The organism is Lysinibacillus sp. NPDC092081, from assembly GCF_044755845.1.
Classification (GTDB): Bacteria; Bacillota; Bacilli; order Bacillales_A; family Planococcaceae; genus Lysinibacillus.
The window spans coordinates 134,990-182,276 of sequence record NZ_JBIVRU010000007.1 but is presented as its reverse complement, the minus strand read 5'-3'; the positions used below and the strand labels follow the sequence as shown (position 1 = coordinate 182,276).

The window sequence follows — 47,287 nt, the reverse complement described above, 5'->3', positions numbered from 1 at the left end:
TACTTTTTTTGACTCATGGTCGGACACGTCCTCTCTTATGCTCAATTCTATTGATTTAACCGAGGTATGTCCACTCATCTATAATACATCCATGTAGCTTGTATTGCTTTTTCTTTTGTATCTGACCATGCTTCTTCACTAAATTCCTTAGGCATACCTTGGTCGATAAGGAAAAAAGTTATTAGAGCTAAAGCAATAATTGTAGTACCACCAAAAATAGATAAAAATTTAATTTTTTTGTCTTTCATAAAAATTCTTTCCTCACATCATGTTTTATTATTGTTTTTCAACAATAGCTATTCTAAAACACAATTTAAGTAATAACAATCATGTTTTGGTTACATGAAACTTATATTTTTGTAAGTTTTAGTATCGATAAATATAAATGAGTGTTGTTGAACAAATTGGGGAAATTAAAAATAAGGTATTCCACTACTTATACGAATATCCACGAATTTGTGAAGAATCATACTTTAACTAACGGGGTGCTTTTCTTGAAGCTCATTGAGTTGCATATGCAGCTCTTTTTTCTTTATTGAACTCCCATGAAAGAACTTAATCATCTTTCATTTTCTGTGGTGAAGAGCTGATTTTTGCGCTTCATGGATGGCTAACGGGGCAGTTTAGTTTGACAAGGAGGTAATACTTTTGCTGTTTTAAACATCTTTTAATATGGTGGAGATATTTAAAAGAGGGAGGTTGTTGTGATTAAAGAGGCAGGTTAGTTAAACAGTGTTGTTTAACTTATGTTCAACTATCGGGCCAGATTGATGAAAAAAGTTTAATGTACAGGGGGATTAATAATCCGTTTTAATCAATTCTTTTTCAAAACGGATTAAATTAATTTAACTTAAAATGCGGGTTTACGAGGTGTTATTGATCAATACCTAGAGAAGTCTTTTGTAATCGAAGGAGTGATTTGTACTGAAACCTTTACCCGAATCAAAAAGTACATCAAGAAATCTAAAAGAAATTTTAAAATCCCATCCATTAACTTCATTCTTTGTTATGGCATATTTATTTTCGTGGATTGTATTAATTCCATTTATCTTATCTCAATGGAATATCATCCCCAATACTAAAATTTTCGAGGTTTTCTTTATACTTAATTCTTTCATTGGTCCTATGTTATCTGCATATATTATGATTCGTACTCTTGAAGGAAAAGGAGCTTGGAGAGTTTTTGCAAAAGGAATGTGGAAACTTAAAGTAGGTTTAAAATGGTACTCCTTTGCACTTATTGTCATTCCTGCTGTGATATATTTGGGATTTGTAATGTTAAACGGAGGGATTCCAACTTTTGAAGGCCTTACAACGGAATTTTACGTAAGATACCCTATTTATCTTGTTGTAGTCTTCTTTTTTGGTGGTCCGTTTCCAGAAGAAATCGGTTGGCGTGGTTTTGCTTTACCTAGAATGCAATCTAAGTTTGGGCCGTTAAAGGCAACACTATTGCTCGGAATTCTTTGGGCGTTTTGGCATTTACCTCATTTTTTAACCGCAGCACAAAAAGGTGGTCCAGATTCAAACATTTCTTCTTTTTATTTTAATTTTCCTATTTTTATTGTGCTATGCCTAGCTATTTCCATCATTTTAACTTGGGTGTTCAACTCCAAACAAGGGAATTTGTTTATTGTAATGTTGATTCACGCTAGTTTGAATACTTTTGGTTTCATACAACCTTATCTTACTAACCCTGCTTTGAAAGAATCTGATTTATCAGTTGATCTAGGATTAGGTCTTTTCGCTTTGATAATTCTGATTTTTACAAAGGGTAAATTGGGATATAAGTAACCTTCTTCTGAAGTGGAATTAGGTAACTGAGGGAATCTTAAACAAACGGGCGCTTTACTTGAAGATCATTGAGTTGCATAGGCAGCTCTTTTTTTCTTATTGAACTAACGGAGCAGGTTAGTTTAAAAGTGTTGTTTAACTCGTGTTAAATAATCGGGCGCGATTGTTGAATAAGCGTCTCTTATTTTCTTCATCTAAAGTGTGCTTAAGTTGATAAAGAAACTATGAGAAGATAAGTAAGAAAAATGGCTAGGTTCCACTATTGAAGGGACCTAGTCATTAGTTAAACCGCACCAGCATCCTGTTTGCCAGATACACTCCACAGAGGGAACAGTTCCAAACTGCAAGTGGTGATTTAGACTGTAATATTTATTACTTGAAAGATAGTACAGGAAAAGATATAGAGACGCAATATTGTTCTTATATAGGTATAAGCGATAAGATTGAAAACATATCGCTTGAATTTTATCCTAAACAGCTGAATGAAAAATGGTATAAAGATCTAGGAGAACCGTATGTCAATGATGAAGCGCCTTTATTTTACTTAAAGGGTACAGAACAACAATTGCTTTTAAAACCAAACGAAGAAGTAGGGTTTCTTAATTATAGTGGCGGCTTTGAATAAGTCCATATAACTATGTTAAAGAAAAGAGTCATTTTTATTCTTCCTGGGTAAATGTTAAGTACGACTAAAACATTGAGGAGAAATAAAAAATGACTCAATTTAATATTAAATTTTAAGCTTCAGCGTCTGGTGTAAATGAACGTGTAGCTAATTCAGCGTCTAACATAAAGATAGCGTTAGAATCATTTTCTATACGTTCAATTTTACGGATTAATGTGTCGAATGTTGATTCTTCTTCCACTTGCTCGTCAATGAACCATTTTAAGAAAGCCATTGTCGCATGCTCTCGTTCATCTAAAGCGATATCCGATAAATGATAAATACGACGAGTCACTTCTTTCTCATGTGAAAGAGCAGTTTTGAATGCGTGTAAAATAGACTCGAAATGATTATCTGGGCTATCGAAGCCATGGATTGTTGCACGGTAGCCCATATCACTAAGGAAATTGTAAAATTTCATTGCATGAAAGCGCTCTTCTTCAGCCTGTACTAAAAAGAAGTTAGCAAAGCCATCGTAATCTTGATCTGTGCAATATGCCGCCATCGCCATATAAGCATGCGCAGAGTAAAATTCAAAATTCATTTGTTCGTTTAGTGCTGTGTGTAGTTTTTCAGATAACATGAAAGATTTCCTCCCTTTTCAGTAAATACCTTCTGCATCTCTTATAGTATACAGCGGAAAAAGGCGATGTTCAAAGATTAATTGATGTTCATTCTCAATTAAAAAATTTAATCAAATAATTTTTTTAAACGCCAAATTACTTCTAAAAGATTGACAAATAAATTAATAAAATCTAAATAAAGATTTAATGCCATACCAACGACTTCAGCATCTGACACATGATTATGTCGGATTTGGTTAAAGTCATAGACAGTATAGAGGCTAAAAAGTAATACAGTAACTCCAGCAATAATCAATGCGACCATGTTGCTAACAGGGATAAACATAAAGATTAGTGAAAATACAATTACGACGATTAGTACAGTGAATAAATAGCTTCCCCAATTAGAAATGTCTTTATTCATCATCATACCAATCAGTGCTAGCATAATGAAAATAGCTACGGTTGCTACGAAAACCAGTAAAACAAGCTGTTGCCCTAGCTCCGCAATGTAAAATTGTGTTGTCCAAAATAGTAAAATTCCCATTAAAAAGGGGATTGTATACATAATGGAATTAGCAAGTTTCAGACTGCGCACAAAGAAGGCAATGATAAGAAGTACCAAAGCAATAATGGATAGCGGCATGACAATTGCAGGAGGTAGTAATGTTGCGATGTACATTCCGACAACTGTCAATACCCACATGAAAGCAAAGTGTTTTAAAATTTTATTTAAGTTTTGATTTTTAGCATACGCCATATAGAAGAATCCTTTCTTTTGTAAAATAACTTTTATATAGTAACATACGAGTCAAATTAGAAAAAGATTCAACCATAAAAAAATTTGTATCATTATCATAATGTGGGTTTGAATTCCTTCGACTGAGTGCCAAGTAAACTCGATATGGTGATACAAATATACCTGGTCTTCGCTAGGACCAGGTAATATTTTTCGTATTATTTTACACTTTTTCTTTGGTTTTTCACACCAATTAAATAACCACCAAGGGCAATTCCAATTAATACAATCCAGAAAGTGGCTTTCCAAAGTGGTGAGTGTGGAAACTCGTGTGGAATTATACCTAGTTTTTCATGTGCTAATGTTAGAACTGCCAGTTTTACACCAACCCAACCAACGATTAAGAATGCAGCTGTTTCAAGTGATGGAAATTTATCGAGAATTTTCACGAACCAACGAGCAGCAAAACGCATCATAATAACACCGATAATACCACCTAAAAACATCACTGCGAATTGCCCTGCATTAATGCCGCCAACATCAACATTTCCGATATGAGGTAGTGTAACTGCAATGGCGACAGCAGCTAATATTGAATCTATGGCAAAGGCAATGTCAGCAAACTCAACCTTTAGTACGGTCATCCAGAAACCAGATTGTTTTTTAGTCTCATGAATTTCCTCGGGATTTTGTGCGGCTTTTCGCGAATCATAAATATGCTTCGTTGACATGAATAATAAATAGGCAGCACCTAGAGCTTGAATTTGCCAGAAGTTAACGAGCGTTGTAATAAGAAATAGTGCAGCAAAGCGGAAAACAAATGCTCCCACTAAACCGTATAATAGTGCTTTTTGTTGTTGATTTTTTGGTAAATGCTTAACCATAACTGCCATAACGACAGCATTATCGGCAGCTAATAAACCTTCAAGAACAACTAATACGACGAGTACCCATGCGTATTCTAGTAAAATTGCCTCCAAATTGACTTCCTCCTTTATACTTAGAACAGAAATGAATGTACTGCTTTTAACGTATTCTTTGCTTTTTTAGGCAAAATAAAAAGACCCCTGCCTAAAAAATAGGCAAAGGTCTTGCTAAGCTAATTAACGGTTTGTTGCACAGAATATCTGTACGTTAAAATATGCCTTCACACCCGATGGTAAATAACCATGTAATGACGAATGTGAAATCAGATGCTTTTTCACATCTGCTAGCTACTCCCCTTTGACATAATTGTCAAAAGCTATTCAATTCTTTATACATGAATTATAGCATGCTGATCATCAATTGCAAATAAAATCGTGACGCAATGTTAAAAGTTTTGATGATTGTTGTCAGGAAAAACTATTCTACAAGTATACTATTCAAATATTTTTTTTGAGGATTGTATAAATGTAATTCCATATTAAAATAAATATCAGGACAATAGCGCAGGATATTTCAAAGAGGGGATATAAATAAAAATTGGGAATTGTGTGATAATAAACTTTTCATCATAACGTGTGGTTGATTTCCGTTCCGACTGAGTCCCTCTATATCAGTGGCTGTCCAAACACCTGCCGAAAGAAGTTAAAGCCTTCGGACGCAATTATGCCGAGGCATAATTGATTCAATAAAATTAAAATATCCTCACAAATAGTTATGTACATTCGAGAGGATATTTTTAGATTATTCATTAATTGTACTTGTAAATGTCTTACGACCAGAATTTACTTGGTTCACGTCTATTTTTAATTTACTAATAGAACTACGTGTTAATGGGATCTTCCCATCCCCCTCTAGTTTTTTCCACATTTTTACATTTTTTCGGTATAGATGTTCAGAAAGGCGATAAATATCAATATCTTTCGCTAATGCTTCTTCATACGTTGTTCTAATTTCTTTCTTCACTTCTTTTATAATCTGTTTTCTTATTTCTTCTTCTGAAACATTCGTTTTGAAACCATTTATGGTTGCATCTAATTTCACATCAACTTCAAATGTTACTTGATCATTTTTCACAAGTGGTTTGATTTTTACGCTTATTTTTTTCATTGTTGTCGTTAAATAATCTCCGTTATCATCTAACTTAAAGGTTAATTCAGCTCTGTGTGTTCTATTATTCATCCATTGCATTCCTCTTACAGCTTCATCCTTAATAAAGCCTTTAAATCCATCTTTAGAAAGCACCCCAACCCCCATTAAGGCGGTACCATGTGCTGGCCGCTCTGTAGTTTCCCAGTTTTTATTGATGGTTACATAAGGGATGCCAATTTCATGACTTGGTTCATTTAAGCCAATAACTAAATTTCGTAAATTTACGGGCTCGACGAATGTTTCTTGCTCTTCCATATTTGAAGGATTACTTAGCTTTGAGGCTGTAAGAGATTTATTTAAAATCGGCGTTGTTAGAAGGATGTCTTGAATAGGATCTTGTGTACAATAGATCCATATTTGATACCTTGTTTCCCTATGCCTCAAAAAACTGTCGATATTGGATATGGCATTATCACTTTTCATTGCTTCCTCAGTGAAAAGAAGGTAAGTCATATGCCCCCAAAACACTTTTTGGTCGATTGACCGATATAATTTAAAAAATGCTTCTTCCATCGTTTTTCCCTTAGAACGTCCAACCTCTGACGGTGCAGCTTGAGGATTAGGCACTTCAGATTTTGCATCATTGGTGAAGTTAATTAATTGCATATAGATTTCATATTGACCATCTTTATAATCTATACCAATGCCCTGTACATAATACATTCTTTGGGGTTCGGTAACATCCCAACATCCTGAAAGAAGTAGTGAAGTAGCTAAGCTTGAGAGTAAAAAAAAATTTTTCTTCATTGCTTCTTCCTGCTTTTAGGGGTACGAGTATTATCCTGGGGTGCAAGTGCTTTATTGCGCTCAGTGTAGCCCTTTGGTGATAAGCGGAAGATCGATTTCATTATAGTTGTCCAATTTAAATCTGTTGCAAGATTCATGTATGAGTAACCATAGATCCGGATATTACATAGGTAAAGAAGTGTAAAGTATAGTGAGATAAAAAATCCAAATAAACCTAAGAAAGCACTGGCAAGAATGAACGCAATACGCAATATACTGATGGTTGTAACAAGAGATTGGTTCACAAGAGTAAATGATGCAATTGTAGAGATCGCAATAACCACAATCATTTCTGGACTTGTCACACCTGCGCGAATGGCTGCATCACCAATAATTAAACCTCCAACAACGCTTATCGTACCTCCAATAACAGAAGGCAGACGTAAGCCTGCTTCTCGAAACAATTCAAACATTAATAGCATTATTAGCATTTCGAGAGAGGAGGGGAGAGGTAAACCTGTTTTTGCTTGGACAACTGTTGCTAAAAGTTGGAATGGTAGCTGATTTTGATGATAAGTCGTCAGCGAGAGCCAAAATGCAGGCAATAGCAAACCAATTAAAATGCCAACAATCCTCAAAAGTCGTTCTATAGAACTGAAAACGATGGGATATTCATTATCTTCAGCGGATTTTAATAATAAAAATAAATTTACAGGTGTGATGACGGCATATGCTACACCATCGACGAAAATGAGAAAACGTCCTCTAATTAGAGCCTGAATTGCATAATCGGGTCGTCCTGTGTAATCGAATTTCGGGAAAAGCTTAGAGTTTTTATTAACTCGCTCCATTAAGATATCCCCACTAAAGACAATATCTGTATCTACAGCCGCCAGTTGCTTTTTAATTCCGTGTAAAATATCCATATCGACAATATCGTCAAAATAAAGAATGGCCACGGTTGTTTTTGAACGTCTGCCTAACTCTACTTTTTCTACACAAAATGAATTCGTAGGTAAACGTTTTCGCAATAGGGCAATGTTGACGCGAATGTCTTCAATAAAGTTATCCCTTGGCCCCTTAACGAGAACCTCCATCCTCGTTTCTTCTGGATTTCGATTAGGCTTTTTTGCAATATTACTAGCATATAAAAGTTCTTCCTCTTCAAAATAAAGCAGTAGGAAACCAGTATATACAAAGGTAATGGCTTCTTCTTTATCTTTGATTTTTTGGAGAGTCGGGATATGAAGCTGTTTTGTAATATTTTCTTCTAAGGGTATATCAGCTAGATGATCATAAAGAAATTGAACTCGCCGAACAATGACTTCATTGAGTAGCTGTTGGTCTATCATTGCATCACAGGTAATGAAATGAACCTTTTTTTGGTTAAATGTATATTCCTGAAATTGGATATCTGCTGATTTTTGAAATAGTTTTTTTAAGGTGTTTAGGTCTATCGCCTTCTCCTGCTGAGGCATTATGATTCACCACTTTCCATTTCTTGTTTTTCAGGTTTACCCTTTTTAGAAGACTTCCCTGAAAAGAAAGCTACTAGTCCGAAAAAAATTGACAAAAGAAAAAAGAAAATAAAAGTAGCTGATAATATATAGTTCCCTTTCACTTTCAAAAATATGTTTTCATTTAAAATAATTAGCGGTAGACAAAGTAGAAAGAAGGGGGGAGCTATCATTTTCCATATTTGCTTTGGATCCCCGGTCATTTTCAATAAATCCGCTATAATATATAAGAGGAAGCTAACTCGTATAAATGTTCCAGTAAGCCATTGGTAAATAGAGAAAAAGTCAAGATGCTCAATATATCGACCAATTGATACTAATCCCCATTCCTCGTAGGCAGGATATCTTTGCTTTGCGGCCTCGGTTGGACCAAATTCTGCAATTGCGCCCATAAGAGGCCCTAAAGTAAGACCCATTAAAATGAAAAGCATGATGCCAAAATGATACCAACGAATGCGTTCTTTAAATTGATGCTGTAAAAATAAAAGCATTAATAATTCAATAAATCCTGATGCAGGGTAAATCATCCCTTTTACAACGGGCTGAAATCCGTGCTCAAAAAATGGGCGTAATAACTCGTATTCTTTTACCTGTATATTTGTAAATGCTACAAAAAAACCAAAGACTATTACACCGAATAATACAAAGACATTTAAAATAACCATGGTTTGTAAGCTTGTTGTAACGAGAAGAAGACAAAGAATCGCATAAATAAGTAATAATATAATGGCCGGTGTTTGAGGTAAAAACGTTGTGTTTACCCATTGCAATGTTTCAACCATCGTAAAAGCAGCTAAAATGAGTAAATAAATAACTATAATATAGATGACAATTGTAGAGCCTTTTTTTCCAATTTTCCCATCTAACCAATCTCTAATAGGTTCCTGATTCGTCTTTTTTTGAATATAAACTAAAAGAAATAGCCAGAAGAATATAATAAATGCGGCCATTATTACAGATATCCAACCATCTCTCCCTACAGCGTCTAGTAGCGGAGGAATAATTGTCACGTGATTTTTTAAGCCAATGACTGTCATAGATAAGAAGATGACATGTAAAATACTTATTGATCCTACACCTTTCATATGAAAACCCTCTAACGTTAATTGATACACTTTAGCTTAGACAAAAAATGAGAGGATTATAAGCGTGACAAACTACTCTGAAAAGAAGAATGTGAAAAATTAAAACTTCATGAGCTTATTATCTCCACATCGTTTATGAAAAAGAAAAAAGCGAGGTATTTAACCATTGAATGGTCAAATACCTCGTATTTTAGAATTATATTTTTTGCATGCAACGAGCAGTTTTTCTCCTACAGCAAAAAAGTGAGGTCGGCAATAACTGCTCGTAATAATCCGATTAGGTACTGTGGGGGATAAAGAAGAACCCCCCACGGATACTAGTTTTACATTATTAGCAAATGATTAATGAATATAATTATTGCTTACAAGATCATTTTTAAGAACATCGGTTGGGATTTCAAATTCCAATAGGCCCATTGCTCCTGGAGCCACTTCGTATTTATCGAAGGAAATAACAAGCTTACCTTTATCGGAAATATAGAACTGTTGGTCAGCTTTAATAGCATTAAATTCGTCAAAAAGCTCGTTGTCAGGAATGCCCCCACCTTTTACCCAGAACACTTTATCTGGGTCTTTTGCAGCTTGCTCACGCATTTGTTCCTTAATATTTTCACTGATTGCTTTAATATAACTATCGCCTTTAAACAGCATTGGTAGTGTAATTAAAATTTCATTTTGCTTATCAATTGTATCGTAGTGCATAGTTGTAGAAGATGATGCAACTGTATTGACAGTGTAACGACCAATCGACAAGATTTGATCATTATCTGTTTTTACGTCATAGCCACTATCTACGCCTAAGTGGCCACCACCGTTAGCCTTTAAATCCCCAACTTCGGCAATAAAGTCATTATAAAGAGCTTTACCTTCTGAACGGTATTTCTCATTTAAAGCATTAGCAAGATCTTTATTTTCTAAGTTTTCAATAGAAGGTACTTTAATGTCTGCATCATATGTCTCTTCTTTTACTTCATATTCAGTCCAAGTTAAGACTTTTACGACGCTACCTACAATAGGAATATCTGAAAGTGTTCGTGCCATTGCAGGACTGACATTTAAACCAGCTGTAAAAAGCATTGCAGCAGCTGCAGTTCCAAGTAACCATTGTGGTGCTCGGTTTTTTCTCTTCTTTTTGCCTTGCTTTAGTGCGCTTTCAACCACAAAATCTAACTCCTTTGGAATGGGTACTTCATTATATTGTTTTTCTAATTCTTTTAATTTTTCATCCATGTGCTGTTTCTCCCTTCGCATCTTGCAATTGTATTTTCAATAGCTTTAACGCTTTATAAAGACGCGATTTAGCGGTACTCAGCTTAATGTTAAGGATATCGGCAACATCAGCGAGTTTTAAATCTTCAAAATAATGTAAAATGACAACTTCACGATACATTACGGGTAAGTCATCTAACGCATGCTCTAAATCAACGTTTTCGTAGACATCCTCTTGTGCAGGTGTTAAAAATTGCAATGTATCATCGTCTGTTACTTGTAAGCGTTTATGTTTGCGTAAAAAATCTATAGATGTTCGTACGACGATTTTGTAAAACCAGCTTTTCATATACTCGACATTTTCTAATCGATCGAGAGAAAGCATTGCTTTTTGAATACTATCTTGTACAACATCAAGTGCGTCCTGTTCATTTTTCGTATAGCTATACGCGAGCAAATAAAAACGTTCTTTCTGTTCACGAATAAACTGGACAAATATCTCTTCATGTTGAAATGCATTTCTTGTTTTCATGTCCAAAGAAGCTCCTTTTTAACATTTTCAAATTGTATACAACTACTAGACGTGTGAAAGGGGGAAAAAAGTTTATAGCATAAACAATTATCTTATTTTGTTAACATCAAAGATAATTAGTAATTTATCCTTCATTAATTATCCGTAAAAACCCAAATAGTGAAGACTAACAATCAGTGGGAATGAAGAAAACCTCCGCAGATTAAAGTTTCACTTTAACGTCCATTTTATTTTGGCGAAAAATCATAGCAAATTATAAACCTTTTGTTATTGCTTAGAAAGGGGAAAAACCAAATTGGATTTAATTGGAAATGGTATTGTGCAATTGTTATTGGGAGCAGGAAGAAGAGCTTTTGAAATTATTGAAATAACTGTTGGAGAACGTTGGAATTTCCAGGAGAATGCTCAATCTATGCAAAGGAGTAATGCGATTAGAACACAACGAAACATTTTGACAGTATATTAATCTAGTGTTATTATTTACCTAAAATTAAGTAAATAAAGGTGAAATGATGAATAAAAGTTTGGATAATAATTATACGTTATTAAATTTTTCCAAAACCGATAAAGTGATCTTATGGCTTGGTTTCCCACTTCTTGGTTTAGTGCTTGGATGGTTTCTTCCGAGTATTGCTAAATGGACTAGTACTTTACCATGGATACCTTTCCAAGGGCCTTTAAATCTAATTGCATCTTATAATGGAGCATGGGTAGGTTTTATCACAATGGTACTCGGATTGCTTGCGGGAATTATGGTGACATTATTTTCTTTTCATGAAAGCTTAGAAATGATTATTTACGATGAGAAAGTTAAGTTAAAACTTAGAGATGATGAAACTATCTTAAAAAAGGAAGATATTTCAATAGTATTTATAGATGGAAAGCAATTAGTATTGTTAGGTAACGATGAGAAAGAGCTGTTTCGTTATAAACAAGAGCTTAATAGAAATACAGTGGGTGCTGCATTTTTAAAACATAATTATCTTTGGAGTGATACAGCACATTTTATAGAAGATTATAAAAAATGGGTACTGGATTGTCCTGATTTATCACCCTCTGCAAATGCTCTATTAAAAGCAAGAAAAGTAGCGATTGAAGACGGGAATGATGAAGAAGTATTTCAGTTAGCTAAAGAGCTTTGGAAACTAAGAGTATCCGTAAAAGAAAAAAATAAAAGTCAATATTATAGATAAACGACAAAGAAAAGTGAAGAGTAGATGGCAATTTAAAAATTGAGAATTGACCATTGTGATTGTAAAGTAGTGACATATAAAACAACATATATACAAAACCAATAAAGCGGTGCAATTAATTTAATTGCACCGCTTTAATTTGTTTTTAAAGATATTACAAATCAATCATGAAAAATAGTCATATGTATTTTTCAAAAGTAATAGAATTGTCACAACGATAAATAAATTACGTACATACCCGCTACCACGTTTAATGGCAAATTTAGAACCAACAATAGCTCCGGCAATTTGCGCAAGTCCCATTGGTAACCCATAGGCATAATTTATTTGCCCTAAGTATATAAACATAAGAAGGGCGGCGATATTACTTCCGAAATTCAAAAACTTGGCATTTCCTGCAGATTTTAAAAAGTCAAAGCCAACAATTAAAAAGGCAAACAGTAGAAACGAGCCTGTCCCTGGCCCTAAAAAGCCATCATAGAAGCCGATTAAGGTAATGATCGCCACAAAAAATGCGTAACGCTTAGGTGTCAATTTTTTATAGGTAGAATTGCTACCCCAGTCTTTTTTGAAAATAGTATAAATCGCCACAGCTGCTAGCATGATCAGCATAAGTGGCTTTAGAACGCTGGGATCCATAAGATGGACAATCCAAGCACCTATCATTGAACCTATAAAAACAAAAGGGAACAATTTATAAACGGCTTTAATATCCAATTTACCAGATCGATAAAATGTTATGGTGCTCGTTAATGACCCCATAGTGCCCGCTAACTTATTGGTAGCCACGGCTGCAGATGGTGGAAGACCAACAAACAGAAGAGCTGGCAATGAAATAAGTCCGCCACCTCCTACAACAGAATCAATAAATGCGGCTAGAAAGCCAAAAAAAATAAGAATGAGTAAAATGTTTACATCTAAATCAAAAGGCACACTAGGTCATCTCTTTTCTATAATAATAATCTGATAGTAGCGAAATGAAATCTCGCTGTAAATAGCTTAAATAGTATTTCTCTATTAATTTTGAGAATTTAATCTTTTTTAAATTTTAAAATTCTACAAAAATCAAAAATATTCTACTTTGTGTATATATTTTAATGTATTATGTAGGTGATAGTGTTTTTTGCGTAAAGGGGACGTGATGACATTTGAGTTTAGGAAATCATGTAAGAGTATTTATTTGTGTTGTGTTTATGGGGCTACTTGTCGGATATGTATATAATGCCAAAAAAGATATAACTGATAATGAGTATATCGATACAGTAAAAGAAGGGTATTTGGGGGATTTTTCAGAAGTATCTGTTCGTAATGCATTTAATTATGCATTTTTTGAACCATATTGGCGATATTATCAGGCAAAAACAGGCGAGCGTGTTGTCGAATTATCAGGTGATATTACATTTGAAGGTGAAAAAGGACATGCCATTTTACAGTTCGTGGTGGATGAACATTCCAAGCAATTTACTGTTTATGCTATGAAATTTAATGATGTCGTTTTGAAGCCTGAACAAAAACGGTTACTTATTGGCATGGTTTATGAAACGTGGCATATAAATCGGCTCGCCTATGAGTAAGGTCTTTTGCTTTGTAAAAAGAACTTCCTATATTACAGTAGAGAGGAGTGCTAAGAGACAGAGAGGGTGTTTTCAATGAGATTAAGTATGTTAGATCAAATGCCTATACCAAAAGGTCATACAGCTGAGGAAGCCTTTCAGCGTACAGAACAAATAGCGCTCTTAGGTGAAGAACTTGGCTATCATCGTATGTGGTTAGCAGAGCACCATAATAGTCATTCACTGGCAAGTTCAGCTCCCGAGGTTACAGCAGCTTTCTTAGCAGCGAAAACAAAACGTCTTCGTATCGGTACTGGAGGCGTTATGATGATGCACTATTCTCCATATAAGCTGGCAGAGGTTTTTAAAACATTAAGTGGCTTGGCACCGAATCGTATTGATTTTGGCGTCGGCAGAGCCCCTGGTGGTGACCATGCCTCTATTAATGCACTAGCAGAGGGAAGAAGACAACGTTTTACAGAGCAATACGATAAGCTCGAAATCATTTTAAAACTGATGAATAATCAAAAAACAGGCGAAGATGTCTATGATCAAGTGATAGCGGCACCAGTTAATATCCAATTACCTGAGGCTTGGTTACTTGGGTCTAGTGGTCAAAGTGCTATGCAGGCAGGACGATTAGGTGTGGGTTATTCATATGCGCAGTTTTTCACTGGCAATATGTCAAAGGATATATTTGATACGTATAGAGATTACTTTATACCTTCCTATTATATGGAGAAGCCACAAATTATCGTTACTTATGCGGCGACAGTTGCAGATACGCTAGAGGAAGCGGAATATTTGGCAAAGCCGATTGATATTACACGTCTCCATCTCATGAAGGGACAAATCATCCAAGCAATGTCACCTGAGGAAGCAAAGGATTTTCCGCTTACGGAGTTGGATAAAATGACAATCGCCAATAATCGAAAAGCCAATCTTGTCGGAACGCCTAAGGAAATCGCTGAATTTTTAGTAGCAGAGCAAGAGCATTATAGATTTGATGAAGTGATGCTAAACTGCAATCAATACGCACTAGAAAGCCGCATGAATACTTATAAGCTAATTGCAAAGGAATTAATAGGAAACACACGGCTATAGCGGCGAGTACTTACACAAAACTTGCTAATCAACAAGAAAAGCTCCTAATTTGCAAGAGAAAAAACTCTATGAATCATGTAAAAGGAAGTACAGCAAATAATCAAGAGAAATCGAGTTGTATTCATGTGGTCGTAGAAATATAAGAAGTTTTGTGGAAAACAACAAAAAAGAAGCGATGTTTAGTTCGGAAACATCGCTTTTTTGATATAAACTTATTTGCTTTCAAAGACTTTGTGTAGGTCTTTAAAGAAATTCATGTTTTTATAAATAACAAAATACATTTTGATGTTAAAAAGAGGTTTAGTAGTATACCCATGATATAATGATAGTAATAAAAAAGAGATGATCTCTGATGAATCGAAAAGCAATACGAAGAGTTCCGTTAGAAAAGTTTTTTGATTTAAAGGTTGATTTTGCCTTCAAGCAATTGTTCGGTAGTGAAAAAAATAAAAAAATTACTATAGTCTTTTTGAATGCAGTATTAAAGCTTACCGGACGAGATACTATTAAAGAAGTAACATTTATTCAGCAAGAATTGGGCGGTGAATATCAAGACGATAAACAATCTCGGCTCGATATTCTTGTAAAAACACAAAATGGTGACTTTATCAATGTGGAAATTCAACTATCCAATCAGCAAGATATGACAAAGAGAACGCTATATTATTGGGCAAAAATGTATGAGTCACAACTAGTTAGAGGTATGGGATATAGTGAATTACGTCCAACCATTACGATCAATATTTGTAATTTTACAATGTTTAAAGACAAAAAAGATTATCATAGTACTTATCATCTGTATGATGACAGTACATTTTCAAGGCTAATGCCAGAAGAAGATGTGCTGGAAATTCACTTTATAGAAATGAACAAGTTTATTACGCTTTGGCATGAAGAGAAGTTGGATGCCCTTAACGATATATTAATTCGATGGTTGTTATTACTCGGTATGGTCGATGGTCGCAAAAAGAAAGTATATGCAGAGATCTATCGTGAATTGGAGGAGTTAGCGATGAAAGATGAAAACTTACGTGCAGCATTTGATACATGGGAAGAAATTAGCCAATCCCCTGAAACAATTCTTGCTTACCAGTCACGGTTAAAGTATATCCTAGATGAAGAAGCCCGCTACATTGATGGAATCAATAAGGGAAGAGAACAAGGATTAGAACAAGGGCGTAAACAAGCGCAAATAGAGTTAGTGAAAAAATTACTAAAACGGCATGAACCGATTGAAGAAATAATGGATTTATTAGATATATCGAGAGAGGAAATTGAAAGAATAAAATGTCTAAATTTACCTCATGAATAAATACTAAAATTAAAAGAGAATTAGCGAGTTTAAATGACTCCTACCGATCAAATGGTGAGAGAAATAGCTATAGGAAATGATCTCACATACTAAAGTAGTGAAGGTATAGATAATTTTTTTATCTTTCACTTTTTCAAAAAATTGAAGCTACCTGATGCTGGGACATTTGGTAGTTTTTTATTGTTGGAGCAAAAGTATCATTGATCCTAAAAAAATGTCCAATGCGTACATCCGCATTGGACATTTTTCCTTTTATATTTTGGCAGAGCCACTAATAAACTTCGTATCTTTATAATACATATTTTGAACAAGAACGTTAGGGCCTAAGCATTTTACTGCTGGACAGTGACAGTTTAGTGATTTCGCTAAATCTGTTGCCATCCATTTATCAAAAACCGCTGGTAACTTGTCGTTCGCAATATTGCCAAGCGCAGGTGTGTCACCAAAGTCTGTTACAATGACATCACCCGTAAAGATATTGACATTTAAGCGAGAACGACCATCTGGATCATTACGCATCGTCACGTTTTTTTCTTCTCTTAGTCGTTTTAGAAGCTTTTGATCTTCTTCATTCATGCTACATGGATAGAAAGGTAGCGTACCAAATAGCATCCAAGTGTTTTCATCTCTAATATCAAGTAGATGATGAATCGCCTCACGAGTTTCTTCAAGTGATAAAGACGTAAGGGCACTTGCAAAATCTGAAGGGTACATCGGATGCACCTCGTGACGTGCACATTTCATTTCGTTGATGATTTGGTTATGGATATGCTCTAAGTACGGTAAAGTTTTTTTGTTTAACATTGTTTCCGCCGATACCATTACACCATGTTCTGCAAGCATTTTTGAGTTATCAATCATGCGTTGGAACAAAGCTGCACGCTGTTCATAAGTCGGTTTTCGCTCCATCATGGCAAAGCCCGTTTCGACGAATTCATCGATAGTACCCCAGTTATGTGAAATATGTAGTACATCTAAATAGGGGGCAATCAGTAAATAACGTTCTGGTTCCAATGTTAGGTTGGAGTTGATTTGTGTTCGTACGCCACGTTCATGCGCATATTTCAATAAAGGCAATACATAGTTTTGAACTGATTTCTTAGACATCATCGGTTCTCCACCAGTAATAGAGATTGTTTTAAGTTGTGGAATTTCATCGAGACGCTTTATGATTAGCTCAATTGGTAATGCATCTGGATCTTTAGTTTGTAATGTATAGCCGACAGCACAGTGTGCACAGCGCATATTGCAAAGAGTCGTTGTTGTGAACTCTATATTAGATAGGGTCATATGCCCATGTTGTTCAACATCTAAATACGCTTCCCATGGATCAAAGGCAGGCGTGATTTTTTGTAGGGTCTTCATAATTGGTACATCTTCCTTTCTAGCATTCTATTGTCTCATATTCGCTGTTATTTTCAAATATGAAATTATCGAAAGGGCTATTTTTAGGTAAGATGATCATTTTTAATACGCAGTGAAGGAATATCTTTAACACTTTTCCTTAAACGATATTTCTTAAAATTCAGTAAAGTGGATGAATGGGTAAATTTACTGTTATTTTTCTCGAAAAACGTTATGATAGAAGGAGTGAAATGGTAATACAGCACCAAAGAAAGTAGGAAATGACATGACTAAGTATGAAACATTATTGTTTGACGTGGATGACACATTATTAGATTTTGACTTAGCTGAAAATGCAGCACTTGACCGTTTATTTAAACAGGAAAATATTGCAGTAAACGGAACGATGATTGCACGTTATAAGGAGATTAATGAATCCATGTGGCGTGCTTTTGAACGTGGTGAGGTGTCTAAAGATGCATTACATAACACTCGTTTTTCGATTGCTTTAAAGGAATTCGACTTAGATGTAGATGGAGAGTACTTTGAAGCGGTTTTTCAAAAATATTTGAAAGAGGCGCATCATTATGTTGACGGCGCTTACGAAGTAATCGAACAGCTTGCAAATAACTATGATTTATATGTCGTTTCAAATGGTAAAACAATTACCCAAAATAAACGACTAGAGGATGCAAATTTAGCTCCATTTTTCAAAGGCATTTTTGTCTCGGAGCAAACAGGCTATCAAAAACCAATGCCAGCTTTTTTCGATTATGTTTTTGAACGTATCGATGATATCAATAAGGATAAAACCATGATTATTGGTGATTCCTTAACATCTGATGTTAAAGGTGGACTACAAGCCGGAATTGATACATGCTGGTTTAATATACGTAATATTGAAAATACAAGCGATATCCAACCACATTTTGAAATTAAAAAGCTTCATGATTTACATTTATTGTTAGATAACAAAGTAACAATTTTGTAAATACATGTTTGAACTACGCTTCAACTGTACATAAGACTGAACAATTGAAGTGTAGTTTTTTGGATAGAATAATTCTCTAAATATACTATATTTTTGGATAGTTAAATCCAGTATGATAGTGGTAGATGAAAAGAAGGGAGAAACAAGATGAAAGGGAAAATCTCAAAGGGTGTATTGGTAGGGTTGTTAAGCATATCATTGGTTATTCCAATGCAAGCACATGCTTATCAAGAGCCAACCAGTTATGTACATATGAAAACGCCAAATATGACGGTGTACTCTGCATATGGTGCCACAATTAATGCATCAGAAAAAGGGGATATTTTTAGCATTAAAGCAAATATTGTTAATAACCGTCAGCCCTTAGAAGTAGAAATTTTCAAAAATGGTCAGGGTGGGATCCTAAAACAAGTTGTTAAAAAAGGCGTATTGGAGCCGGTTGCTTATCGAGATTTAAATGACCGAGTAGTTGCCACTATTCACAATAATGCAGAATTAAAATTTGATAATTCACCGCCTAATTATTTTCGTGATATAGGGAAATCAACGTATAGTTCGTATATTACTACTTTATCGAAGAGGGGCATCGTTCAAGGCAAAACAGCTGATAATTTTGGTGTGAATGATTCGTTAACACGTGCTCAAGTTAGTGCATTATTAACTCGTGCATTCAGCTTTCAACAAGTACAAACAAAACAATTCAAAGACGTTGATGCCAAAAAATCTTGGTATGGTGGTTATATTGGAGCCTTGCATTCGTTAGGAATCATAAACGGAAAAACGCCAACTACATTTGATCCAAATGGAAAAATCACACGCCAGCAGGCAATTTTAATGCTTGGTCGAACATTAGATGCTGTTGATTTTGTCCAAGAAGAATATGCGATTTTACCTTATCAGGATAGCTACTATCTTCAGGGGGAAACATTGCGTCATACTGAGACTTTGTATGAAATCGGTGCTCTAGACTACAAAACAAATCTATTGCCAAATCAATTTATTACCCGTGGAGAGTTTGCTAAAATGTTAGCAGTGACTTTGAGCGCAGCTGGAAGATTGTAATTAGATAAAATTTGCCGAGTTTAAAAATATCTCGGCTTTTTTTGTTGGGGTAAAGAACTTCCAGTACAACGGAGCGAACGTCAGAGAAAGCTACAACATTGTGCTCATGTATAAAAATCTATAGAACGGGCAAAACCTTTTATGAGACCTAGTTTCCATGAAAGGGGAAAATACGATGAATACTGTTTTATCTGTAAAAAAACGCGATAAAGGGCGTCAATCATCATTAACTCAACTTAGACAGAACGGTGCTATTCCGGGCGTTGTATATGGCTATCAAATGGAATCGACAGCGGTATCACTGGATGCCAGACAATTTGCAAAAATGTTAGCTCAATTCGGTAATAAAAATGTTTTTCAATTAGATGTAGACGGTAAACGGATCAACGCGGTATTAACAGAAGTACAACGATGTGCGTTAAAGGGTAATGTAAAGCATGTAGATTTTAAGTCCATTAATATGGCAGAGAAACTAGAGGTTGATATTCCAGTAACGGTTAGCGGTCATGCCATTGGGGTTGCAGATGGTGGATTCCTATTACAGCCTAATCGTGAAGTTCGCATAAAAGTAAATCCAACAGAAATCCCTGAAACAATAGAGGTTGATGTGACGGATGTAGCCATCGGGACATCACTTTATGTAGGAGATATTCGCGAAAAGTTTTCCTTTGAAATTTTACAGGAAGACGATTATACAATAGTGACAATTACACCACCTGCCGCTGAAAATGTGCAGGAGGACACAGTAGATGGAACCCCTGAAGTAATCGAGGCTACCGGGAAAAATACAGAGGAAGCATAAAAAGAAAAGCTACATCATCCATCAGATTCGCCTAATGGATGATGTAGTTTTTATTTTTTATGATGTGTTTTAACTTCTTTCAGCAGAAGTCTCCCACCTTTAGTGCAAGCACAAAGCCGAATCCGGACGCAATTATGCCGAGGCATAATTGATCTACTAGGTTTACTGCATTCCATACTCTAGTTTTGTATAATGGAAGGAGAAAGGGTGTGATAGTATGATAGAACAATTTTTGACTTCGTATTTTGTCAAAAATGGGGAACACCTTGAAGTACCTCCAAAATATATTTCAGATACAATTAAGCAGTATACGGTAGCAAAACAAACTGCACGAACGTATCGCAATGTATCGTTTTTAAAGGTAGGGCAACTAACAAAAACAAAGCCATCACAAGAGCTTATAAATTATAAATTCACAAAAAATGCAAAGCGAAAGCTAACAGAAGATTTTTCTACAATTCAAAGCTGGATTAAGGAAGGGTGGATTATAGAAGAAATTGTTTTCGCACAAGATGGACGTACCGCAAAAGCAATCCATTACCGAATCGGACCAAGTTTAAAGTACTATTTTGATGCACAGAACGAGCAGCAGACGCAAAGGTTAGAAAATTATGTATTGCAGCTGCAAAAAAGTGCTGACATACAACCAATAAAAGAACTCCTACAAGCTGTGCAACAATTAAATGAATTTGTAGCAATGCCAATTGAAAAATTAGCACATACGACAAAATTAACACCTCATTGGTCGATTGAAAAACGATTACGCTTTTTGCATTTTTCAATTGGCTTTTTCCAATTGGCAAATGAAGGAGTATTGTTTGATTTTAAAGAAATAGGTGCAACGCTTTTTGATAAAATTGGAGGTTCAAAAGCTTTCGACCGTGACCAAAAAGAATTTATCGAAGAGCTAGAGCGTGTCTTCTCTGTACAGACAATCGATTGCGGATTAATTAGTTTAGGGAAAATTACACCGGTTTTTTTTACGGGTGAGTTAATGGGGCATTTAGCCATTATCGACAAGGTGTTATTCATGCATTAACCGATGATGCCATTTTAAAAGATACTTATAAAACAGAGGCGAACATTATTTGGCTTGTTGAAAATAGAGCAATTCTTACACGAATGGCAAAGGAAACGAACTTTTTACAGCTTACTAATTCCTTTATTTTATGTTTAGATGGTCAAATAAGGTCTGCGCATACAATGTTGATTCGTCAGCTAGTCACCACTCAAACTGTGATAGTTTGGACGGATTTTGATGTTGCAGGCTTAACAATAGCTATGCATGCAGTACAAATGATTAATACATCATATAAAATCATTGCTAGGGATAATCAGACTTTTTCTGATATCGAAGTCTATAAAAAGTGGCTATTTGGTGAAATTGAAGTAGCTGAACACGAACAAGAGCAGCAATTAGGAGATGTAGAACAATGGATGAAATGGATACAGTAAAGCGTGCGCCAATCTCTATTTTTAATGTTGAATCGAACACAGCTGAGCTTAAAACATCAATGCGTGATATTGCCTCATTGGCTGGAGTATTAAACGAGCTTGGGAGCCAGCAAATTTATGAGTCACCGCTTGAAATTTTGCGCTTTCTGAATACGATTCAGCTTTTATATGAAGAATCTTTAGGTTTAGCAGACGTGATAGAGGATACAGAAATGCTGTATTATCGCTATCGCAATACATATATCGACGATGCACCACCAACCATTAAGCAACTTGATCACTTAATTTACATTTTGGCACGTAATAGCTGGCTTACAAAGCAAACGCGTCAAATAAAATTATTAGACCGTGGTAAACGGATGATGGATGCACTTATTCGTCTTGCGAACGATTCATTAGCCTATTATTTACAGGATGATATTGGACGCTCGCTTTTCCAAGCACGACGAGATGATAGTGCATTAGATGAGGAGCGAAAAGAAAAAGTGTTTGATCTGTATGTAAACGAGTTACAACGAAAGCTGATTATTTTATCTCCTAAGGCTCATGATGACCAGTATTATAATAAATTTTCAACTGTTGTTGTCGTCGAGCATGATTCAGCAGTACCGATTAGTCGTACAAAAACGATTCGATTGCTCCCATATTAGATGAGAAGCTAAGAATATATGAAAAAAGGGGCCGATTTACATCTGTAAATAGGTTCCATTTCTTGTAATCTTACGGAATAATCTAAGTGATAGAGAATAAATTTGGATAAAAAGCGTTACCTTCTTAACCGATCAGTATCTAAAAAAGACAATGCATATTGACTGCATTGCCTTAAAAGCTTACTTGGTGAAAACTAAATCCGTAGGAGATGAAGAAAAACTCACTGATTAAAGTTTCCCTTTATATTACAGCGCTTTTCACGCCTGTCAATCTCATAAATAATTTTTCGTTAAAAGTTAAAGCAAATTGTACAATTGGCCCAAGTCCAAAAGCCATTAGAGCCGTTCCAACTCCGATAGGTCCGCCAAGTAAAAAACCAAGTATAGCAACAGTTACTTCCATAGTTGTTCGAGAGCGTGTGACACTCCAGCCAAGTTTATGGACCATTAGAAGCATTAATGTATCCCGAGGACCAATGCCTAAGTTCGCCACCATATACATACCGCAGCCCCAGCCAAGTAATACTAAGCCAGATACATAAGAAAATAGCTGCATCCAAAAACCATCTATATCAGGAAGCCAATAGTTAAAAATATCAATAAAAATACCTGCTAAAAACATATCTATAAATGTGCCTGCCCGTGGAAACCTTTTCGTTACTACCATATCAAATGCTAAAATGGCTAGTCCGATGAGAATTGACCAAGTACCAATGGTTAATCCCAATGATTTAGCTAGCCCGATATGTAACACATCCCACGAACCAACACCAAAAACCTGACCTTTAATCGTCAACGTTATACCTAAGGCTAAAACTAAAATGCCTGTAAAGAAGAACAGACACCTTGTGAAAAATGCTTCCTTCATCATTAAAAACCTCATTCTAAAAATTCGTGTTGTCTAACAAAATATTATAGCAATAAATTTAAAAATAAGCCGAAGATTGTCATTTCGAATTTTTCAAAAAATAAGGTTAGGCTCGGTAAATTAGGACAAAATATAAGAAAATAAGAAAGGATGAGATGACATGACCTCTGTTCGAGATGAAATATTAGAAGTTTTAAACCGAGAAAAAATAGGAACGATGGCAACAGTTGAGAATGGTAAACCATATTCACGCTATATGACATTCCAACATGAAGATTTTGTATTATACACAGTAACGAATAAACATTCTGAAAAAATGGAGGAGCTTCGCGAAAATCCATATACACATATCTTATATGGATATGATAATAGAGGCTTTGGTGACACGTACGTTGAAATTGAAGGAAAGCTAACAGAAATTCTAGAGGAAGGAATAAAAAATAGGTTAGCTGAGTTTTTTACAAGCATTTTTGTTGGTAATCAAGATGAAATGATTACACTAAAAATCGAGCCGATTCGTATGCGTCTAATGAATCAAAAAGGGGAGCCACCTAAAGAGCTTGAATTTACAAACGACCATTAAAATGTGGTCGTTTTTTTAGATAATATAGGAAAAAATATTTTTTGCTAAATGACAACCATTACTTGAAATTAGACGAGCGTTCATGCATGATAATTCAAAAAGAAAAAAAGGAGTGCAAAGAATGACAGATAAATTACAACAGCTTGCACAAAATATTTTAACATCGCAAGGGAAAATGGAGGCAGATTTTATTTTACGTAACGCACAAATTGCAGATGTTTTTACATTGACGTGGAAAAAAGCAGATATCGTCGTTAACAATGGGCAAATTGTGGCACTTGATACAATGAATAGATTTAAAGCTAAAAAGAAGAGGATGCCGCAGGGAAATATGTTGTACCTGGTCTAATTGATGGACATATACATATTGAGTCGTCGATGCTAACACCTGCAGAATTTAGCCGTATACTGATTCCACATGGCATTACAACAGTCATTACAGATCCTCATGAAATTGCAAATGTTGCTGGTGCGGAGGGCATTCAGTTTATGCTAGACGATGCCAAAAAAGCAGATATGGATATCTTTGTTATGCAGGAGCAACACTGACAGCTGCTGATTTGGAGCCGTTTTTAAAGCACGAAGATGTTCGAGGTTTAGCGGAGGTCATGGATTTTCCTGCTGTATTAAATGGAGAAGCAGGCATGCTTGAAAAGATTATCCTTTCGCAACAGGCTAATCCAGTGGTTGATGGGCATTGTGCGGGCTTAAATAGTCATCAAATTACAGGCTATCGTGCTGCTGGTATCCATACAGATCATGAATGTGTAACGGCACAAGAAGCTACTGATCGAGTAGAGCAAGGGATGTATGTACTAATTCGTGAAGGCTCAGCAGCAAAAAATTTACGTGATTTATTGCCTGCTGTCAATGCAACAAATGCTCGCCGTTTTGGCTTTTGTACCGATGATAAATACGTTGACGAGCTAATGGATGAAGGTAGCATTAACTTCGATGTGGCAATGGCCATTGAGGAAGGGATGGAGCCGTTGCAGGCCATTCAGCTTGCAACTGTTAATACAGCGGAGTGTTATCGTTTATATGATCGAGGCGTTTTAGCACCAGGCTATAAGGCTGATTTTGTATTAATCGAGAACATTGACAGTATGCGTGCAAAGGCAGTTTGGAAAAATGGGATGAAGGTTGCTGAAAACGGTGCAATGGTAACGAATCGCATAGAGCCTAATGTACCTGCACATATTCATCATTCTGTACATTTACCGCATGTAATGAAGGACAAGCTCAGCATTCCATTCCATAAAGGTACGAAGGCAAATGTAATAGAAATAATACCGAATCAGCTTATTACGAATCATTTAGTAATAGATGTACCTGTGAAAGAAGGTGTATTTGTACCGTCAGTTGAACAGGATTTACTAAAACTGGCAGTTATTGAGCGTCATCACAATTTGCATACGACAGGTCTTGGTATTGTGAAGGGCTTTGGTTTACGAAAAGGGGCAGTGGCCACTACTGTAGCTCATGATTCTCATAATGCATTAGTAGTAGGCACCAATGATGAAGATATGTTACTTGCTTTGTCACGCATTCAAGAAATTCAAGGTGGCTTTGTCATAGTAGCTGATGGTGAGATTTTAGCGGAAATGCCATTAACAATTGGAGGCTTAATGACTGATGCACCAGCTGATGAAGCAAAAAAGCAATTAGTAAGTTTGCATAACGCCCTACACGAGCTCAACCCAACACTAGATTTCCATTTTTTATTGACGTTTTCATTTGTTGCTTTACCTGTTATTCCTGCCTTAAAGTTGACAGATACAGGGTTATTTGATGTTACAACATTCCAGCATATTCCGGTGGAAGCGGAAGTTTAACATTGAAAAACTATTATGTTCATGAAATTAAGGTTTCCTATTAAATAAAGTGTACCCATTTGCCAAAGCGAGGGGTTGATTTCCTTTCCGACTCGGCGCTTTCCTGAAGGGCTGATGAGCTGCTTGCGCCATCAAATGTTTTTTGTACGAAAGCAAAGTGGCAATAGCGTCAGCAACAACAAATAACAATCGCCGACACAGTTATTAGTGATTCTGATTGATTTGGTGAGTAGCCTGGAACGGAGACTCCTTCATTTAAAGCGCCACAATTCTCACCAGGATTTCCTCGACCATTTTGTTTTAACATAATGAAACGACCTAAAAGATTAGCCTCTTTCAGGTCGTTTTTTTATATGGGATAGATACGTGCTTTTAACTTCTTATTTAATATGGATGCCTGCATTAGTGCCTGTTCATCGTGAATAATTTCACCAGGTTTGTTTGCTTCTCCAATAATATACGAGGAGAACGGCATCTTTAAGAAATCAAAGATATATTGGAATTGTTGAATCATTGGTAGGCCTTTTATATAGGGATCATCGCCACCAACAGCAAGAACAATAGCCTCGGTAGTTTGTAGTTTTTCCTTAAGCTGTGGAAAACGCTCATCTCGAATTGCTTGACTGAGTCGATCCACCATGTTCTTCATGATTCCCGACATGCTGTACCAATATATTGGTGTTGCAAAAATAACGATATCACTTGTTAAAAATGCATCGATGATTTGATCATAATCATCATCTACAAACTGAAAGCCATTGTCATCATGACGTAAATCGTTGATGGGCTCAATCGTTAAATTTTTTAGATCTATTTTTTCATGATTGATGCCCTTTAATACATAATCAGCTAGTTGTTCACTATTACTACCGGCTCTAGAGCTTCCAATAAATGCGGTAATGTTCATATGAATCCTCCTCTGTCATTCAAGTTATAACTAGTGTAAACTTATTTTTATTATCGATAAAGATGAATGTTTCGATGAAATGTATCGAAAAAAACGATTTAGAGGTGAAGAAGATGGATATGAAACAGCTACAAACGTTTTTAACAGCTTCAGAAACGTTAAGCTTTACGCAGACAGCTCAGCTACTGGATTATGCACAGTCAAGTATAACAGCACAAATTAAATCGCTTGAAGATGAGCTAAGTGTTGTTCTTTTTGAGAGGCTGGGAAAACGTATTACCCTTACGGAGGAGGGCAAGCGATTACAACAGTATGCTCAAAAAATCCTAGATTTAAATGTGGATATGAAAAAAGCTGTATTAAATGAACAAGCACAAGCGGTGTTAAAAATAGGTGCACAGGAAAGTCAATGTGTGTATCGTCTTCCGAGTATTTTACAACATTTTCAGAAAGCCCATCCACAAGTAAAAATCATTTTCAAGCCTGTACATACAACCGAAATCGCTAAAGATTTATTGCAGTCAGGCAATCTAGATCTAGCGTTTATTACAGATGCCTATAAGGAAACGCCTATGTTACATCGTGAGCGACTTATTCAAGAGCAATTAGTATTTGTCAGTGCACCTACTGATAGCAACGCGGAAAGAGACGTATTTTCTTTACAGCAACTTTCAAATGAAACGATGCTTCTGACGGAAAATGGTTGCTCCTACCGTAATCAATTGGAAGTACAGCTACAGCAGGAAGGTACGCTACCAATACAAATGATTGAATTTGCAAGTATTGAAGCCATTAAGCAATGTGTGATGGCAGGCTTAGGTATTTCATTCCTACCCAAAATGGTGGTGGAGAAGGAGTTAGAAAGCCATAGTTTAAAAGAACTGACTACATCAATGAATTTAGCAGATATTTTTACGGATATCGCTTGGCATAAGGACAAACACATATCTCCGTATCTCGCTGATTTTATAGAAATTGCCATGAAGATGTATAAGAAGTTTTAAGAGCTTGTTATACCCGGACTGATGATAAAAGATGCAGGCCACTGAAATAGGGCACCGTTTTAGTGTGTTTGATGGTTTCCGTAAGGCTAAAATTTGTAAATCCGGACTGCTTATTAAATTCGCTGATACACAAAACAATTCAACTAATAATTATATCTATAATAAAAACTGTAGAATCCATTTTGAACGATCCTTTATTAAAATGGATTCTTTTTGTTTGCTGTTAATAAGGCTATGCAAATGTCTTTTTTAAAGGCTGTTTTCTCAAAGATTGTTACTGTTAAAACAAAAAAGGCAGATTTAATCTACAAAACGTGTAGAATAAATTCTGTCTTTTTGGTTTGATATTTCGTGAATCGAAATTTAACTAAACACCCCTTTCGTTGAATAACAAAAAGGCATTACTCTTTATTGAAAAAGCCAAAATCAGTTGAAAAAGATTTAATTGGTTCCAAAAACTATGATATCTGCTCTTTCAAATGGTTTATGCTTTTCAACATATATATCTTCTGAAATCATCCAATTATTTTCCCACATATCACGAGCCTCTTCTCCGTCTCTTTCAAGACCTCTTGAAAGCCTAGTTTCTCTTGGACAGTCCACCCATATTGTAAAATCGTATTTATTTGATAATTCCTTGCGAATAGAATAGACACCTTCTACTATGACAATTCCACCAACAGGAACACTATGCCATTCTGCCAAATCATCCGCCTCCCAATCATATCGCTGATATCGTGTTTCAATATTTTGATTGATTGGTTCAAGAACTTGATTTAATACGCGCTTCCAATCAAAATCAGCACCAATAGGCTTTTTCTCTGGATGAGTTTTAATAAGTTGTGAGGATGGTAAGTAAAAATCATCCATATGTACAACAGTTATATTAGAAAATTCATCCTTTAATTTATTGGCAAATGTACTCTTTCCTGAACCCCCACAACCATCTATTCCAATTAACAAGGTTGGCTGTTTTTTTTCAATTGAATTAATTGACCTAATCAATTGCTCAAAATTATTAAATTCACCATTTTTCGTTTTGAAATTCACTATATCACCAATTTTTAATTGTTTACATATTAGTTCTTCAAACATTTCATTAATCCTGCTTCTTTAACTATCCTGCTCCGATAGTTGAATAGCATCAATCTTTTCAAAAACAGCCTTTTTAAAAAGGCACACGAATAACGCATTGTTGTGTATACAGTATTCTTGCGTATATAGAAAGGGGAGAATCATAGTTTTGATAGGCGTGGAAGTAATTTCAGTGTAATTTAAAAAAGTGCGAATGATTCTTTTTAATCCATTTCGCACTTTTTAGTTCTTTTCACTATGGAAGAATATTATGGTGATTTATAAAAGTACCTCAAGGGTGTTCCTTTATTTTCAGTTGGACCTATTGAAAACTTATTGTTTCTTTAAAGTCCCAGAAAAATTAGTTCCCTCATCATGCTCTGTACGACAATCTACCTCGGTAATTTTTAGTGCATTATTGAGGCGTTCAAATTCTAATACACACCGATTGCCGTTTGAGGATTTGTTCATCACGGCCTTAGTGCTAGAAGTAATCGTTGCTGTCCCATCGACACTCCCTGCAGCTGTCCCATCATTGGCAGTAATGAATATAGTAAAGCTTTTGCTTGTTGCGTTTGTAATATAGGCATCACGGCGATTAAAATCAGTTGAGCCTGTACCCCACTTATAGTAATACGAATAGGTACCATCCCAAGCACTTTTAGAAGGTGTTGTCAGCTGCATTGTTTTATCTAGTTGATTTTGGCCATTTTTCGCAAGTACATTTAAAGAAGCATTACTCGTATTTTCATGAATTGCTTGTGCGTTCTCTGAAATTTCATAAAAATTTCTTTCATCCATACGGTGGAGCATTGTTACGACTTGAGCTCGTGTCATATTGTTTGTAACGCCAAAAAACTTCTGTAAATTGCGATTTTCATATTGAAAGTTTTGACCAGTGGAAATGTAATGATCGAGTAAAAATTGTATGGATTGATCTAATCCACTTTTACCATTAGCTAAATGTGTAATTGCCTGTGCCACAACACCGCGCTTTACACTAGTTGCGCGAATCTTATTATCGAAGTATCCGTTTAATGGAACACCGTAGCTCGCAAGACGATTGTAATATTCGTCAGACCAGTTTGCAGCAGGGGTCTGTTTTTTTAACTCATCATACGGTAATTCAAGCTCATAAAAATTTGCAAGTAGTTTTGCGAATTGTTGCTCTGTGATTATTGCATTGGGCTTAAATGTACCATCTGCATAACCATTAACGATATCATATTCCTCTGCCCACATGATGGCTTCATAGGCATAGTGATCTTCTGGCACATCTTTAAAGCCAGCAGCTTGGACAGTGAAGCCAGTTGCCACAACAAGTAGGGGAAGCAATAAAGCGCATACTAATTTTTTCATTTGTCTCAGTCATCCTTTCTTTCTAGTACTGTTAATAGTTTGAAGGATATGGATATAAACTGCAAATTTTTCTAGTTTATTTTACTAGAAAGGAGGGTGGAGAAATCTTATAGGGGATTCTTTTAGGAAAGAAGGAATAAACAGGGATGTTGAATAGTTTTAATAATTACCTCCAAGAATGGATGCCTGTTTTAACACCGCTTAGTTTAGTGATTGGTGTATTGTTAGGGAATGTGGGGCATCAGTTTTTATTTTTAATGCCATGGCTGTTTGCTTTCATGACATTTGTAGGTAGTTTAAATATGAATTTTGAAGGGCTAAAAAGTATTCAAAAATATCCAAAGGTTATTTTAATAGTCATTGCTTTTTTACATCTGATCATGCCAATTTGGGCTTATTTTGTATCAACTGTTATCTTTCACGATCATTTACTGACGATTGGCTTTGTTTTAGCTGTCGCGATACCAACGGGGGTAACGAGCTTTATTTGGGTAAATATTTGTAAGGGACATCTTGCATTGTGCCTTGCGATTATTTTAATCGATACACTCATATCACCCGTAGTTATTCCCACTTTACTACATGTGGTTGTCGGTAAAACTATCGAAATTAATACTACTGGTCTGATTCTAGATTTATTTTGGATGATTGTTGTGCCATCTCTCGTAGGTGTAGCGATGAACGAGTTTACTAAAGGCAATATTACGTTGACATTAGGAAAAAAATTAGCCCCTTTTGCAAAACTAAGTTTGTTTTGCATTGTGATGATTAATGGTAGCTCAATTGCCTCGTATATTAAAAATATTAGCTGGGAGCTTGTTTGTATTATTTTGATCGTATTTATACTAGCGGTATCTGGGTATGTTTTATGCTTAGTACTCGGTCATATTCTTTGGAAGAATTTAAGTATCGTTACAATGTTCGTTTTTACAGGAGGGATGCGCAATATTTCTATAGGTGTAGTGATAGCGACTACATACTTTCCTGCAAAAGCGGTCATGCCTGTAGTGTTTGGCATGCTATTTCAGCAAGTTCTAGCGTCGTTCTTTAGCCGAGTAATGGAAAAGTATCAGCGGAAATTTGGGGAAGGTTAAATATTTGTAAACGCAAAAAATTTCGTGATTGTTCGGGAGGAAACGAATGTTTTTTGTAATGTGCTGTTACAAAAAAGAAGGGGCACTAAAAATTTTGATGCAATTTCATCAAGTGACAATAGCACAATATGAGGTTCCATTGTACTTCTTTCAGAATATGATGAAGATAAGCAATGTCATGTTGTTAAAGGATGGGGGAGATATTGCCTATTAAAAATTATACAAAAATATAAATTTGAGAGTAAACACCAACACGTTTCATACCAGAAATGCTGGTGTTTTGTGTTATTCGGAAGTATTTTGAGTACTAATTATGTCACTTAAGAAAGAAGAGTGCATGAATGAAAGATTTAGATGATTTGAAGTTGACGATTCTTCCGTTAATTATTTTGCTGGTTCTTATACTTTTATGGAAGCTGACCGAGTCTGTTGGGGCGGGAATGCTGGTCATTATTTTCTGGATAGGCTGGCGCCGCCTTGTAAGAAAATTGATTACATGATCTTTCTAATGTTGCGTAGAATTAGTTTCGACGCTCCTCATAAAATACTAATGGCTAGTCTGCCAATAAATTTACCATACAGCTATATGCAAAAAAAATAGCGTTTGTCTACAGCCGACTTCGTTTGATAACGGAATCAAACGGTGTCTTTTATCACTTGCTTTTTGATTGGTATATTTTTGGAAGTGGTTCAAAAAGGCGATATAGCAAAATTAAAGATCTGATGAGCAAGATTTCATAAATGCATAATTTTAAAATAGTGAATATTTTCAAGACATATATTTAGTGAAATTATTGTAAAACGACTATGTACTAATATTTGTAATTTTGTTACTATTTATTAATTAATAAATGAAACAACAAGGAGATACAGCATGTGGCGTAATCGGAATGTATGGATAATTTTATTAGGTGAATTTGTTGTAGGTCTTGGCTTGTGGGCAGGGATTATAGGGAATTTAGCTTTTATGCAAGAGGTTGTTCCTTCTGACTTTCACAAATCATTAATTATTTCTAGCGGTATATTGGCGGGTTTAATAGTTGGTCCGTTAGCAGGGCGTATTATTGATAACTCGCAGAAAAAAACAGTTATACAGTGGGCAAGTGTAGGGCGAATTATAAGTGTTTTATTTATGTTTATGGCACTTTATACAAATTCGGTTGTTTGGATGATTCTTTTTTTAATAACGTTGCAAATAGCAGCCGCCTTTTATATGCCTGCACTACAATCTATTATACCAATGATTGTCATGGATAAGGATTTAATTACATTAAATGCTTGGCAAATGAATGCTCGAACGATTTCAAGGATTATTGGTACTGCTGCAGCAGGATTCATGCTAAGTTTCTTTGAGCTGAAATGGTTGTACATCATTTCATTTATTGTCTATATTTTGATGTTTGTTATTACGAACTTCCTACAATTAGATGAAACGGCAAATCAATCGTCAGCAACTAAAGAAAAGGGCGACTTTAAAGAAGTGTTACCGATGGTGAGGGAGCACCCTGTTGTTTTAATGACACTTGTCTTAATGTTAATTCCAACATTATTTTTAGGTTCCTTTAATTTAGTTATAATGAAAATTTCTGAGATTCATCATACAGCGACAATATCAGGATTATTATATACAGTTGAGGGCATAGGTTTCATGTTAGGAGCAGCTGGTTTGAAATTGATTACAGAACGGGTGAACACTGGAACACTCCTTTTTATATTAGCATTTATCATCGGTTCGATGGAGCTAATGCTAATATTCTCGGATATTAAATTTTTGGCATTAGTAGCTTTTGGAGTTTTTGGTTTTTCAGTAGGCTGTTTTTTCCCAACGACAATGGTGATTTTTCAAAAGCAAGTGCCAAAAGAATTTCATGGGCGATTTTTCTCATTCCGTAATATGATTGATTCTGTCATCTTTCAGGTCGTCTTATTGTCAACAGGCATGATGCTAGATTTAGTTGGTTTAAGTGGATTGGGACTTGTTTTCGGTATTATTAGCTTAAGTTTAACCATCACTTTTTTACTATATTCAAAGAAAAAGAATGTTGTTATGCATGCTCATTAAATATAAACAAAAAAGAACTGTCAAATTTGTAAACTGCTTTTGACAGTTCTAATTTTTAATTAAGTTTTGGTGATCCTAATGAGAACTTATACGATTAAAGAGGTCGGGTTTGTTAAAGTAAAGGTAATTGACAAAGATTGTTCTTATAGTTAGAATTCAACTATTCAATTAATCAATTGAATAGTTTGGGGGATATTTGTATGCTTAATGAACGAAATTTAAAGGATTTATTATATCAAGAGTTTGCAAGAATAGGAAAAAGTTTATCAAGCCCTAAACGATTGGAAATTCTTGATCTTTTATCACAAGGTCCTAAGTCTGTGGATGCTTTGGCAAAAAATACAGAAATGTCAGTTGCTAATGTTTCGCAACATTTGAAAACCCTTTTTAATTCGAGAATGGTTAAATTTAAGAAGGAGGGAAATTATGTCATTTACGAACTTGCGGATGAGATTATTTCTGACTTCTTAATTACATTGCATGCTTTATCAGAAAAGCAACTAATTCAAGTTCAACAAATAAAAGACGAGTTTTTAAATGATCAACTTGGGTTAGAGGGAATAACACTTTCAGAACTTCTTCCTCGAATGGAAAAAGGTGAGGTTTTACTATTGGATGTACGACCGAAAGAAGAATATGAAGAGGCACACATTCCTGGTGCTATTTCTATTCCTATCGAAGAATTGGAAGAGAAGCTTGCATCTTTGCCAGCCAATTGTGATGTTGTTGCTTATTGCAGAGGACCTTATTGTTTAATGTCAGTAGAAGCGGTGAAGATTTTAAAATCAAAAGGAATTAAGGCATTTCGAATGGAACAGGGCGTTAAAGAATGGCTACAATTAGCGAAATAGAGCGGAGGAACTAAGAATGAAATTAGGAATTATTTTGGAGACGAAAGAACCGGAAAAAGCGTGGAATGCATTTAGGTTCGCGAACGCTGCATTAATGAAAGAACATGAAGTTAAGTTATTTTTAATGGGTGAAGCTGTAGAATGTGAAAACATTGAACATCCGAGTTTTAATGTAAAAGATCAAATGAATAAATTTAATGAATTAAAGGGTGATCTTTTAGCTTGTGGAACATGTTTAAAATCGAGATTACTAGATCAAACAACTTCCTGTCCAATTTCTACTATGAATGACTGTGTTGAAGTTGTCGAATGGGCTGACAAAATGGTTACGTTTTAATTATTGAGAAAAGAGAAAAGGGGAAAGAAGGTGTTGAAAGATGCTTGGAAAAGCACAAGCAACCACAGAGACTTATATTGATTCACCTGAAAAGCTAAAGAGCTTATATAAGCGAGTGCTAATCGTTGTAAGTCTCTCACAAGTTTTTGGTGGGGCAGGGCTTGCAGCAGGTATTACGGTAGGGGCTCTTTTAGCGCAGCAAATGCTAGGAACGGATGCTTATGCAGGAGTACCATCCGCTTTATTCACTTTAGGGTCGGCGGGTGCAGCTTTAATTGTAGGGAAACTATCACAACGTTACGGGCGCCGTACAGGTTTATCGACAGGCTTTTTTGTAGGTGGACTTGGTGCAATCGGTGTTGTGATTGCTGCTATTACGAATAGTGTCATTTTATTATTCGCATCTCTATTATTCTATGGTGCAGGGACTGCTTCAAATTTACAGGCACGCTATGCAGGGACAGATTTAGCCAATAATAAACAACGCGCAACGGCTATCAGCACAACAATGATGATGACAACATTTGGGGCTGTGGCAGGTCCAAATTTAGTAGGGATAATGGGTAAATTTGCTGTTTCTATAGGAGTGCCAGCGCTTGCAGGTCCATTTATATTATCAGCAACAGCATTTATCTTAGCAGGTCTTGTGCTCTTTGTTATGTTACGTCCCGATCCGTTAGAAATTGCAAAAATGATAGAAGCGGACAGACGAGAGAAAGAATACGGAAATATGACGGAATCCTATAGTGAAAAAGCTATCAATAAAAGAGGTCTTACAGTCGGTGCAACGGTTATGGTTCTTACTCAGATTGTAATGGTTGCTATCATGACGATGACACCAGTACATATGAAACACCATGGTCATGGTTTATCGGAAGTAGGAATTGTTATAGGTTTTCATGTGGGTTCCATGTATCTTCCGTCGCTCGTAACAGGTATTCTTGTTGATAAAATTGGACGAATAGCCATGAGTATTGCTTCAGGAGTGACTTTGTTATGTGCAGGTTTATTAGCAGCATTCGCACCAAGCGATTCTATGGTTCTATTAATCGTAGCTCTTTCTTTACTTGGGTTAGGCTGGAACTTTGGCTTAATTAGTGGTACTGCACAAATAGTTGATTCGACTGAACCTTCCACACGTGCAAAAACACAAGGAAAAATAGATGTTTTAGTTGCATTAGCAGGGGCATCTGGTGGTGCTCTCTCAGGCATGGTAGTAGCTAATGCAAGCTATGCGACATTATCTTTAGCAGGAGGTCTATTATCTTTAATCCTTATTCCAGTTGTCATTTGGTCAAGAAAAGCTTGAGATAAATTATGGATACTAAAATTTTTCTCGTGTGATTGGTGCGTACCTACATACTCATTAATTAAATTTGACTGGCTTTTAAAGGCTTACAATGGATATGTATCAGGTGATTTAATTAAAACAGTTTGGATAGTCATAATCGGAGTATCTTTGATAATTAGTTAAATCAGTGATGTTTTAATTGCAAGAGCCTCTGAGGTGCTCTCTCAGATAGGGTAAGCTATGCAATATTCTCTTTAGCTGGAGGTCTATATCCTTAATTCTAGAAAAGCTTGAGATAAGTTATATGACATTAAAGTTTTTAATGGTTACTAAACAACAACACTTGGAAGAGTTTCAAAGTAACCAATGGCGTTACAAAGTTTGGTTATAAGTGAAATGAAACCATTCCTAAAATTCATTAGATTCTTAGGGTGAGATGATTTCTTATTGGGTATTTATATTATTATGACTATGAAGATTGTGAAGAAATGTACTTAAACTCCCATGAAAGAACTTAATCATCTTTCATTTTCTGTGGTGAAGAGCTGATTTTTGCGCTACATGGATGGCTAACGGGGCATTTTGTTGAAGATGAAAAGAGTATTTTTAGGCACATATTGAGCCAAATGTCGAAATGGAAATTGTTTATATAATAGCGATTTGAGGGTTATATTTTAACAAGAGGTAAGTGAACAAAATAGTTAAGGTAGCTTGCTTTTATAAACGCCTACCTCCTATGATCACATTTATTGTAACTTGCTTTGTAGACTTCTATAAACATTAATTAATTCATCGCATGCAATTTTATTTTTGATAAAAATATACTTAATTGAGATCAACGATTTTCAAGGCTAGGGATATTAACCACAGCAGGTGATGGCCAAAAGAACCACGAAATAAACATCATTAACAAACCAATCGTCCAGTAAGCAAGTGCAGGTGTTTTAATGATTTTTGTAAAAGGAGCAATCATGACCTTATTAATACCAGAAATCATCATAACCCGACTCATGGCAACGATAATAGAAATAATAAGAATGATCGATAACAGCTCTGTAATGGCATAAATAAAACTGTTAAAAACGCCACTAATGGACGCAGTTAAATCACCTGTCGCAAAGATTGCTAGCATGAAGATGCCTAGTACACAAATGAGGGTGGTATCGCGACGTTCAACCATAAAGCCGATGATAAGGACAATAAAAACAACGTAAATCCAATGGAGAGCAGTAAATTCAATCCCCATACGTTTCCCCCTCAATATTCGATCTGATTCTATTGAATATGAAGGGGAAAAAAGTTGGTGGTGGGGGTGAATAAATATTTATTACCTGTTGCAATAAGAGCACTTTTTAAACAACAGCAACAATAAATCAAATGAAATCAAAAAGATCAATACATAATAAGAAACAATGTTGCAATATTATTAATTAGTCCAAGTTCGCAACATTGTTTCTTTACAATTTCGAATTGCTTGATTTAGTTTAAATTAAAATTTGAGTATATTTTACATAGTATATGTTATATGTTATATGTTTTTCTTTTGTACCGCTGTCTTTTTTTCGGGATTTTGGGGAGCTAGTATGGTGAATCCTTTCAATGAAACAGTTGTAACACTTGTTAAAATTATTAATAACATACCAGTTAATAAGAATAGGCTAGTGGATCCGATATATTCTCCTATTAATCCAGCAATAAAATAACCAATTATTGAAACTAATTTAATTGATGCATTTGTTGCGGAATAAACCCTACCTCGAATAGTATTCGTTGTATGTTCTGCGTAGTAAGCTGATACAGGTGTCATAGCACCACTAGATGTGAGTCCTGCAAAGAAAAAGATGATACAAGTGAATATAAAATTTGGTTCAAAAAATATCATTAATAAAAATAAACCTTGTAGGATTAATCCTACATTAATTAAATATCTACGATCTAGTTGTTTTTCATAATATCCAATTAACCAAGTACCTAGTATTAATCCTATGGAAAACATAGCCATTACTAAACCATACACTGGATCACTGTCTTGCGAATTCAATACCAAACTATTTTTAACATAAAGTAATGCTCCTACTGTAGTAAATGAACTGACTAATCCTTTTAGAAGGTTAATAGCTGTAACATATTTTAATACTTTGTTTTTAATTAGTTCAGCGACTCCTTTTTTAAAATCAAAGAAAAACGTTCTTTTTTGTTTATCCTTCTTATCAATCTTCTTGTTTTTTTCAAAAGTGTATTGGATAAACATCGAACAGATTACTGAGATTGAAAATGTAGCACTGTCAATAATAAATGCTGTGTGTAGTCCTATAAGTCCTATTAAAGAAGCAGCGATTAAGGGACCGATTACTTGAACTATTTGAAATCCTACATGCGAAAGTCCAATTGCTTTTACATATAGATTTTTTTCAACAATTTCTGGTATGAGAGCTGATCTTGCTGGTGCAAAAATGGCTGCAAACGCTTGTGTTAAAAAGCAAATAGTATAAATAATAATTAAATTTTCAGTGAAGAATAAACATAAAATTAAAAAGAATCTAATAAAATCAGTAGCAATTACGACATATTTTTTATTTATTTTATCAATGAATACACCTACGAGTGGTCCAATAAGTATCCAAGGAATCGCTTCTAAAATGAATGCAATTGTAAGGCTTATAGCAGATTCTGTTAATTTGAAAATTAGCAAAGGTAACGCTATTAAACTTATAGCATCACCTAATTGTGATATTAATTGTCCTGACCAAAGATAAATGTAATTTCGATTTTTAAAAACATCACGATAATAAATATTTTTCGTTTCCCCATTAATGTTCACCATATTCTCCAGCTCCTTTTAAAATGGTTATTTTTTATTTCTCAAACATTGCCGTTTTCTTATGATCCAATTAAATGTTTCGATTTATTAACAGCTAACGTATTGAATAATATTTCTGAAGGTTTAGTTAAACTAGATATGGAGAAATTTCAGCCAAAACCAGCTATAGCATCAAATTGGGAAGAGATTGAAAAAGATAAAGAATATATTTTTTCGATTAGAAGTAATGCATATTTTTCAAATGGAGACAGGATATTAAATGAAGACATTGTCTATTCTTTAGAAAGGATTCTTGCTTTAAATTCAATTGAAATTACAACAATAGACTTAAATAATAGAAAAATAAAAATTTCATTATCTGAAAAATTGGATAATTTTATTTCTTATTTAGGAACACCTAGATTTTCTATAGTAAAAAAGGGAACTTATGAATTTGAAGGAGATAATACCTTTCCTTCATGTTTTTCTGGGACTTTTAAAATTAAATATGTAGATTCAAAAATATTAGTCTTAGAAAAAAATCCATATCATCGGTTATTTGATGAAATAGAATTGGATAAGGTAACATTTATAAAAATAACTAATGCATTAGAAAGGTTAAATTTCTTTCAAACTGAATCACAGAATGATGATAATCAAATAAATTATTATTTTTTGAATCATGGTCCAGTATCAATGTATGAAGAGTTGAAAGGAATGGAAGAACTTAATCCTACTCCTGTTATGGGAACCATAGTTCTAACTTTAAACCATGAAAATGAGTTATTAAGAAATATAAATGTTAGGAAAATGATCTCTTTAGCAATTGATAGAGAAGAGCTAATTAGAAAAACAGAGCCATACTTAAAGCCAGCATACTCTTTGATACCAAAAAACATTATTGATTCAAAGGCTGAATTTATAAATGATTTAATACAAATTCCAATTGTTTCAAGTAGTTTCGATGAGGTATTAGAGGAAAATAATTTAAATAGAAGTTCACTCACACTCATTGTGATAAATCATGAACATCAAATTTTAAAGGCTAGGTTGATAAAACAACAATTAAAACAACAGCTTAATTTAGACATTATTGTGAAACCTTTAGATTGGGGAAATTACGTAACTGCAATTGATGAGCAAAACTATGATATGTTATGCGAAACTTGGAACTCTGAAATTGGTGATATTGCTTCTTATCTTTTCCCTTTAACTAGTGGCAATACGTTCAATACTTCTAATTACAATAACCCTAAATTTGAAAGCTTGTTGATGGAAGGCATAAATACTGAGGATAATATGTTAAAACTACAAAAATACCAAAATGCAGAACAGATTCTATTAGATGATATGGTAGTTGTTCCCCTTTTCTTTGAAACTCATTTTTCATTTTTTGATAAAAAAATAAAATCTATTAAGTTATCTAAAAATGGCATTCTTGAAGTTGAAAGCATTCATATATAAATTTTCTTGAAAGGAGGTAAAGCTTTATGAACAAAATGGTAACGGAAAAAGAGTTTAATGAGAAATTAAAAAACAGAATCTTGAAAATGAAAATCTGCCACACGAAATTAAAAAACCAAAAAAAATAACGAAAGTAGTTACTTCTCGACAAGTTTCTGAGTGGTAATTCAAATGATTAATCCAAACAAAAAGACACTATCAATTTGAAGAAGATGCTGTTTGTATTTTTACAGACAGCATTTTTCTTACCCCATTGATCTGGGTAACTTTCATAAATAATCTTTAATCAGTTATTACACTCTGATAAGAATCAGATAATTCCAATTTAATGAGACCTTCGTACATTTGCTTGTTTGTTTGACGCTTCTTTTTCTTTAGCTTTGCATCTTACTCTAACCAATCACCGACGATTTCTCCCCATTTTCCATCATACATCATACCTTTTTTCTACGGTGTTTTGACTTCAGGTAGTTGCTCCTCATCACCATACTTCTTGCCTGTACTCCAATTAATTGCTAATGACCGGCGTTTTAATGATTTTGTAAAAGGAGCAATCTTCTATTATTATTCGTATGAAATCTCCAAAAAAGCTTATTCACACATTAATTTCTAATTCGAGATTTGAGGCAAGACAACTATCTGATACTGTGCTGAAGATTATTTGGATGACCATGGAGAAAACGGACCAGAAGAGGTTGGAAGAAGAGCTTTTGAGACCCTTTGAAATGATTTGAAAAATGGAGAGTATCTTGAGCTAGATAGTGTTCAAGTAGGGTACTCTTCAAGAATACTGAAGAAGATTATAATAGAAGGAAATGTGATAAATGTGGTGGGGTGGGGTCCTAGTAGGATTTTACCAAGAATGCAAATGAGAGCGTTATCTCGACTCACAATCTGTTGTTATTTCTTCTTTGAAGTCCTACTTAAAATTTGTTTAGGAAAAATAATGTATTTTATATTAGTATTGACAAATTAATATATGCATACTATCATTTACATATTGATAATGATTATCATTATCAATATGTCGAACACGCAGAATAAAAAGGGGTATTTTTTAATATCCCTTTTTATTTATAAAATGTTGATAATGATTATCAATTGAAAGGAGGTCTTACTATCAAAAAGTTATTTTTAGTTTCAATGTTAGTAGCATTATTAACAATTTTCATTACACCAAATTTATATGCATTTGCTGCACTTGTAGATGGGAAATACACAATCAATTATCAAGTGAATAAACCAGATTCTACATCTGCTTCAATGGCAAATGATTACTTTTTGAAGCCTGGGACAATTATTGTTAAGAATGGCTCTTCGGTAATACAGCTGAAGTTGAAAAATAGTTCGTGGATGACGAAATTTGAATCGAGTACAGGTGGTAATAAAGTTATTAGTGAAAATAAGGCAGAGGATACACGTATCGTCCAATTTGCACTTCCTTCTCATACATCACCGACTGCTGTTGCGATGAAGGTGGATATTGATGACTTGAATTACCATCATGAATACACAGTAGATTTTGTTTGGGATGCGGCGTCATTGAAAAATGAAGATGGTAGTGCAGTAGTAGCTACAACAGAACAAAATAAAAGTAACACTAACAAGACTATAAAAACAGATAATACCGGTGAAACAAATACTTCGTCAGTTAAAGAAAAAGAAACAAATCCTCAGACAAGTGATGCTTTTCCACTAGGTTTACTTTTATTGTTCTGTGTTAGTGGATTTATCTTATTTAATTTTAAAAAACGTATAAAGGAAGAAGAAATCATTTAAAATATTTCGGAAGCACCCTCATCTACTTCACTTGGTAGGAGTAGGGTGTTTTTTAAAAGGAGTGAATGAACATAGAGAAAATCAAAAATTCGAAAGTATATACTAGAATGTTACATATTGTAGGGTTATATATTATTTGTATCATTCTTTCAGCATGCAGCAATTCAAATAGGGAAGATGAAAATAAGGTGCAAGAAAAAAATAATGAAAGCCATTCAGCAATACGAGATGAAATTCGAATTATTCCAACGACAGTTGCAGTTACTCAAATTTTAGATGCACTGAATTTAGATGCTATTGCTATTCCCACGACTTCATATGATTTGCCAAAACGATTTGAGGGTTTACCCGAAATTGGTAATCCGATGTCACCAGATATGGAAATTGTAAAATATTTGAATCCAACAGAGGTTTTCTCAGTGACAACTTTGGAGGCAGATTTAAAAAAGACATTCGAGGAAGTAGGTATCCATGCTTCATTTATAAATTTACAGAGTATTGATAATATGAAAGCTTCCATTGTAGAGATTGGTGAAAAATATGATCGTACTGCTGAGGCAACTAAGCTAGTGTCGGAGCTTGAAGGAAAGATTACAGCCGTTCGAATGAAGGCGGAATTAAATGAATCACCTAAAGTTTTAATTTTACTAGGTATTCCAGGTAGCTATTTGGTGGCAACAGAAAATTCATATATTGGAGACTTAGTGAGAATGGCTGGAGGTCAAAATGTGATGAACGGTCAAGAGCCTGAGTATTTACCGTCTAATACGGAGTTTTTACAACAAAGTAATCCGGATATTATTATTCGTCTGTCACATGGGATGCCCGAACAAGTTGTGGAAATGTTTGATAAGGAATTTGTTACGAATGATATTTGGAAGCATTTTGATGCAGTGAAAAATGGACGTGTGTATGATTTAGAAGAGCCGTTATTTGGAACCACAGCAACGCTTGCAGTACCTCAAGCTCTAGAAGAACTTATTAACATTATGTACCCATAATGAGAAATGTAGAGGACTTAGATGAATAAAAAAATAAGTAGTTTTTTAGTTGTAAGTATATTACTTTTAGTTGTTATTATATATTCGGCAATTACTGGATCTATTAAAATGGATATGATGGAATTTATTAGGGCTTTTTTTGGTGAAGAAAATCCAAACTACACAGTTATTAAAGATTTACGTTTCCCACGGATTATAGTCGCTATATTTGCAGGGGCATCTTTGTCAGTTGCCGGCGTGTTATTGCAGGCAGTTATGCGTAATCCATTAGCTGATGCAGGTGTAATTGGAATTTCAGCAGGGGCATCATTTGTACAATTATTTGTCATTACATTATTTCCAATGATGTTTTTCTTTACACCATTATTGGCTTTTTTTGGAGGAGCATTTGCTTGTTTTTTAGTATTTATGTTGTCATGGAAGTCAGGCTTAAATCCTTTGAAAATTATTTTAGTAGGTATTGCGATTAATGCGATGTTTACTGGTCTAACAGAAGCATTTGTTACGGTATGTAGCTATATGAAGGTTATGGTTGGTGGTGTAGGGGGCTCTAATTTATCAATGCGTACTTGGAGTGATGTTAGTTTAATATCATTTTACGGTGTGATTGGTTTAATAGCCTCTCTACTACTAGCTTCTTGGTGTAATTTATTGACTTTGCAAGACAAAACGGCAAAGAGTTTAGGCTTTAATGTAACACGTGCACGACTGATTATTGCTGCAATAGCGGTATTACTTGCGGCTATTTCAACTGCTACAGCAGGAGTTATTGCATTTGTCGGGTTATTAATTCCGCATATTTCAAGAAGGTTAGTAGGTTCAGACCATAAATTGTTAATTCCATTCTCGGCATTAGCTGGCGCCTTGCTGATTTTGACTGCAGATACGCTAGGCAGAATATTAGTTTCACCGTTAGAAATTCCAGCATCAACAATAATGGCTATAATTGGTGGACCGTTCTTAATCTTCTTAATTCGAAAAGATAAGTAAAAAGAGGTGTGTATATTGAAAGTTTCTCAAATTAAACTATCTTATGATCAGAAGAAAAATCATTTAGATGGGGTTACGACAAGTATTGAAAAGGGGAAAATCACGACGATTATTGGCCCGAATGGTTGTGGTAAATCCACATTACTAAGTGTCATTTCACGTAATAATTCGCCACAACAAGGGTCGGTAACGTTAGAACAGAAAGATATAATGGCATACAAGGCAAGGGAATTTGCGAAAAAACTAGCAATTGTTTATCAACAAAATACAGTGCCGCAAGATATCACAATTGAAAAACTAGTTTCTTATGGACGGGTACCCCATCAACAATTGATGAAAAAAAATGTTGAAGAAGATGAGGCGGCAGTAGATTGGGCACTTACAGCTACAAATTTAGTACAGAAACGTACATGTAAATTGGATGCATTATCGGGTGGAGAACGTCAGCGTGTTTGGATTGCCATGGCACTTGCTCAAAAATCGTCCATTCTTTGTTTAGATGAGCCAACAACATATTTAGATATTTTTTATCAAATCGAATTATTGGAGTTAGTGAAGAAATTAAACGAAGAAAATTCTTTAACAATTGTGATGGTATTGCACGATATTAATCAAGCAATTAAATATAGTGATCATATAATTTTGATGAAAGACGGTAAAATATTATGTGAAGGCTCACCTTCAGAAACAGTAACAGAAGAACGTATGAAAGAAGTGTATGATGTAGAAGTCATCATTCAAACACATGAAAGTGTGGGTACGTATATGATTCCAGTAAGGATTTAGGGAAATATTTTAGGCATATTTGAAATTTCTTAGATTTAATTAAGTTAAATTATTAATAGTTTTTATACTTACGGTGTGTGACATTTCGATGTCCGTACTTTTTTAGGATAATTGACACAAAAAATAGCTCGCAACATATTTTAACTTTCTTGACAATAATAGTGTGTGGGTTATAATAAATGAGAATGAGAATCATAATCAATTAAAGAGAATTGTATACTTTAAAACATCCATGTAATTAATAGATGTTTTTCTTTTATCCTTAATTGAGAATGATAATCATTTGAGTCTAGGGGTAGTACTAATAAATCTTTTAATACATAAAGGAGGTAGAAACGCACAGGATAGGTCAAAATAATTAAAAATTCAGGAGGTAGAGTAGTGAAGAAATTTTTACAATATGTAGCAATGGCAATTCTGATTTTAGGTACAATATTACCTAGCTTTGGAATGGAAGTAAAGGCGGAGGAGAATACCGAAGCTAACTGCACAATTAACTATTCATCAAATATCAAAATTCTCAACGAGCAACAAACAGCAGATTCAATGATGAATAGCTATGTTCAAAAGGAAGCTACTGTTCAACAAAAAGATGGTCAATATACGGTAGATATTACTGTGCCAAAAGCATATACAACGTGGTATCAGGGTTTTAAAGTTGAATCAGGTGGCGGATTAAAAGAAGCTATTGGAAAAACAAAAGACATAAATGGCAACGATATTTACACATTCGTAGTCGACCAATATGAGCAAACAATAAAAGCATGGGTTGATGTTAACATTCCAGAGCTATCTTACGTTCATAATTATATTATTTATCTAGAAATTTCAAATGTTGAGGAGACTAACCGAGTTTGTGAAGAAGTACCAGAGCAGCCAGAGCAGCCAAAGCAACCAGAAGAAAATACAGATGAAGTTATCACAAAAAACGTTCCCTTCACATTTTTAACAAATAATAAGACATTTGATACGTATTTTAAAAGCTATATTAACTATGCTGATTTAGCAACTGTTGGTGAAGAAAAATATGCATATATTAAACTAACAGGTCACACATATGCATTTACTACACTAAAAGAAGGCAATGAAAACGGAGAAGACGTAAAAATCGTAAGCTCTGAAGGAGAAGGAAATTCATTAGTACGCGTCATAAAAGTAAAATTAGACGCTAATTTAAAGGCTACAGTAATTATGTCAGGTGAAAAATATCCAGCAACGCTGTTTACATTTGATTTTACACCGGTAAAAGAAACAGGTGTTTATTTACCTAAGCATTTCAACACGAACAATCAAGTAATTGAGTTTGGATTGACTCCTGTCAACTCGGGTGCACCAGCTCATACAATAATCTCATCACTTTTAGGACAAGCATATGCAATAAAAACAGCAGACAATAAAATTGCTGTAACAATGAATTTAGTTGTAAATGATACGACGAAGAGCTTTTCTGTAAAACAAGGAAATAAAACAGTTGCAGAATGGACAGTAGGAAGCACGAGAAATGTAATTAAATTTACAGTAGATTCATTAGAAAATTTAGCTTTCACGTTAACAACTGAGCGAAATGGGACTGCTTCAACAATGAGTACGACAGTTGAAAAAGTACTATTAACTGGTGAAATTGCTAAGCAAGAGGAGAGTAATTCAGAAGGAAATACCAACGGCAGTGAATCAGGTTCTGGGGAGAACAATAACAATTCAAATACCGATGGCAATAACAATTCTAACACTGAAAACACTGAACAATCAACTAATGGGCTGTATACAGTGAACTTTACGTTCTTAAATGAATCAGGTACTGGTAGTTCTATTATGAACACATATGTAAATAGCCAAGCGTATGTAGTGAAAAATGGTTCTTCATATCAAGTTCAATTAACATTAAAAAATAGTTCATGGATTACTGGATTTACAGTGAATGGTGCAACACCTAGTACGATTAGCGACACAAATGATGTACGAGTAGTTCAATTTACAGTATCAAGTTTAGCTGCGCTTCAAAATGCATGGGTAAAAGTAGATATTGGGGATCTTAACTATCATCATGACTATAATATTCTTTTAAAATTTGATGAAGCTTCACTTTCAAAGATTAATGGTAGCACAACATTCCCGAATACAGGTGGATCAACTGATAGTGGTTCAACGCAATCAACTAATGGGCTATATACAGTGAACTTTACGTTCTTAAATGAATCAGGTACTGGTAGTTCTATTATGAACACATATGTAAATAGCCAAGCGTATGTAGTGAAAAATGGTTCTTCATATCAAGTTCAATTAACATTAAAAAATAGTTCTTGGATTACTGGATTTATAGTGAATGGTGCAACACCTAGTACGATTAGCGACACAAATGATGTACGAGTAGTTCAATTTACAGTATCAAGTTTAGCTGCGCTTCAAAATGCGTGGGTAAAAGTAGATATTGGGGATCTTAACTATCATCATGACTATAATATTCTTTTAAAATTTGATGAAGCTTCACTTTCAAAGATTAATGGTAGCACAACATTTCCGAATACAGGTGGATCAACAAGTGGTGGTTCAACTAATAATGGCACAAATATAGATGGGACTACAGGGAACTTTAGTCAAGAGGGAATAGTTAGATTTGAATTTGCAAAAAATGCAAAAGAGATAACTGTATTCCTACAAAAAGCAAAAACAGTATTTGAAGATAACAAATACAAAGTTACTCTTTCATTAAATATTGAAAATAACTTACAGAATTTTATTGTGAAACAGAATGGTAAAGAGATTGCAAAATGGTCGAATAAAGTAGCTTCATTAGTACCTATTGCAATTGCAAAAACAGCAACACTTTCATT

General features: G+C 34.8%; 45 protein-coding genes and 2 pseudogenes (1 of these 47 only partly in view). 29 read left to right on the top strand and 18 right to left on the bottom strand.

What is annotated here, in order from left to right; all coding sequences use genetic code 11:
* Positions 1-74 precede the first annotated feature (74 nt).
* Entirely contained in the window at positions 75-248 is a 174-nt protein-coding gene (locus ACIQLB_RS13200) for a hypothetical protein (RefSeq protein ID WP_400726287.1), read from the bottom strand.
* Positions 249-1,008: 760 nt separating this feature from the next.
* Between ACIQLB_RS13200 and ACIQLB_RS13195 the strand changes: the two genes are divergently transcribed.
* Both ACIQLB_RS13195 and ACIQLB_RS13190 read left to right on the top strand, forming a co-directional pair.
* Positions 1,009-1,794 (top strand): CPBP family intramembrane glutamic endopeptidase, encoded by a 786-nt coding sequence (locus tag ACIQLB_RS13195; RefSeq protein WP_400726285.1) that lies wholly within the window; start codon positions 1,009-1,011, stop codon positions 1,792-1,794.
* A 376-nt stretch (positions 1,795-2,170) separates the two neighbouring features.
* Positions 2,171-2,419, top strand: a complete 249-nt coding sequence (locus ACIQLB_RS13190; RefSeq protein ID WP_400726282.1) for a hypothetical protein — start codon at positions 2,171-2,173, stop codon at positions 2,417-2,419.
* Positions 2,420-2,531: 112 nt separating this feature from the next.
* On the opposite strand, the gene ACIQLB_RS13185 is transcribed toward ACIQLB_RS13190, so the two are convergent.
* From ACIQLB_RS13185 to ACIQLB_RS13150, 8 genes are all read right to left on the bottom strand, one after another.
* Entirely contained in the window at positions 2,532-3,041 is a 510-nt protein-coding gene (locus tag ACIQLB_RS13185) for a ferritin (protein WP_376070937.1), read from the bottom strand.
* 107 nt (positions 3,042-3,148) lie between these two features.
* Positions 3,149-3,781, bottom strand: a complete 633-nt coding sequence (locus tag ACIQLB_RS13180; protein ID WP_400726279.1) for a Bax inhibitor-1/YccA family protein — start codon at positions 3,779-3,781, stop codon at positions 3,149-3,151.
* A gap of 197 nt (positions 3,782-3,978) precedes the next feature.
* Complete coding sequence (locus tag ACIQLB_RS13175) at positions 3,979-4,740, bottom strand: TerC family protein (RefSeq protein ID WP_400726276.1); 762 nt, start codon at positions 4,738-4,740, stop codon at positions 3,979-3,981.
* A 688-nt stretch (positions 4,741-5,428) separates the two neighbouring features.
* Entirely contained in the window at positions 5,429-6,583 is a 1,155-nt protein-coding gene (locus ACIQLB_RS13170) for a Ger(x)C family spore germination protein (protein WP_400726274.1), read from the bottom strand.
* A complete protein-coding gene (locus tag ACIQLB_RS13165) occupies positions 6,580-8,040 on the bottom strand; it encodes a spore germination protein (protein WP_400726272.1) in 1,461 nt (486 codons plus the stop codon). The genes ACIQLB_RS13170 and ACIQLB_RS13165 overlap by 4 nt, the downstream gene beginning before the upstream one ends.
* Positions 8,040-9,164, bottom strand: coding sequence for an endospore germination permease (locus tag ACIQLB_RS13160; protein ID WP_400726269.1), 1,125 nt, complete (start codon positions 9,162-9,164; stop codon positions 8,040-8,042). Before ACIQLB_RS13160 ends, ACIQLB_RS13165 begins: the two co-directional genes overlap by 1 nt.
* A gap of 342 nt (positions 9,165-9,506) precedes the next feature.
* Positions 9,507-10,394, bottom strand: coding sequence for an anti-sigma-V factor RsiV (gene rsiV, locus ACIQLB_RS13155; protein WP_400726267.1), 888 nt, complete (start codon positions 10,392-10,394; stop codon positions 9,507-9,509).
* Complete coding sequence (locus tag ACIQLB_RS13150; RefSeq protein WP_400726264.1) at positions 10,387-10,905, bottom strand: RNA polymerase sigma factor SigV; 519 nt, start codon at positions 10,903-10,905, stop codon at positions 10,387-10,389. Before ACIQLB_RS13150 ends, rsiV begins: the two co-directional genes overlap by 8 nt.
* A gap of 295 nt (positions 10,906-11,200) precedes the next feature.
* Here ACIQLB_RS13150 and ACIQLB_RS13145 point away from each other — a divergent pair, with 295 nt between their 5' ends.
* Both ACIQLB_RS13145 and ACIQLB_RS13140 read left to right on the top strand, forming a co-directional pair.
* Positions 11,201-11,371 (top strand): hypothetical protein, encoded by a 171-nt coding sequence (locus ACIQLB_RS13145; RefSeq protein ID WP_400726261.1) that lies wholly within the window; start codon positions 11,201-11,203, stop codon positions 11,369-11,371.
* Positions 11,372-11,414: 43 nt separating this feature from the next.
* A complete protein-coding gene (locus tag ACIQLB_RS13140; RefSeq protein WP_400726258.1) occupies positions 11,415-12,098 on the top strand; it encodes a YqeB family protein in 684 nt (227 codons plus the stop codon).
* A gap of 165 nt (positions 12,099-12,263) precedes the next feature.
* On the opposite strand, the gene ACIQLB_RS13135 is transcribed toward ACIQLB_RS13140, so the two are convergent.
* A complete protein-coding gene (locus ACIQLB_RS13135) occupies positions 12,264-13,031 on the bottom strand; it encodes a TSUP family transporter (protein ID WP_400726255.1) in 768 nt (255 codons plus the stop codon).
* A 215-nt stretch (positions 13,032-13,246) separates the two neighbouring features.
* On the opposite strand from ACIQLB_RS13135, the gene ACIQLB_RS13130 reads away from it, so the two are divergent.
* The 3 genes from ACIQLB_RS13130 to ACIQLB_RS13120 all read left to right on the top strand — a co-directional run bounded on the left by ACIQLB_RS13130 (position 13,247) and on the right by ACIQLB_RS13120 (position 16,067).
* Positions 13,247-13,672: a hypothetical protein gene (locus tag ACIQLB_RS13130; RefSeq protein WP_400726252.1), complete on the top strand. Its 426-nt coding sequence runs from the start codon at positions 13,247-13,249 to the stop codon at positions 13,670-13,672.
* A 75-nt stretch (positions 13,673-13,747) separates the two neighbouring features.
* The gene (locus ACIQLB_RS13125; RefSeq protein ID WP_400726249.1) at positions 13,748-14,755 is read left to right on the top strand and encodes an LLM class flavin-dependent oxidoreductase; all 1,008 of its coding nucleotides are present in this window, start codon (positions 13,748-13,750) and stop codon (positions 14,753-14,755) included.
* Between the two features lie 352 nt (positions 14,756-15,107).
* A complete protein-coding gene (locus tag ACIQLB_RS13120; RefSeq protein ID WP_400726246.1) occupies positions 15,108-16,067 on the top strand; it encodes an Rpn family recombination-promoting nuclease/putative transposase in 960 nt (319 codons plus the stop codon).
* 252 nt (positions 16,068-16,319) lie between these two features.
* Here ACIQLB_RS13120 and yfkAB read toward each other — a convergent pair whose 3' ends face one another.
* Positions 16,320-17,432, bottom strand: a complete 1,113-nt coding sequence (yfkAB, locus tag ACIQLB_RS13115) for a radical SAM/CxCxxxxC motif protein YfkAB (RefSeq protein ID WP_400726244.1) — start codon at positions 17,430-17,432, stop codon at positions 16,320-16,322.
* A 265-nt stretch (positions 17,433-17,697) separates the two neighbouring features.
* On the opposite strand from yfkAB, the gene ACIQLB_RS13110 reads away from it, so the two are divergent.
* From ACIQLB_RS13110 to ACIQLB_RS13085, 6 genes are all read left to right on the top strand, one after another.
* Positions 17,698-18,402, top strand: coding sequence for a YjjG family noncanonical pyrimidine nucleotidase (locus ACIQLB_RS13110; RefSeq protein ID WP_400726241.1), 705 nt, complete (start codon positions 17,698-17,700; stop codon positions 18,400-18,402).
* 147 nt (positions 18,403-18,549) lie between these two features.
* A complete protein-coding gene (locus tag ACIQLB_RS13105) occupies positions 18,550-19,464 on the top strand; it encodes an S-layer homology domain-containing protein (RefSeq protein WP_400726238.1) in 915 nt (304 codons plus the stop codon).
* A gap of 175 nt (positions 19,465-19,639) precedes the next feature.
* Positions 19,640-20,266, top strand: a complete 627-nt coding sequence (locus tag ACIQLB_RS13100; protein WP_400726235.1) for a 50S ribosomal protein L25/general stress protein Ctc — start codon at positions 19,640-19,642, stop codon at positions 20,264-20,266.
* A 217-nt stretch (positions 20,267-20,483) separates the two neighbouring features.
* Positions 20,484-21,305: a hypothetical protein gene (locus ACIQLB_RS13095; protein WP_400726232.1), complete on the top strand. Its 822-nt coding sequence runs from the start codon at positions 20,484-20,486 to the stop codon at positions 21,303-21,305.
* A complete protein-coding gene (locus tag ACIQLB_RS13090) occupies positions 21,293-21,721 on the top strand; it encodes a DUF2399 domain-containing protein (protein WP_400726299.1) in 429 nt (142 codons plus the stop codon). Before ACIQLB_RS13095 ends, ACIQLB_RS13090 begins: the two co-directional genes overlap by 13 nt.
* On the top strand, positions 21,700-22,371 hold the full coding sequence (locus tag ACIQLB_RS13085) for a hypothetical protein (protein ID WP_400726229.1): 672 nt from the start codon (positions 21,700-21,702) through the stop codon (positions 22,369-22,371). Before ACIQLB_RS13090 ends, ACIQLB_RS13085 begins: the two co-directional genes overlap by 22 nt.
* A gap of 241 nt (positions 22,372-22,612) precedes the next feature.
* On the opposite strand, the gene ACIQLB_RS13080 is transcribed toward ACIQLB_RS13085, so the two are convergent.
* Positions 22,613-23,239: a YczE/YyaS/YitT family protein gene (locus tag ACIQLB_RS13080; protein WP_400726296.1), complete on the bottom strand. Its 627-nt coding sequence runs from the start codon at positions 23,237-23,239 to the stop codon at positions 22,613-22,615.
* Positions 23,240-23,399: 160 nt separating this feature from the next.
* On the opposite strand from ACIQLB_RS13080, the gene ACIQLB_RS13075 reads away from it, so the two are divergent.
* A complete protein-coding gene (locus ACIQLB_RS13075) occupies positions 23,400-23,822 on the top strand; it encodes a pyridoxamine 5'-phosphate oxidase family protein (RefSeq protein WP_400726227.1) in 423 nt (140 codons plus the stop codon).
* A 121-nt stretch (positions 23,823-23,943) separates the two neighbouring features.
* Positions 23,944-25,657 (top strand): annotated as a pseudogene (gene ade, locus ACIQLB_RS13070) (adenine deaminase).
* A gap of 169 nt (positions 25,658-25,826) precedes the next feature.
* Here the strand turns inward: ade and ACIQLB_RS13065 are convergent.
* Positions 25,827-25,964 carry a hypothetical protein gene (locus ACIQLB_RS13065; RefSeq protein WP_400726224.1) on the bottom strand — a complete coding sequence of 46 codons (138 nt, stop codon included), beginning with the start codon at positions 25,962-25,964 and terminating at the stop codon, positions 25,827-25,829.
* Positions 25,965-26,006: 42 nt separating this feature from the next.
* A complete protein-coding gene (locus ACIQLB_RS13060; protein WP_400726221.1) occupies positions 26,007-26,564 on the bottom strand; it encodes a flavodoxin family protein in 558 nt (185 codons plus the stop codon).
* Between the two features lie 113 nt (positions 26,565-26,677).
* On the opposite strand from ACIQLB_RS13060, the gene ACIQLB_RS13055 reads away from it, so the two are divergent.
* Positions 26,678-27,568 (top strand): LysR family transcriptional regulator, encoded by an 891-nt coding sequence (locus tag ACIQLB_RS13055; protein WP_400726293.1) that lies wholly within the window; start codon positions 26,678-26,680, stop codon positions 27,566-27,568.
* Between the two features lie 441 nt (positions 27,569-28,009).
* Here ACIQLB_RS13055 and ACIQLB_RS13050 read toward each other — a convergent pair whose 3' ends face one another.
* Positions 28,010-28,663 (bottom strand): uridine kinase family protein, encoded by a 654-nt coding sequence (locus tag ACIQLB_RS13050; RefSeq protein ID WP_400726218.1) that lies wholly within the window; start codon positions 28,661-28,663, stop codon positions 28,010-28,012.
* A gap of 312 nt (positions 28,664-28,975) precedes the next feature.
* Entirely contained in the window at positions 28,976-30,001 is a 1,026-nt protein-coding gene (locus ACIQLB_RS13045; protein ID WP_400726215.1) for an S-layer homology domain-containing protein, read from the bottom strand.
* Between the two features lie 146 nt (positions 30,002-30,147).
* Here ACIQLB_RS13045 and ACIQLB_RS13040 point away from each other — a divergent pair, with 146 nt between their 5' ends.
* The 7 genes from ACIQLB_RS13040 (at position 30,148) to ACIQLB_RS13010 (ending at position 35,654) form a co-directional block, all read left to right on the top strand.
* Positions 30,148-31,095, top strand: coding sequence for a bile acid:sodium symporter family protein (locus tag ACIQLB_RS13040; protein WP_400726212.1), 948 nt, complete (start codon positions 30,148-30,150; stop codon positions 31,093-31,095).
* Positions 31,096-31,141: 46 nt separating this feature from the next.
* Positions 31,142-31,309 (top strand): hypothetical protein, encoded by a 168-nt coding sequence (locus ACIQLB_RS13035; protein WP_400726209.1) that lies wholly within the window; start codon positions 31,142-31,144, stop codon positions 31,307-31,309.
* Positions 31,310-31,436: 127 nt separating this feature from the next.
* Positions 31,437-31,595, top strand: a complete 159-nt coding sequence (locus ACIQLB_RS13030; protein WP_400726206.1) for a hypothetical protein — start codon at positions 31,437-31,439, stop codon at positions 31,593-31,595.
* A 374-nt stretch (positions 31,596-31,969) separates the two neighbouring features.
* Complete coding sequence (locus ACIQLB_RS13025; protein ID WP_400726203.1) at positions 31,970-33,157, top strand: MFS transporter; 1,188 nt, start codon at positions 31,970-31,972, stop codon at positions 33,155-33,157.
* 200 nt (positions 33,158-33,357) lie between these two features.
* The gene (locus tag ACIQLB_RS13020) at positions 33,358-34,008 is read left to right on the top strand and encodes an ArsR/SmtB family transcription factor (protein WP_400726200.1); all 651 of its coding nucleotides are present in this window, start codon (positions 33,358-33,360) and stop codon (positions 34,006-34,008) included.
* A gap of 16 nt (positions 34,009-34,024) precedes the next feature.
* Positions 34,025-34,345 carry a DsrE/DsrF/TusD sulfur relay family protein gene (locus ACIQLB_RS13015; protein ID WP_400726197.1) on the top strand — a complete coding sequence of 107 codons (321 nt, stop codon included), beginning with the start codon at positions 34,025-34,027 and terminating at the stop codon, positions 34,343-34,345.
* A gap of 40 nt (positions 34,346-34,385) precedes the next feature.
* Positions 34,386-35,654, top strand: coding sequence for an MFS transporter (locus tag ACIQLB_RS13010; RefSeq protein ID WP_400726194.1), 1,269 nt, complete (start codon positions 34,386-34,388; stop codon positions 35,652-35,654).
* An 847-nt stretch (positions 35,655-36,501) separates the two neighbouring features.
* On the opposite strand, the pseudogene ACIQLB_RS13005 reads toward ACIQLB_RS13010, so the two are convergent.
* Positions 36,502-36,882 (bottom strand): annotated as a pseudogene (locus ACIQLB_RS13005) (hypothetical protein); the annotation flags it as partial.
* Positions 36,883-37,164: 282 nt separating this feature from the next.
* Complete coding sequence (locus ACIQLB_RS13000) at positions 37,165-38,460, bottom strand: MFS transporter (RefSeq protein WP_400726192.1); 1,296 nt, start codon at positions 38,458-38,460, stop codon at positions 37,165-37,167.
* 99 nt (positions 38,461-38,559) lie between these two features.
* Between ACIQLB_RS13000 and ACIQLB_RS12995 the strand changes: the two genes are divergently transcribed.
* From ACIQLB_RS12995 to ACIQLB_RS12970, 6 genes are all read left to right on the top strand, one after another.
* Complete coding sequence (locus tag ACIQLB_RS12995; RefSeq protein ID WP_400726189.1) at positions 38,560-39,900, top strand: ABC transporter substrate-binding protein; 1,341 nt, start codon at positions 38,560-38,562, stop codon at positions 39,898-39,900.
* Between the two features lie 1,143 nt (positions 39,901-41,043).
* Positions 41,044-41,679 carry a heme uptake protein IsdC gene (gene isdC / locus ACIQLB_RS12990; RefSeq protein WP_400726186.1) on the top strand — a complete coding sequence of 212 codons (636 nt, stop codon included), beginning with the start codon at positions 41,044-41,046 and terminating at the stop codon, positions 41,677-41,679.
* A 107-nt stretch (positions 41,680-41,786) separates the two neighbouring features.
* A complete protein-coding gene (gene isdE, locus ACIQLB_RS12985; RefSeq protein WP_400726290.1) occupies positions 41,787-42,680 on the top strand; it encodes a heme ABC transporter substrate-binding protein IsdE in 894 nt (297 codons plus the stop codon).
* Between the two features lie 21 nt (positions 42,681-42,701).
* Positions 42,702-43,670 (top strand): FecCD family ABC transporter permease, encoded by a 969-nt coding sequence (locus ACIQLB_RS12980; RefSeq protein ID WP_400726184.1) that lies wholly within the window; start codon positions 42,702-42,704, stop codon positions 43,668-43,670.
* Positions 43,671-43,685: 15 nt separating this feature from the next.
* The gene (locus ACIQLB_RS12975; protein WP_400726181.1) at positions 43,686-44,456 is read left to right on the top strand and encodes an ABC transporter ATP-binding protein; all 771 of its coding nucleotides are present in this window, start codon (positions 43,686-43,688) and stop codon (positions 44,454-44,456) included.
* A gap of 381 nt (positions 44,457-44,837) precedes the next feature.
* Positions 44,838-47,287 carry the 5' portion of an NEAT domain-containing protein gene (locus tag ACIQLB_RS12970; RefSeq protein WP_400726178.1) on the top strand. 1,069 nt of this gene lie beyond the right edge of the window, so only the first 2,450 of its 3,519 coding nucleotides appear in the window; the start codon lies at positions 44,838-44,840; its stop codon lies beyond the right edge, outside the window.

Excerpts from the sequence above, each read along its gene's own strand:
- ACIQLB_RS13200 (WP_400726287.1), bottom strand. The coding sequence starts at position 248 with ATGAAAGACAAAAAAATTAAATTTTTATCTATTTTTGGTGGTACTACA.
- ACIQLB_RS13195 (WP_400726285.1), top strand. The coding sequence starts at position 1,009 with ATGGCATATTTATTTTCGTGGATTGTATTAATTCCATTTATCTTATCT.
- ACIQLB_RS13185 (WP_376070937.1), bottom strand. The coding sequence starts at position 3,041 with ATGTTATCTGAAAAACTACACACAGCACTAAACGAACAAATGAATTTT.
- ACIQLB_RS13180 (WP_400726279.1), bottom strand. The coding sequence starts at position 3,781 with ATGGCGTATGCTAAAAATCAAAACTTAAATAAAATTTTAAAACACTTT.
- ACIQLB_RS13170 (WP_400726274.1), bottom strand. The coding sequence starts at position 6,583 with ATGAAGAAAAATTTTTTTTTACTCTCAAGCTTAGCTACTTCACTACTT.
- ACIQLB_RS13165 (WP_400726272.1), bottom strand. The coding sequence starts at position 8,040 with ATGCCTCAGCAGGAGAAGGCGATAGACCTAAACACCTTAAAAAAACTA.
- ACIQLB_RS13160 (WP_400726269.1), bottom strand. The coding sequence starts at position 9,164 with ATGAAAGGTGTAGGATCAATAAGTATTTTACATGTCATCTTCTTATCT.
- rsiV (WP_400726267.1), bottom strand. The coding sequence starts at position 10,394 with ATGGATGAAAAATTAAAAGAATTAGAAAAACAATATAATGAAGTACCC.
- ACIQLB_RS13150 (WP_400726264.1), bottom strand. The coding sequence starts at position 10,905 with ATGAAAACAAGAAATGCATTTCAACATGAAGAGATATTTGTCCAGTTT.
- ACIQLB_RS13140 (WP_400726258.1), top strand. The coding sequence starts at position 11,415 with ATGATGAATAAAAGTTTGGATAATAATTATACGTTATTAAATTTTTCC.
- ACIQLB_RS13125 (WP_400726249.1), top strand. The coding sequence starts at position 13,748 with ATGAGATTAAGTATGTTAGATCAAATGCCTATACCAAAAGGTCATACA.
- ACIQLB_RS13120 (WP_400726246.1), top strand. The coding sequence starts at position 15,108 with ATGAATCGAAAAGCAATACGAAGAGTTCCGTTAGAAAAGTTTTTTGAT.
- yfkAB (WP_400726244.1), bottom strand. The coding sequence starts at position 17,432 with ATGAAGACCCTACAAAAAATCACGCCTGCCTTTGATCCATGGGAAGCG.
- ACIQLB_RS13110 (WP_400726241.1), top strand. The coding sequence starts at position 17,698 with ATGACTAAGTATGAAACATTATTGTTTGACGTGGATGACACATTATTA.
- ACIQLB_RS13105 (WP_400726238.1), top strand. The coding sequence starts at position 18,550 with ATGAAAGGGAAAATCTCAAAGGGTGTATTGGTAGGGTTGTTAAGCATA.
- ACIQLB_RS13100 (WP_400726235.1), top strand. The coding sequence starts at position 19,640 with ATGAATACTGTTTTATCTGTAAAAAAACGCGATAAAGGGCGTCAATCA.
- ACIQLB_RS13095 (WP_400726232.1), top strand. The coding sequence starts at position 20,484 with ATGATAGAACAATTTTTGACTTCGTATTTTGTCAAAAATGGGGAACAC.
- ACIQLB_RS13085 (WP_400726229.1), top strand. The coding sequence starts at position 21,700 with ATGGATGAAATGGATACAGTAAAGCGTGCGCCAATCTCTATTTTTAAT.
- ACIQLB_RS13080 (WP_400726296.1), bottom strand. The coding sequence starts at position 23,239 with ATGAAGGAAGCATTTTTCACAAGGTGTCTGTTCTTCTTTACAGGCATT.
- ACIQLB_RS13075 (WP_400726227.1), top strand. The coding sequence starts at position 23,400 with ATGACCTCTGTTCGAGATGAAATATTAGAAGTTTTAAACCGAGAAAAA.
- ACIQLB_RS13065 (WP_400726224.1), bottom strand. The coding sequence starts at position 25,964 with ATGTTAAAACAAAATGGTCGAGGAAATCCTGGTGAGAATTGTGGCGCT.
- ACIQLB_RS13060 (WP_400726221.1), bottom strand. The coding sequence starts at position 26,564 with ATGAACATTACCGCATTTATTGGAAGCTCTAGAGCCGGTAGTAATAGT.
- ACIQLB_RS13055 (WP_400726293.1), top strand. The coding sequence starts at position 26,678 with ATGGATATGAAACAGCTACAAACGTTTTTAACAGCTTCAGAAACGTTA.
- ACIQLB_RS13050 (WP_400726218.1), bottom strand. The coding sequence starts at position 28,663 with ATGTTTGAAGAACTAATATGTAAACAATTAAAAATTGGTGATATAGTG.
- ACIQLB_RS13045 (WP_400726215.1), bottom strand. The coding sequence starts at position 30,001 with ATGAAAAAATTAGTATGCGCTTTATTGCTTCCCCTACTTGTTGTGGCA.
- ACIQLB_RS13040 (WP_400726212.1), top strand. The coding sequence starts at position 30,148 with ATGTTGAATAGTTTTAATAATTACCTCCAAGAATGGATGCCTGTTTTA.
- ACIQLB_RS13035 (WP_400726209.1), top strand. The coding sequence starts at position 31,142 with ATGTTTTTTGTAATGTGCTGTTACAAAAAAGAAGGGGCACTAAAAATT.
- ACIQLB_RS13030 (WP_400726206.1), top strand. The coding sequence starts at position 31,437 with ATGAAAGATTTAGATGATTTGAAGTTGACGATTCTTCCGTTAATTATT.
- ACIQLB_RS13025 (WP_400726203.1), top strand. The coding sequence starts at position 31,970 with ATGTGGCGTAATCGGAATGTATGGATAATTTTATTAGGTGAATTTGTT.
- ACIQLB_RS13020 (WP_400726200.1), top strand. The coding sequence starts at position 33,358 with ATGCTTAATGAACGAAATTTAAAGGATTTATTATATCAAGAGTTTGCA.
- ACIQLB_RS13015 (WP_400726197.1), top strand. The coding sequence starts at position 34,025 with ATGAAATTAGGAATTATTTTGGAGACGAAAGAACCGGAAAAAGCGTGG.
- ACIQLB_RS13010 (WP_400726194.1), top strand. The coding sequence starts at position 34,386 with ATGCTTGGAAAAGCACAAGCAACCACAGAGACTTATATTGATTCACCT.
- ACIQLB_RS13000 (WP_400726192.1), bottom strand. The coding sequence starts at position 38,460 with ATGGTGAACATTAATGGGGAAACGAAAAATATTTATTATCGTGATGTT.
- isdC (WP_400726186.1), top strand. The coding sequence starts at position 41,044 with ATGTTAGTAGCATTATTAACAATTTTCATTACACCAAATTTATATGCA.
- isdE (WP_400726290.1), top strand. The coding sequence starts at position 41,787 with ATGTTACATATTGTAGGGTTATATATTATTTGTATCATTCTTTCAGCA.
- ACIQLB_RS12980 (WP_400726184.1), top strand. The coding sequence starts at position 42,702 with ATGAATAAAAAAATAAGTAGTTTTTTAGTTGTAAGTATATTACTTTTA.